Below are 56,416 nucleotides of genomic sequence, written 5' to 3'. Positions count from 1 at the left end.
GCTGCGGAGACTTTATCCCAGGTGTCCGCGCCATGCCCAGCCGATCGCGCGTAGGTGCACTCCGGCTCGACCGTGATGACACCGGAGCGTCGTACCGGCCCGGTCGCCAACCTGCACGCGACACTGGAGAGGCGTCGACGGAATCCTTGCCTAGGGGAACCGGCCGGCCGTCGGTGACGTCCAAATCTGTGAACGAGGCCTCGAGTGGGTTCGAGAATCAGCGCGAGAAGGAGTGTCGTGGCGGGCGTTTTGCAGGTGGACATCGACGCGTTGAGCAAGGCGGTGCAGTCGCTGCGCGCTTCCGAGCAAGTGCTCAACGATGCGATGGCGAAAATGGCCGCCGGGGGCCACAGCAGTATCGGGACGAAGGAACTCGACGACGCGGCCGACAGTTTCCAGCGGCGCTGGCATTACGGTATCCAGCGCATCGGTGAGGCGGCGCGGGGAACGGCGGACGGAATCGACCGATGCCGCGACACCTATCAACAGACCGACGACGCCCTTGCCCAGGTGCTGACCGAGGTTGGGAACGCGGTTACGGCCGAGGGGCAGAAGGCATGAAAGCGCAAAATCCTTATCCCAACTTGGGTTTCAACCCGGTCCCCGGCGCTCCGGACGACGTCTCGGGCCTGCGCGGGCAGATCGACACGGCCGCCATCGCCGTGACGGAAACCAACGATCTGTTGAATCGGCTGCGCAACAGCAACGATGACGTGTGGAAGGGACAGGGAGGCGACGCGTTTCGCGCGCATTTCGACTCCACCCTGGCCCAAGACCTCGGCTACGCACAGTCCTCACTCACACGTGCTGTGGGTCTGCTCGACGAGTGGCACAACGGCCTCGTCGGCTATCAGGAGACCGCGCGCGGGCTGGAGACCGAGGCCGCCGTGGCGCGGGGAGAACACGCCCGCGCGGTCACCGCGCTTCAACAGGCACAATCCAATCCCGACCTCGGTCTGGCGAATACACGCTTCTCCGACGCCGAGCAGTTGGCCGCCGCCCAATCCCGTTTGGACGCGGCGACCGCGCAGGTCCGCTCGGCGAGCACCGCGGTGGACAACTGTCAGGGACAGATCGATGCGATCATCCAGCGCGCTCGCGATCTCGAAACCGAGCATGACAAAATGGCTCGGCGAATCGCCTCCGAATTGGACACAGCGGCAAAGGATTTCGCTCCGAGCCCACCGGACGAAAGCATCTGGGACAAGATTTGCGACGCAGTAAAAGCGGTCGGAAAGTTTCTCGACGAACACCGAGAAGGATTGCATCAAATACTCTCCGCCGTCGCGGCTATCGGTGGCCTGATCGCGCTCATCACCCCGCCACCGATCGATGCCATCGGATTCGCGGTGGGGGCGATCGCGTCGGCAGGGCTGCTCGCTCTCGACCTGACCGATCCGAAAGTTCGAGCCGGCCTGATGAACGGTGAATTCGATGCATGGAAGACCGTCGGCTTGGACGCACTGGGACTCGCGCCGGCGGGTGGGTCGGTGGTGGCGGCGGGCAAGGTGGGGTGGGGTGCTCTCCGTGCCGGCGACGCCGCGGCCGAAGCGGTCACGGCGGTGTCCGCGGGGCGGCACGCCGCCGAGTCGGTCGGTATGGGTGAGCGGGTGGGCCGGGCCATGTACGAGGCAGCCACCCACGAGCCCGGTCTGTTGTCGAAGGGAATAGGCTCCGCCACCGATCTTCTGGGCAAAGTTCCCGGCGTTCCGAACAGCGTTACGTCGGCGCTGGGGATGAATCAGGTCGCGGCCACCGTTTTCAAAGCGACGGGGGTGGCCGACGGTACCCACGTTACGGTTTCCACCGCAGAAGCGATCGATCTGTTCGTCCGGTCCAAGAAGGTGGTCTCGTCGTTGGTCGCACCATTCGGTGGGGACGACTGACCGATGGCCGAAACACTGTTCGGTGAGACATCGCTCGACGTCGAAGTCCGGATCCCCCAGGGATTCATACCGCTGCCCCTGCGCGATATCGACGGGACCGTTGCCCGGGCCGAGGAATTGTTCACGGACGCCGGACCGGGACAAATCTCCTCCGCGGCCCCCAGGATGTTGCAGGCGCTTCGGGTCTTCCTGCGAGGACTCGGCGGGCTCGGGGCCGTCTACTGCGGTCTCGGAAAGCACCATGCGGCAGACGGCTCGGATGTCACGTCGACGCTGGTCCTCAGCGCCGTCCGATATGGCGAGCCCAAGAACCCGAGGCTGGCACTTGCCGACTATCTCGTCACTCGGGGACGAGCGGAGGAGTACATGCACAGCGAGGTCGTCGATTTCGCCGGCAAGAACGCTCTGTTGTCGGACCGAATCCTGCGATTACCGGCGCCGGAATGGCACGGACAGGAACAAGAAATCGAGGGCGATGCGAGCGTGTACCAGATCGAGGCAGTTGTGCCCTCCGGGGACGGTACCGCACTCGCCGTTGTGCAGTTGTCGACCTCGTTCACGCAGAAGGGGGAGGAATTCCTGCCCATGATGTTCTCGATCGCACAGTCGTTGGAGATCAGAGATTCGCGCCCAACTCCTCCCCTGTCATCGCTGGATTTGTGAGACTGCGATGACCTTTTCGACGACGACGAAGCCTCCGGCTGCGATCCACTGCCCCGAGACCCGCCGTGCGATGCGGCGGATGGGGTGGCCGCGCTGGCTCCTACTGCTCGTAGGTGTGGCCTGCGCGCCCCTTACTCTGATGCTGGTCGCCCTCGCTGACAGCGCACCCTCCCCACCGGTGCGCGCGGCTTTGAAGGTGGCGATGATGGCGTCGGTGGTGTTGTTCACGGTCGGGATCACCGTCGGTGGCGGGATGGTGTGGATTCACCGGCGCCGCAAGCGGTCGCTGAAGCGCCATGCCTGGACGGTATGGCCGATCAATTACATATCCACGGGGCGATACGAGTGGGTGGAATTGCTCGACCCGCAACGGCAGCCGGTATCCGCACTGCTCCTCAACACGTGGCGAAAAGACATCGGAAAAATGGTCGGGCACAAGACCGTCGAGGTCTGGTTCGCCGGCGACCCACGAAAGTACGGTGTCGTCTCCCGGCCCGGTGGCGGCGATCTCCGGTACGCATACTATTCACCGTCGCGACAGCCTCCGCGATTCACTTTCCGCGAGGCGCGGGCCGAAGCCGACCGACATACGAGCGGATTCGTGATGGTCGAGCGGAACGGCCGGGTGATGATGGAACAGCCCGAAAGTCGAGCGCCGGAATCGATTCGACACGGCTCCATCTCCGACCCGCGCTATCCCTCGCCTCGAACACTGCGGCGGGTATCGGCGTTCACGCTGGATGTGACCGTTCATCTCGCCTGTGGTCTGGCCTTGGGCGTACTCACGAGTCCGAACTTTTCACTTGCGGCGCTATACGCCGGCGATCGAGGACACCTCGGGCTGAATGTCGGGCTCGTCATCCTCGGCTGGTTGATCGCCTCGCTCGTCGACCGTGTGGTGGTGCAAGCGATAGTTCACACCACCGTCGGTAAGGCGCTGTTCGGGTTGGTCGCACTGCGTCCGGACACCGGCACATATCCCTCGTTCGGCCGACTGCTGGCCATCTGGCTGTTCGACGTGTATCTCCCCCTCGCGATCGCCGGAAACGCTATCGGCCCCGACCACCCCGAGCACTACTTCCTGACCGCGGTTCGCCGCCGGGATATGCGTCGATGAATCACCCCGGGAGCGGGTGGTGCACATCTCGGCGACGCGTGCTCTGCGGTGCGGCGAACGTGTGCAATCGGGCCAGCACACGCTCACGATCGAGCTCCACCTCCGTCCTGGCAGGCCATTGGGAACCGAGTTCTCGGCAGTAGCTTTCGACTGCCAAGCGTCGTTGGAGTGCGGCAACGGTCAACCCGCCCGCGCGCGGCGGCAACCAGCAGCCGAAGCCGATGAGGATGCCGCAGACGATGATCATCAGCGCTGTCGTCATCACGAACATGGTCAGTCCACCTCATCCCGCGCGGACAGGGCTGCTCCGGCGGCGAGGCGCGCCCGGCAGTCCGGAAGGCAATCGCGGTGGGTATTCCACAGGCGGCGAGCGCAGTCGCGTTCCAGCTGAGTGGGTTCCCAGGTGCAATCGTTCAAAGGAACCGCTTGCAGGACGACCGGTTCCAGTGCACCGGCTCGCCACAGCCGAGGCGGCGTCATGGTCAATAGATCGAAACCGGCGGTGCCGATATCGGTCCGGTGGTCGACATGAGTCGCGTCGACCACGACGATCGCGGCGGCCTCCATGCTGGCGGCAATGCCGAGGGTGTAGCCGACTGGATCACGGGTGCCGTGCGGCGGGCGAACAGTGAAGATCCACCGATAGCCGAGATAGTCGGCGTAGCACTGGATGTCGAGCGCATGAGCTGCGGTGTCGATGCCGGACAATTCCGTCCGCACCAACCCGACGGCCTTCGGCCGGAAGGCCGGCCGTACCGCACCGGACCGGCTCACTGGCATGTCAGCCGACGATCCGATCATGTCAACCATCCCGCCTCCATCGCTCTTGCCGTCGACGCGGTTCGCGGCGACGTATCACTGTTCGTAATGGCGTTCTGCCACAACGTGCTTGCCGCTCCGACGCTGGTACCGATACCGAGGCGGACCAACACCAGGCCGATCACGGAATCACCCACAATCGCTCACAGGGCAGGCGTCCGTAGCTCTCGTCCGGCGCAGTGAATTCGACTGCCGCACAACCGCCGTACCGTTGCCAGTGGTCCGCGAACCGCCGCGCCGCCGATTCGCATGCGACGAATGTCAGAGCATGCCGGCTCGATGAGGTGAGATAGACGGACACCGTGACATCGGGTTCGGTCGGAACGGGCGAGCCTGACAGGTTCGCGACACACTCCGGAAAGCTCATCGAGCACCGCCGTCGTTCCTGGTAGCGAAGGCTGAACGATCATCGACAACGCGCGTACCGGACCACGGGCAACGTTCACCCTCCCGAACGTGATGTTCGGCGATCTTTCCGTCGACCAGCGGAACAAGACCGGAGCACAGCCAGGATGGGCACGCCACGCCGACCAAACGCTGCGCATCCGGCGAGAAGCTGCCGATCCCACACTGGGACAGAAGAATCCATGGGGCGTCGAAGCTGGACACTTTGCTACCACCTCCTCATGCGTGGCCGTCGACAGCGTGCCGACCGCCGCCGTTGGCTGATGTCGGTCGATGGCAACCATGGGGATACGACAGGCATGATGAACCTCACCGATAGTGCCGCTGTGTGCGGAATAGGTTGGGACAGAACGGAATCAGAATCGAACGGACGGACTTCTTCAGCTGCGGGCAACCGCGGCGCTTCGCGGTTGCTCGATCGCCTACGCGGAGCCGCGACCCGACTGTTGAACTGCTACAGCACAGCACAACAAGCGGGGCTTTGAAATGCCGTGTTGAATGTTCAAACCAGTTGACTCAATTTCCCACGAACACATTCAGAACTGTGGCACGCTCTGCTCAGGTTCGCGAATGATCTCGCTCAATCGGGGAGGGGAAGTCGCATGTCAGGAAGCCAATCCGCCACGTTGCTCCGCCGCCAACTGGGGAGGTTCCTTCGCGAGCGTCGCCTCGAGGCCGGGCTGACCATCGCACAGGCCGCACACGAGGTTCAGCTCAGCACGGCGGCATTGCAGCGGATGGAGACCGGGCGACCTCAAAAGCTTCGCAAACAGGATGTCCGCGAACTGTGCGAGCTTTACGACGTGGACGTCGATGAGACCGGTAGGGCTATCGGCCTTGCCGCGAAGGCCGCGGACGACCCGGACATCACGGCGCTCGGTGGCATGTTCAGCAACGCCTTCAACATGTATGTCGGAATGGAAGCGGCAGCGCGGAGCCTGATCACATACCAAGCCGTGGTGCCGGGGCTGCTTCAAACCGCCGACTACGCGCGGGCCCTAATCGGCTCCTATCCCGGCTACACACAGGAAGAAGTCGACCGCCGGGTCGCGGTGCGCTTGAAGCGGCAGAAGATCCTGACCAGGAAGGCGAACCCTGTCCGACTGGAGGTCCTGCTGAGTGAATCCGCCCTGCGCCAGGTCGTCGGCACACATCGCGTGATGAGCGGACAGCTACGAGAACTGGCCGAGGCCGGCAAACGGCCGAATGTCACGATCCGTGTCCATCCGTACCACGGCGGATTGCCCTGGGGATCGTGCCGAGCCAGTTCGTCATCATCGAATTCGGAACGAACACCGATGGACAGGCCGTGGAGCCGCCCGTGGTCTACCTCGACGGGGGTATGAGCAGTGATATCTACCTTGAAAATGAGGACGACGTGCGGAAGTACCATGAACTGGTCGAGGTCATCCGGCAGACCGCGCTGGACGAGACGAGCACGCGAAACCTGCTACGGCAGGTAGCAAGGGAGCACGACGGTGAGTGTTGATTTATCCGGCCCGCAATGGCGCAAGAGCAGCTACAGCGAATCCAATTCTCAATGCGTAGAGGTCGCATGGCTCACCAACGGCGCTGTCGGCGTTCGTGATTCGAAGAATCCGACCGGTCCCGCTCTGGTCTTCGCACCTGACGAATGGGACGCGTTTAACGCAAGTTTGAAGGCAGGACGCTTCCACCGATCGTGACCAGCCACGCCTGATCAGAATTGGAACCCTTCGTACTCTTTCCGGTAAGCGTCGTCTGTTTCGGCGTATGCTTCGGCGGCCTTCCGGATAACATCTTGAGCTGACTTCAATTCGTCGATAGCTTCCTTGATGCGCTGTCGGATGCTTCCCTCCCCGCTGCCCTTTCGAGTGAACTTCTCGGCGAGGTCCAAACCCATCTGGAAGCCACCGAAACCTGTTACTTGCGCGACAGTTTCGACGTGAAGACTCAGATCATTAATCTGATCAATAAGGTCCTGCAGCCCTTTGATCGCAGCTTCGAGCTGGCTTCTGTGGACCTTCAGCCTCAGATTGCCCTGCTCGACTTGAGCCCCAAGCTGCTGCAACGTTGCCAGATCGGACACGGCCCCCTACTTTCCTGTCGGCAGGTCCTTGACGAGTATTCCTGCGATGCGGGTCAATTCGGCGCATGCGTCACCCGTCGAGTCCGCAGCGAGTGAGGGGTTGATTTCAAACTCGATCGGGTTATGGGGTACATCGAAAAGGATCACGCAACCATCGGGGATTGCGGTTCGATCGAGCATGACGGCATCGCGTCCACCGATGTTCACCGAACGTGGGTTGCTGAACAACGTGGTGTTGTTCTTTACCTCATCGAAAGTATGAACGCTGGTGGAAAACACCTGGAGCCGTATCCATCCGCCGCTATCCCACCCGCAAACATCCCAACCAGGGAACTTCTGCGCGTACTTGTCGGTGTCGGTGTGACGTTTGGCGGGATTCAGGCCCGCTGCTGCAATGTCGGCATCCGGAAGGGAACACGGATTCCAACTGGTATTCGACGCAACTGCGGGCGTCGTCGTGGCAACGCCTTCGGCATGCGTTGTCGTCGCAGTCTGCGGCTTTGCGTCGGAGTCGGACGAACATCCCGCCACCGTCACGCCCACCAGCGCCGCAGCGCTCAGCAGTGCGGCCGACATAGTACGGCTTGCCATAGCACTCCCCTCCACAGTCGATTGCCCTGAGGCTACAGCAGCCTTAGGGCGATAGAGGAGTGCTGAGCCAGGTCAACGGGCGGTTGGCCGCCGCTACCGGTGCCGCCGAGCGGCCGGGGGCTGTGCTTCCAATTGGGTCGCTGACACATGACCTTCCGGAATCTCGAAGAGCCCGTCACATCAGGTAGTCGCGCGCTATGCGGGCACCGAGTTCTTCGAGCAGGGGCGCGGCTTCGGCGATGGATCGCTCCGGATCGGGTTCGAGGTCGCTCAGGGGGTAGCAGCGGGCGAAGCCGGCGGCGCGCAGTCGCTCCGGGGTCAGGGTGCAGCGGCCGGCTACGGCGACCACCGGCACGCCCGCGGCGGCGGCCGCGACTCCGGCGGGCGCCTTGCCGCGCAATGTCTGTTCGTCCATCGCCCCTTCGCCGGTCACCACCAAGTCCGCGTCCCGGACCTGTCCGGCGAAATCGATCAACTCGAGAATCACCTCGATCCCGGACCGCGGCCGCGCCCCGAGCATCGACATCGCCGCGAATCCGGTCCCACCCGCCGCGCCCGCCCCGGGACGCTCGGCATACCCCAGCGGCGCGGTACGGGATGCGTCCGGATGGCCGGAGGCCGAGGTGTGTGTGGCGGCGCACCGCTCGACCACGCCGGCCCAACGGCTGAGGCCACGCTCGAGCTCTTCGCACTGCTGCGGCGAGGCGCCCTTCTGCGGCGCGAAAACCGCTGCGGCGCCGTGTGGTCCGAGCAGCGGGTTGTCGACGTCGCTCGCGAGGACGAACGTGGTGTCACGGATCGCGGGATGCAGACCGGAGCAGTCGACGGTATGCGCCTTCGCGAGTGAGACTGCGCCACAGGGTAATTCGTGTCCGTCGGAATCGAGGATGCGCAGTCCCAGCGCTTGCATCATGCCGGCGCCGCCGTCGGTCGAGGCGCTACCGCCCAGCCCCAGGACGATCTCGCGGAAACCGTGGTCCAGTGCGTGCCGAATCAGCCGGCCGAGTCCGTAGGTAGTCGCATCCATGGGCGCCGACCGGCCTCGAGGCAACCGCACGAGTCCGACCACCTCCGCCAGTTCGATCAACGCCGTCTTCGCCTGGATCGCATAGCACGCTGTGGTCGTCGTACCGATGGGCCCGACCGCATCGACCCACACCCGCTCCCAGCCCGCGGCCACGAACGCGTCCACGGTTCCGTCACCACCGTCGGCCACCGGAACCTGCCGGATTTCGGCGTCGGGCGCCTCGCGCGCGATTCCGGCCGCGATCGCCGCCGCCACCGCGGGCGCCGCCAGCGATCCTTTGAACTTGTCCGGTGCTACCACCACTCGCCAGGGCCTCCCACGCACCATCGCAACCCCAATCCGTCGGCAAGCAGGCGAACACGCTCACGGTACTGCGCATGCCCCGAAGATGCCGTGCACCAGATCCACCGCGGCCGCCCGGCGCCCCCGACATCCCGCCGCGACCGTCACGGTCCGGCCGGACTCACGGCATCGGCGCCTGATTTACCTGATCGATCCCGACCTCGCCGGTACGCAGATATCGCACCACGGCGTCGTCGAGCGGAGCATTACCGCGGCCGAAGGTCCCGTGGTCGCCACCGTCGACGGTGATCAGATGGCCGTGCAGCGCCGCCGCCATCGCGGGACCGCCCGGATAGGCGGTCACCGCGTCGTTGCGACTCTGCAGTACGAGCGGGGCCGTGGTCAGGCCGTGATCGGCGATCGGCACCGGTGTGGTCACGGGATCCCAATCGGCGCAGGCCAATCCGCTGCGCACCAGATCGGCGCGAGCGTCGAGGGCATTGCCGCCGGAGGCGACGATGGCGGCCGCCGAACCGATGGCGTCCATCCGGGCCGGCACCGCGTTCTCGTTGCAGGTGATCGCGGCGAACACCGCTCGACCGGTCGGGTCGGTGGTCGCCGCGCCCGCGATGGCGCGCATCCGGCGCAGGTCACCGGGCTGCGTATTCGCCTCGGCCATCGCCTGCGCCAGGCTCGGCCAGAAACCGCGGGTGTAGGCGGCCACCGTCGTCGCCGATACCAACGGCACCTGGGCCGACATACCGCCGGAGGCCAACGCGCGCACCAGATTCTGCGCCTTGCCCATCTCCTCGGCACCGGCGTTCACGCCCTCGCGCGCCAGTGCCGGCAGCGGTGCGGGCAGCTCGCGCGGCAGGTCGGCCGCCGATACCGGGGGCGGAGTCAGGTTGGCGTACCAGCCGCCGCCCTGTGCCGACACCAGCCGCACCCAGGTCTCGTACACCCGCAGCGCGGAATCGCCGAGGTGGTAGACGTTGTCGTGCTGGGCGATCCAGCCAAACAGATCGTCGAGCCGCTGTTTCCCCGCGAGCTGCTGTTGTGCGAACTGTTCGGTCCACACCCACTGCGGGTCGACGTTGGAGTCCAGCACCATCCGGTCGACACGCTCGGGGAACAGCGAGGCGTAGACCGCGCCCAGATAGGTCCCGTAGGAGATGGCGAGGAAGTCGATGCGGTCCACTCCCAGCGCCGCGCGCACCGCATCCATATCGCGGGCCGTGGCCTCAGTGGTGATGGTCCGCAGATAGCCGGGCTGGGCGGTGTCACATGCCTTCCGGAGCGGTTCGCGCTCATGGTCGGCGTCCTGTGCGATCTCGGCCCCGCAGGTCAGCGGCGTCGACCAGCGCAGGCCGCGCGGCTGCACGGCCACCAGGTCGTAGTGCTCGACCAGATCCTTCGGCAGCTGGGACAGCCGGGCGTCCCAGTAGCCGAGAGCGTCCGCACCGGGCCCGCCCGGATTGGCGAAGAGAGTCCCGTATCGCTGCCCGCTCGCGCGAATCCGGCTGACGGTGACATCGATTCGCGCGCCGTCCGGGGCGGCGTAGTCCATCGGCACCGAGATCGACGCGCAGCGGGCCGGGGTCCCCTCGCCGACGGAGCCGGCCGGGCACGTCCCGAAACCCGGTTCGGCGTGCGCGGTCACCGGCGCCAGCGCGGCGAGAACCACCGTCAGCACCGCAACGGTCACCGATCGCGCCGCCACCGGTAGTCCCCGTCGTCCCATCCGCGCCGTCTCCCCGTCCGGCCGGTCGACGGCCGTCGTCGCATCGAGCATCCGACCACTCGAGCCTCTGCATTGTCGCCACCCGTGCCGGGTGCGACAACTCGAACCACTCCCGACACGGGCAAGGATGTCGGCGGAGCCGCCCGCCCGCGGTGATCGGCACGTTCTAGGCTCAGCGGATGACGCAGGGTGCGCAGCAGAACACCGAGATTCGAGACAACCCACAGTTCGACCGATTCGAACTGTGGGTCGACGGACAGCATGCCGGGGTGGCCGCCTATCAGGACACCGCCTCCGAGCGCGCCTTCGTGCACACCGAGATCTACCCGCAGTACGAGGGCCAGGGCTACGGCCGCCTGCTGGTGCAGGGTGCGCTCGACCGGACGGTGGAACAGGGCTTCGGCATCCTGCCGCTGTGCCCGATGGTCCATCACTTCGTCGAATCCCGGCCGCGATATCTGGCGATGGTGCCGCAATGGGCGCGCGAACGATTCGGCCTGCCGCAGTAGCCGGCGGGCTCGTCGAGCCGGCCGCTCCGGAATCCAACCGCGAATCACGCGCCACTAAACACAGCGCGCGCCCCGCGACGGTGCGATGATGGCTACCGTGGCACGCGCAGAGGAACACGGCGACCGCCCGAGACGCGAATCCCGGTACGAGGAGCAGGCGGTGCGGCCCGGCACCTTGCTGGTCTCGGCAACGGAGCTGGTCGAGCCCACTTTCCGGCGCACCGTGATCTACATCGTCGAACACAACGATGCGGGCAGTCTCGGTGTCGTCCTGAACCGCCCGAGCGAAACCGCGGTGCAGGATGTGCTGCCACGCTGGGCCGATCTCGCGGCCGGACCCCGCACCCTGTATGTGGGCGGGCCGGTGAAGCGCGATTCGGCACTGTGTCTGACCACGGTCCGCGTCGGTGCCTCGATCGAGGGCATCCGCGGGCTGCGCCGCGTGGACGGTCGCGTGGCGCTGCTCGATCTGGACTCCGACCCCGACTCGATCGCACCGTTGGTCGAGGGCATCCGCATCTTCGCCGGCTACGCCGGGTGGACCTTCGGCCAGCTGGAGGGCGAACTGGAACGCGGGGACTGGATCGTGTTGTCGGCGTTGCCGTCGGATCCGCTGGCGCGACGCACCGATCTGTGGGCGCACGTGTTGCGCCGGCAGCCGCTGCCGCTGTCGCTGCTGGCGACACACCCCATCGAACTAGAACGCAATTGATTACGTATCCACGGAGTGTGGTCCCCCAACGCTCGCCTCGACCGAGGCGGCGGATACGCCCGGTCGGCGCCGATGTCTGACTCCGCGATCCCCCCCGTCGACGCGGCGCCCTCCCGGGCGCAGTTGTTGCGGGTGCTCTACGACGAGCATGCACCGACGCTGTGGCGATTCACCTACAGCCTGGTCGGCGATGCCGGGCGCGCCGAGGATATCGTGCAGGAGACGCTGCTGCGGGCATGGCAACGGCCGCAGGTCCTCGACCAGTCGACGGCCTCGGCGCGGGCGTGGCTGTTCACCGTGGCCCGGCATCTCGCGGTCGACGAATTCCGCAGTGCGCGGCATCGACGCGAGTACGGCACCGACACACCGCCCGAACAGACGGCTCCGGATGAGGCGGAACGCGCAGTGGACAGTTGGGTGATCACCGACGCGCTGGCTCGGCTGAGCTCCGATCACCGGGAGGTGATCGTGCGGGCCTATTATCGCGGATTGTCGACACAGCAGATAGCGAACGAACTGGCGATACCCGAGGGCACCGTCAAATCCCGGATGCACTACGGGATGCGAGCGTTGCGTTCGGCCCTACAGGAGATGGGGGTGACGAAATGACGGCCGACACCGCGTCACACGACGACTACGCGACCTGGGATGCGCCGTATCTGCTCGGCGCCCTCGACCGCGACCAGCGGCTCGAATACGAGGCGCATCTGGCCGACTGCGACGAATGCCGGCTCGCCGTCGCGGATCTGTCGGGCCTGCCGGGACTGCTCAGCCACGTACCCGATGACGTCGCCCTCTCGCTGCTCGACGACGAGTCCGCCCACCATGCCGGCAATTTCGGCGACGCCGGCTTCGACGCCCTGCTGAACCGGGTGCGCGCGAGCGAGGCGACCACCGACGGCGCCGGGATGCTGCCCTTCGAAGCGCATCCCGCTACCGGCCCGGCCGCCGAATCCGGCGCAGCCGAGCGGGACAGGGCCGCGGGCACGCCGACGGTCCGCGAGACGCCCTCGGAAACCGGCCGCACCGAGCCGGGGGAAGCCCCCGCCTCCCTGGCCGACGCGCGCGAGCGCAAGCGCAGCCGCAGCGGTCCATGGCTCGCCCTGGCCGGTGCGGTGGCTGCCGCCGCGGCCGCGGTCGCCATCACCATCCCGATAACCGTCGCCCATACCCAGCACAACAATCCGCCCACCGCCGAGCAGGTGGTGACGGAGCGGCAGATGGATCAGGTGATCCCGTCTCCGATCACCGCGAATTTCACTCTGACGCAACTGCGTTCCGGTACCCGGGTGAACATGTCGTGCAACTACGCGCCCTCGGATACGGATTACACCTGGGACGGCGCCCTGTGGGTGGTGCATACCGACGGCACGCAGTCGATGGTGGCCCAGTGGACGGCACATCCCGGCCAGACGGTGACCGCGGACGGCATCACATCGGCCCCACCGGATCAGATCCGATCGGTCGAAATCCGTTCGACCACAACGAATCAGGTGTTCCTGCGCGGAACGGTGTGAGCGACGGCCCTCAGCCGGTCCGCCGGGAATCGAGATCGCCCTCCACCGCGGTTTCGGCGGCGATATCGGATTTCCACCGCCGCGCGGCCCGCCGCAATGCCCGCGCGTCCGAATAGCCGAGCCGATACGCCAGTGCGGATTGGGTCGTCGTCTCGGCGACGGTGCCGGCGACGGACCGCCGCGCCAGATCGAGTTCCCGCCGCCACGTCGTACCGGATTCCGCCAGCCGGCGCTGCAGTGTTCGCGGACTCACGGCGAGCCGGCGTGCCACGGCCTCGAGTGTCGCGTCCCGTTCGCGCAACGCCTGGGTCAGTGTGCGCTGCACTCGATCCGGCCAGGTCGGGTCGCGCAGCAGCGGTGTCGCCATCATCGTGGCGTAGCGCTGGACGATCTGCGCCAGCGCGGGATCCGCGGTCGGCAGCGGTGAATTCAGATCGGCCGTGCGCAGGGTGAGGGTGTCGGCCGGCGCGTCGAAGTCGATGCGGTCGGTCCCGAAGGCTTCGGCGAAGGTGCGGTGCGATCGGGGCGGCTTCTGTCGCAGGGTGATTCGCGACGGTGACACCGATCGGCCGCTTCCGTGCCGGATGCGCGCCACGGTGCTGGCGAAAGAGGCCTGCACCGTGAGCTCGGCACCGCGGCCGTCGCCTTCCACCAGTTCCAGCGCGAGGGTTTGTTCGCCCCGCAGTTCGTCGGTGCGCACCGTGTAGCGGTGGTTGGTCGCCATCGCGGTGCCGGCTCGGCGGACGGTGGCCAGGCCCGCGCCGACGGTCGCGGCGGTGCTGAACAGATAATCGAAAATGCCGTGCTTACCGAGGTAGTAGGTCGTACTGATGCGCAATCCGCTGTCCGAGGCGGGCTGCCGGAACTCGGCGCGTTCCCACAGGCGCAAATAGGCGCCGCTGGTGACCATGCCGTATTCGCTCGTCAAAACGCTTTCGGGAACTCCGGATTCGCGCAACAGCGCGTGAATATCGAGGCCGTCCGCCGCGGTTTTCAGTACACAACGGACAATTACCGCATTATAGGCAGGTACGGACTCGTCCACCCGACCATGATAAGTGGCCGTCGGCGTGTCGCCGGCGCGAAGCTGACGTCTTCGGTCCGGTGACCGGCACGTTCGGACCTACCGTCACACGCCGTCTCCGATGAGGCTGAGGCGGTGTCACGAGGAGTGGACGAGCAGCCCACGCGGCTGGTCGTCGGGATCAGTGGAGCCACCGGAATCGCCTACGGCGTACGGGCGCTCGAATTCGCTCGCAAGGCCGGGGTGCAGACCCATCTGGTGGTCACCCCGGCCGGTCAGCAGACGCGGCAATACGAAACGGAATTGAGCGCCAGGGATCTCGCGGCGATGGCGGATGTCGTGTACCGGCCGTCCGATATCGGCGCCGCGATCGCTTCCGGATCGTTTCGAACCGCGGGAATGCTGGTGGCACCGTGTTCGATTCGCACCCTGTCGGCCATCGCCTACAGCAACGGCGACAATCTGCTGACCCGCGCCGCCGATGTCACCTTGAAGGAGCGCCGCCGGCTGGTCCTGCTGGTGCGCGAAACACCGCTGACGCTCGGCCATCTGCGGGCGATGACGGCGGTGACCGAAATGGGCGGGATCGTGATGCCACCGGCGCCCGCCTTCTATCTGCGTCCCAGCAGTATCGATGAACTCGTCGACCATACCGTCGCCCGAGCGCTGGATCTGCTGGGCATCGACGTACCGGATATGCCCCGCTGGGGCGAATGACAGTATGAGGAAACGATTGTGAATCAATCGAATACGCCGCTCAAACATCTCGAGAGCCTCCGCGAGTTCATCGCCGAACTGGAACGGATCGGGGAAATTCAGCGCATCGACACCGAGGTCGACTGGGATCTGGAAATCGGCGCGATCATCCGGCGCTCCTATGATCTCCGCGCTCCCGCACCACTTTTCACCGATATCACCGGCTACCGCGACACCGGCTTTCGCGTACTCGGCGCCCCGGGTGCGCTGTCGGGGCCGCGGCATCCGCTCGCCCGCATCGCGCTCGCGCTCGGTCTGCCGGCCGATGCCTCGGGTCAGCAGATCGTCGATGTGCTGGCGAGCGCGCGGAGCAAGCCGGGGATCGAACCGGTCGTGGTCGAGCGCGCCCAGGCCCCGTGCAAGGAGAATGTGATGCTGGGCGACGATATCGATCTGTTCGCCTTTCCCACACCGAAATTGCACGGTAACGACGGTGGCCGCTACATCCAGACCTACGGCATGAATATCGTGCGCACCCCGGACGGGGCCTGGACGAACTGGTCGATCAATCGCATGATGATCGCCGACCGCAACACCCTGGCCTGCCTGATTCCGGCACCGCAGCATCTGGGCATCATCCGGTCGAAATGGACCGAGATCGGCGCCCCGATGCCGATCGCGCTCGCCATCGGCGTCGAACCGGCGCTGCCGTGGGTCGGCGGCATGCCGCTGCCCGAGGGCGCCGACGAAAGTCATTATCTGGGAGCGCTGTTCGGCGAGGGGATCAAGGTCGTCCCCGCGGAAACGCTCGATCTGATGGTTCCCGCCACCGCGGAAATCGTGATCGAGGGCCATATTTCGCTGGACGAGACGGTGATGGAAGGTCCGTTCAACGAGTTTCCCGGGTACAACGCCACCGAGGCGACGCCGAAGCAGGTGTTCCACGTCTCCGCGATCACCTACCGGGACGACGCCATTCAGCCGACCGTGGCGGCAGGACCACCGGTCGAGGAGGATCACACGATAATCGGCGCCACGAGCGCGGCGGAAATCCTATATCTGTTGCGGGAGAACGGATTACCGGTCTCCTCGGCCTGGTACAACTTCGAGGCCGCCGTGCACTGGCTGACGCTGGCGATACGCCAGGACTGGCACGAGACCACCGGACTGGCATCACACGAATTGATCGATCGGATCGCGGCGGTGATCTTCACCGGAAAGACCTCGGTCAACGCACCGAAGATCCTGGTGGTCGAGGACGATGTCGACATCACTGCCCTCGACGAGGTGGTCTGGGCCTTCGCCACCCGCTCGCATCCCGATGTCGATCGCGGCGAATTCCATTATCCGCCCGCGGTATCCGATCAACTGGCGGTCTATCTGTCCGAGGAAGAGGCACACAGCTTCAAGGCCGGCAAGGTCGTCTACAACTGCCTGCTCGCCGATCTCTATCCCGGCGGCAGGCGCCCGGTCAAAGGCAGCTTCGAGAACGGCTGGCCCGCCGAGATCCAGCAGCGGGTGCTGTCGAACTGGCACAAGTACGGCTACCGCTGATTGCGCCGGGTCTCGGTGCGGCCCGTGCGGGCCGGCGTATGTTCCGGCCCGCTTCTCGGCCTCACAGCAGGGCGAGGGTGGTGCACAGGGCGGCGACGGCGAGGGCCTGCAGGCCGACCCGGTAGCCCAGGATGCTCTCCCACTTGTCCTGCAGCGCACGGGCGTCGGCGGGGATGACGCCGGTCATCGCCGCCTGGGTCTGCGCGGTGTTGATCGGCTTGGCGATCCGCGCGTAGAGGCCGAGCCAGGACAGCAACGCCAGCAACGCGATCCCGGCCGCCACCGCGGCGCCGGTGGCTCCCGCGACGGCCGCGACGATGACGGCGAGGACGGTGCTGATCACACCGCCGGCACCGGCGAACGGCATCCGCCGGTCGCCGTAGTAGTGCCCCCATCCGGCCGAGACGGTCATCGTCGCGTCGTCGAGTTTGGCGTAGACGGGCCGGAAGATGAGGGCGGCGGCGACATCGGTGCCGTAGACGATGGCGTTGGTCAGAACGGCCAGCACGGCGAGCACCTGGGCGGATGTGGTCAGCATGGGAAGACTCCTAGTCATCATCTAGCGTTGCTAGCTTATGCAGCAACAGTAGATGGAGATAACTAGCTTGTCTAGCGCTGCTAGAAAATTTACCGCCCCACCCCTACCGGGTAGTCGGCGCACCGATCCCCGGCGACCCGCGCGGACGGCGGATGGAGGCGTGGCACCGGCTCGGCGCGGTCGTCGAGGGCGTGCAGTACCGCGGCATCGGCACGCGGATCACCGACCGCGATCCGCGCACTGCCGTCGGGATATCCCTTGGCCGCGATCCCCGCGTCCGCCAGCGTCGCGTGCACCGCGGGCCCCGGCAGGTAGAGAAAGTTGCCGCGGCTGCACGGCACGGCGAAACCCCTGTGCCGCAGCGCAGTTCGCATCGACTCGCGTTCGGCGGTGATACCGGCGATGCGTGCGGCGAGCTCGGCCGACGCGGCATAGCAGGCGCGCACGGCCGCCACGGCGTAGTCGGGCATTCCGAACGGAAGTTGCAGCCGTCGCACCCGCGCGATCAGCTCCGGCGCACCGAAGGCATACCCGATGCGCAGTCCGGCGAGTCCGTACGCCTTCGAAAAGGTGCGCAACACCAGGAGATTGGGATAGTGGGCGATGAGTTCGTGGGGATCGACGGTCTCGGCATCGGCCAGAAATTCCACATAGGCCTCGTCCAGGATCACCGGAACATGTCGCGGCACGCCGAACAGGAAGGCCTTCAACTCCGCGGCGGGCACCACGGTTCCGGTCGGGTTGTGCGGGCGGCAGATCGCGACCAGTGCCGTGCGCTCGTTCACCGCCCGGGCCATCACCGACAGGCGTTGCCGTCCGTGCGAATCCAGCGGTATCCCAACGGTTTCCAAGCCCGCCATGGCGGCCATGATCGGATAACCGTCGAAGGTCGGGGTCGCGAACACCATGCGCCGCCCCGGCCCCGACACCGCCTGCATGATCTGCAGCACCACACCGGTCGCCCCCGCACCGACGACCACCTGATCGGGATCGACGCCGAGGTGCGCGGCGATCACGGCCGGAAGCCGCCGCGGCAGAAATTCCGGATACCGATTGGCGCCGCGCATCGCCTCGTTCACCACCGCGAGCACCGAAGGCAGTGGCGGAAAGGGGTTTTCGCTGAGCGCCAGATCGAACCGCGCCGGCGGCATCGGCTGCGTCACGACGGGTTCCCCGGCGGAGGAATTCATCACGCCGCACCCCAGCGCACCGCGGCCGCGGCCGCGAAATCCCCGGCATGGGCGAAGGCCGCCAGCAGCACCACCGAACCGTTGCGCAACCGGCCGGCCCGGTTCTCGATATCGAGGGTCACGGGAATGCCCGCGGCGAACAGATTTCCGCACCGATCGAAGGAATCGGGATGGCGTTCGGCGGGCAGTTCCAGCGCATCGTGCCAGTTCCGCAGGAACAGCCGATTCGGCTGGTTGGTGACGAAGGTGTCGATATCGCGGCCCTTGACCCCGATGCGGTCGCATACCGCGAGGGCGAGTTCGGGGACCAGCCGGTTGCCGCGCGCGAAGACCTTCGTCACCTTCGATTCGGTGAAACTCACGCAGCCCTGGCCCTCACCGGGTTCCCAGTATTTGCGTTCGGAGCCGGTGGAGAAATCCATATCCCCGGCGAATTCCGGAAAGGTGCGGCATTCCACGTCGAGGATCGGCGCACTATTGTCCTTGACCAGCAATCCCACTCCGCAGCCGTCGCCCGGCACCGGCGCCTGCGCGAGTTTGCGAATCTCGGTCTGCGTGAAGACCGGTCCGGCGGTGTTCTGCGTCGTCGCGATCAACGCGGTGCGGGCGTCGGTCGTCCGCAGAATCATCCGGGCCAGCATCATCATGTGGATGAATGCCGCACAACCGCCGTTGTGCACATCGAAGACCCATTTCGGGTTCATCCCCAGCCGCCGCGCCACCTCCGGACCGGCGCCCATGACGGGATTGTCGGGCAGCTGGGTGTGGGTGAGCAGCACGTCGATATCGGCGAGCGTGCCGGCGCCGTGCCGGTCGATCAACGGCGCGACCGCGCGTTCGACCATATCCACGGCGGTTTCGTCGCGGCCCTTGTGATGGCGGCCGTGCGGCGCGCGGAACATGACGTTCTTCGCCATTCGTTCCGAACGCGAGAATTGCGTGAAGTATTCGGTACCTACCGGTTCACCCGGCAGATAGGAGGCCACATCGACCAGACTGACCGGTGCCAGCCGCAGGGCGGGATCGGTGAAATCCATTTCGGCGTACCTATCCTTCTCACTTCATCCACTCGGGGGTGATCGGAAGCCCGTGCGCGGCACGGTATTCGGCGATCGCTTTCAGGTTGTCCAGCTCCAGCCGGTGTCCGGCGGAGAACATCTCCCAGAAATCGCCGACCCAGACCTTGCGGCCCTCCGGGGCCTTGTCGGGATAGGGATTCGTGTCGTAGAAGGGGTGGCGGCAATTGGTCCACAGCACCACCGAACCGGGCTTGTTCAACACCACCTGGGCGTCGACGACGCGCATCAGGTAGATCATCCACAGGTGGTCACCCTGGTCCCACGCACAGTGGTAGTCCACGGTCATAGCATCCGGGTTGGCCTCGGTGCGAGTGAAGATCCGGGTGTCCTTGCCCAGCCGGTCGTAGGATTCCCACAGTCCCGGGGTGGCGGTTTCGACGAAGCCACGCAGGCTGTAGGTCCATTCCTCCAAACTCTGCGTGTGCGAGAGGTATTCGTACAATTCACGCGGCGGCGCGGCGATGTAGTCCTGCACCGGGCAGAACTGCCCGAAGACCTGGTCGTGGGGATAGACCGAGCGCAGCATATCCATGATTATCGGAGTGGTCGTCTCGCGATCGGAATTCTCGATGCGCAACAATCCGGGCATGACCCGATGCGGATGGTCGGGGATATCGCTGAGCGCGGGTGCGGTGCTGATGGTCACGGATTCCTCCTCGATGCGGACAGGAAGGGGATGAACGGCGGTATCTCGTCCGGATCGCAGTCGATCGAAACGAACGAGGGCCCAGGCGTTTCCAGGCAGTACGACAGCACTGTCGCGAGTTCGGCCGGCGTCGCCGGCGAGAAGGCGGGCAGATCCGGGAACATGGCCGCCATACCGGCTCCCAGATGCGCTTTGCGGAATCTGTTGAAGCTGTATCGATCTCCGTAGAACAGTTGCTCACGGGTTACGCACATGCCATGCGCGGAGTTGTCGAGGACGACGAAGGTCACCGGCAGCCCATAGTGGATCGCGGTGTGAATTTCCATGCCGTGCATGTAGAAAGCGCCGTCCCCGGCCACGACCACGGTGCGGCGCTCGGTACCGTCGGCCCGGTGCCGGCGGGCGAAACAGGACCCGATGGCGGCGCCGAAGGCGTACCCCATGCCGCCCATGCCGAGGGCGACGACGAAGCGGCCGTCGCGCGGTGGGCGCAGGTGATGGACCACCGAAGCGCCGGTATTGCCCGCGTCGGCAAAGACGTCGGTATCGGAATGCATTGCGCCGTTGAGTGTTTCGACGATGTCGCGATACCGCAGCCCCGGCCCGTCCGCCGGCGGCACCGCCAGTGGATCGGGCGCCCGGCGCGGTCGCCGCGGTTCCGCCCGGGGCACCCGGCCCGCGCCGGTCGTCAACTCCGAGGTCAGTTCGCGGAGGGTGGCGGCCAGATCGGTACTGGTCGCGTGGACCGTGGGGAGGTAGGGCGGCTCGCCGCCGACCGACGCCGTCGACGCGCCGAGTACCGATTCGAGACCGGCTCGCGCGGTGACCGGCATCCGGGTGCCGACCAGCAGGCACAGCGCACTGCCGCGCAGGGCGTCGGCCAGTTCCGTATGGCCCATACTTCCGGCGACCCCGAGGAAGCCGTGTTCGGTGCAGTCGTACACATCCTTGGCGTCCGGTGCGACGCCGACTCCGGCGTCGAGAACCGCCGCCAGATCGCGCAGTTCGTCGCGGGCATCGTCGCGGGCGACCTGCGCGCCCGCGATGATCACGACCTTGCCGACCGCCCGGGCCGCGCGCAGCCCCTCCAGGAGCCGTTCGATACCGGCATCGTCTCGCCCGTGCATCGGTCGCGGCGCGACGAACGGATCGGCGTCGAGTTCGGCCTGCTGCACGTCTTTCGGCAGGAGCAGGACCGCCGGACCGCCCGCCCGTGCCGCCGCGACGGCGCGGGACAGATGCGCCGGTAACGAGGCGGGTGCTTCCACTCGCGCGCAATACAGGGAGATCGTGTCGAAAAGCTCTGCGGCGTCGAAGGTTCCGGCTCGTCCGCTGGAATCCTGAAACGCGCCTTTCCCTTCCAGATCGGTCGGCGCCTGGCCCACCAGCGCGAGCACCGGAATCCGCGAGGCGTGCGATTCCGCCAGTCCGGCAACCAGATTCATCGCGCCGCCTCCGGAGGTCGCGCAGACCACGCCGAAACCCGCGGTGGAGCGGGCATATCCGTCGGCCATGGTGGCGGCGGCGAATTCGTGTTTGGCCACCACCGCGGTGATCCGGTCCGCGGCGTCGTAGGCCGCGTCGTAGAGATCTTCGATATTGGCGCCGTCTACCCCGAAGATATGTCGCACGCCCATGTTCGATACGGCCTGCACCAGATAGTCGACCACTCGTGTCGGCATCGCCGCTCCTTCCCGTGGGGCGGTCCGAAGCCGGCCGCACTGCCGGACCGAACGCACTCAGCGGGGATACGAAGCACGCCCCCGGTCGGTTCACCGCCGCCGCATGCCATCTCGGAAAGACGGTCTTGTGTGTGCGTATACATCTACGTATAGTTGGGTCATGCCGAACAAGACCGTGTACGTCTCCGATGACGATCTCCCCCTGTTCCAGCGCGCACAGGAGCTGGTCGGCGGCAATCTGTCGGGTGCGATCGTGACGGCACTGCGCCGGTACATCGAACTGGAGGAGGGACGCCTGCAGGGATACGACGAAATCGTCCTGCGGGTCGGCCACAACGGCGCCCGGCAGGTGCGGTTCTCGGGCGCACTACTCACCGAGTCGAGTGATATGAGCGACGCGCGTTTCGAGCGGATCCGCGTATTCCGCACGCGCAAGGGCAAATACGTGCTACACCGGCAGCGCTCCGAATGGAGCGAGTACCCCACCGATACGAACTGGCTGAAAGATCTGACCAATTGGCGGCGGATGCTCGGCGTCACCGATCCGGACTGGGGTGAATTCACCCTGGACATCTACGAGTCGCCGGCCGACCTGAAAGGCAGGGTTCCCGACAAGCTGTACGACCGCATCAGCGATCTGACCGAGCATCCGCAGATCGAGGATCTCGACATCTGATCGACCGCTTCGGGCCGACATGAATTCGGCTGCAAGACAATTCGATATCGACCCCCCTTGTCCGCCGGAAACCCGCGGACACGGCTCGGTCGACGCATGCATTCATCGCTATCTTTATATGAAAGGACGACCATGAGTTCACCGGCCATCTCGGTCACCGGCCTGCGCAAATCGTTCGCCGACCACGTGGTGCTCGACGGTATCGACCTCACCGTGCCCGAGGGCAGGATCTTCGCGCTGCTCGGTCCCAACGGCGCGGGCAAGACCACCACCGTCCACATCCTCGCCACCCTGACCCGGCCCGACGACGGCAGTCTGCGCGTCGGTGGCCACGATCCGGTCGCCGAACCCGATGCCGTCCGCACCGCCATCGGCGTGACCGGCCAGTTCTCGGCGGTCGACGAACTGCTCACCGGACGCGAGAACCTGCTGCTGATGGCGGATCTGCACCATCTGCCCCGCGGCGAGGGCCGGCGCGTCGCCGAGGACCTGCTGACCCGCTTCGACCTGCGCGACGCCGCCGACAAGGTCGCCGGAAGCTACTCCGGCGGTATGACACGCCGGCTCGACCTGGCGATGACGCTGGTCGGCGAGCCGCGCATCATCTTCCTCGACGAACCCACGGTGGGCCTGGACCCACGCAGCCGGCGCGGAATGTGGGACATCATCCGCGAACTGGTCGCCGACGGCGTCACCATCTTCCTCACCACCCAGTACCTGGAGGAGGCCGACCAACTCGCGCACCGGATCGCGGTACTCGACCACGGCCGGATCGTCGCCGAGGGCACACCCGAACAACTGAAACGCCTGGTGCCGGGCGGACATATCCGCCTGACCTTCGGCGACGACGAACAACTGCGCAGCGCCGCCGGACTACTCGGCGGCACGACCACGGACTCGACGCTGGCGGTGCCCAGCGACGGCGGCGTCGCATCGCTGCGCGACGTGCTGGACCGGCTCGGCCGCGCCCATCTCGAGCCCGAGAGCCTCTCGGTACACACTCCCGATCTCGACGACGTCTTCCTCACCCTCACCGGCCACACCGCACCCGAGAAGGAAACCGCACGATGACCACGCACACCCTCGCCGACTCCCGCACCATGCTGCGCCGGAACCTGGTGCACGCCAAGCGATATCCCGGCATGACGATCAGCATGTTCGTCATGCCGCTGGTGATGCTGCTGATGTTCGATTACATCTTCGGCGGCGCGCTGGAGAAGGCCACCGGCGGCAGCTACATCGACTATCTGGTCCCCGGCATGATGCTCATCATCCCGGCCTATCTGGTGGTCGGCGTCGCGGTGGCGATCGCCTCGGATATGACCAAGGGCATCGTGAACCGGTTCCGGACCATGCCCATGGCACATTCCTCGATCCTCACCGGACAGGTCGCCGGAACCGTGATCCAGGGCGTGCTCGGCGTCGGGCTGATGGTCGCGGTCGCCGTGCTGATCGGCTTCCGGCCCGATGCCACGATCGTGGAGTGGCTGGCCGCCTTCGGCCTCATCATCCTGGTGATCTTCGGATTGGCCTGGCTCGGAGTGGGTTTCGGGCTGGCCGCCAAGACGCCGGAGGGCGCGAGCAACACCCCCACTCCGCTGATCTTCCTTCCCTTCCTCGGCAGCGGCCTGGCCCCCACCGACACGATGCCCGCCGGTGTCCGCCAGTTCGCGCAGTACCAGCCCTTCACACCCCTGACCGAAACCCTGCGCGGACTGCTCATGGGTACGGCCATCGGAGGTAACGGCGTCGCGGCGGTGGCCTGGTGCCTCGGTTTCGCGGCGGTCGGCTACCTGTGGTCGCGCTCGTTGTTCCGCCGTAAGACCAACTGAGCTACCACTCAGTGATTAACGGACATACCGGTCGAAACCGCATCGTCCGCGCGTGAGAACGTAAGACAGAGGCCGAACGGCCCGGGCCGGCACCATCCGGCCCGGGCCGGTGGCGCAGTCGACGACGACCGGAAGGAGTGCGTCCATGGCCGCCCTGGACGAGAAGCTGCAGGACATCTATGCCGAGGTACTGCAGCGCAACCCCGGCGAATCGGAGTTCCACCAGGCTGTTCGGGAAGTGCTGGACAGCCTCGGGCCGGTCGTCGCCAAACATCCCCAGTACGTCGACGCCGCGGTGATCCGGCGGTTGTGCGAACCGGAGCGGCAGATCATCTTCCGTGTCCCATGGGTCGACGACAGCGGGACGGTGCAGATCAATCGCGGTTTCCGGGTGGAGTTCAATTCGGCGCTCGGGCCCTACAAGGGCGGCCTGCGATTCCATCCGTCGGTCTATCTGGGCATCGTGAAATTCCTCGGCTTCGAGCAGATCTTCAAGAACTCGCTCACCGGAATGCCGATCGGCGGCGGCAAGGGCGGCTCGGATTTCGACCCCAAGGGGCGCTCGGATGCGGAGGTGATGCGCTTCTGCCAATCCTTCATGACCGAGCTGTACCGGCACATCGGCGAACACACCGATGTGCCGGCCGGTGACATCGGCGTCGGCGGGCGCGAGATCGGCTACCTGTTCGGCCAGTACAAACGCATCACCAACCGCTACGAATCCGGCGTGCTCACCGGTAAGGGGCTGAGCTGGGGCGGCTCGCAGGTCCGCCCCGAGGCGACCGGATACGGCACCGTCTTCTTCACCGAGCAGATTCTCGACCGGCGCGGCGACAGTTTCGAGGGCAAACGCGTGGTGATCTCCGGCTCCGGCAATGTCGCGATCTACGCCGTGGAGAAGGTGCACCAGCTGGGCGGCACCGTCGTCGCCTGTTCCGACTCCTCCGGTTACATCGTCGACGACAAGGGGATCGACCTCGAACTGCTCAAGGAGATCAAGCACGACCGCCGCGGCCGCATCCACGAATACCCCGATATCGCCCGCGGCTCGGCATATTTCGTGGACTCGGGCTCGATCTGGGCGGTGCCGTGCGATATCGCGCTGCCGTGTGCGACGCAGAACGAACTCAACGGCAGCGACGCCCGCCTGCTGATCGAGAACGGCTGCGCCATCGTCGCCGAGGGCGCCAACATGCCCTGCACCCCCGAGGCCTTCCGGCTGCTGATCGACGCGGGCGTGACCTTCGCACCGGGCAAGGCCGCCAATGCCGGTGGCGTGGCCACCAGCGCGCTCGAGATGCAGCAGAACGCTTCCCGCGATTCGTGGACATTCGAGCACACCGAGCAACGCCTCGAAACGATCATGCGCGGCATCCACGACCGCTGCCTCGAGACCGCCGAGGAGTACGGCACCCCGGGCGATTACGTGGCCGGCGCGAACATCGCCGGTTTCACCCAGGTCGCCGACGCGATGCTGGCGTTGGGCATCGTCTAGCCGCATCATCGGGATATGCCCCTTCCCGGACGCTTCCGGCCCAATCCGCCGCCGGCCGTGGGTACCCGCAGCCGGGTGCTGCTGCGATTCCGGTGCGCGGGGCGGGATTTCCTGCTCCGGCAGACGATCGTCGAACCGGGCGGTGACAGCGGCTGGCACTATCACGACGGCACCCTGTTCGTCCTGGTCACCGGCAGTGCCCTGGACCACCCCGGAACCGACTGCGTACCGGTCACCTATCGCCCGGGCCGGATGTTCCGCGAGCCCGCCGGCGCCACTCACGCTCACACGGCCCGCAACCGCACTCGAAAACCCTTGCGGCTCACCGTGTTCTACGTCCTCCCGGCCGGCAGTCCGCTGTCCCGTCCGGTCCCCGGGCCGGAGTGCGACACAGACCGGCGGTAGGCGCCCGGCCGGGTCAGCTCACGAGTTCGTGCAGCAGGCCGGGGAATTCGGTGAGGTCGCGCAGGACGACATCGGCGCCGGCGGCCCGCAGCTCGGCCGCGTCACACGGACCGCTGGTCACGCCGACCGCATAGGCCGCCGCAGTGCGGGCGCCGCGCATATCGCCGATATGGTCGCCCACGTACACGCTCGCCTCGTGGTCGCGCAGCGCCTGGGCCTTCTGCTCGGCCCACAGGTCGCCGATCACCGCGTCGGCCGGGATGTCGAGGTGGGTCAGATGCAGTTTCGCGTTCGGCTCGTATTTGCCGGTGACCACGATCACGCGGCCGCCCAGCGCCCGCACCGCCGCGGCCGCGGCGCGGGCGCCGGGCAGTTCCACCGTGCCGGTGATCGCGTACTCCGGATACATCTCCCGATACAGATCGGCGACGGCCGCGACGCGGTCGGCGGGGAACCAGTTGGCCAGCTCGTGTTCCAGCGGCGGGCCGAGGCGGGTGACGACCAGATCGCTGTCGATCGGCGTGCCGGTGCGCCGCGACAATTCCCGATAGCAGGCGCGGATACCGGGACGGGAATCGATCAGCGTCATATCGAGGTCGAAGCCGACCGTGAGCGGTGCCGTCATACCGGACGGCGGGCGGATCACTCGGCCGGCTGGCAGGCGTCGCGCAGTGAGCACGCGCCGCAGGAGCTACCGCAGCCGCCCGCCTCGGCCGGGGCGAGGCCCGCGATGGCCTCGTTCGCCGCGTTCACACCGGCGCCCAGGGTGAACAGCGCCACGACCAGCGCTACCGCGGCGGCGGCCGAGCCCACCCATACGGTCGCGACCAGCGCGATCGCACCGGCGGCGGCGAGCAGCAGACCCGCACCGACCGAGGTGGGCCCGGCGACGCGGTTGGCCACGCGATACGCCTCTTCGGTGCGCAGGGCCTCTTCGGTGTGAACACCGAAGAAACGATTGGGTGGCAGGGTGCCGGTCAGCCCGAGCACGCCCGTGACCAGGGCCACGGCCGCAAGCAGAAACAGGAGGAGCGCGACCACGAACACCCGGAATACGGTACTCCGGTATCAAAACGTGGTGCCCGCGGGGCTCGCCGCCGCCACGAACGCCCCGCTCACCCCTTTTTGGGTGCTGACGTGCGCAGGCTCTACCCTGAGTGACGACGTTGTCCACAGACGTTCACCAGGGGAACTCGGCGACAAGAAGGCAGGACCGTGCAGGACACTCGTGCAACCGATACAGCCGGCGCATCGACCGGCCGGGGTGACGGGCCCGAAAGCAGCCTGCCCACGCTTCCCGGAACCGATGTGCCCGCACACCGCTACAACGCCGAACTGGCCGGTGCCCTGGAGAGCAAGTGGCAGCGGGTGTGGGCGGAGCGCGGCACCTTCCACGCGCCGAACCCGGTCGGCCCGCTGGCCGGCGAGACTCCGGCCGACAAGCTGTTCATCCAGGACATGTTTCCGTATCCGTCGGGTGCGGGCCTGCACGTCGGCCATCCGCTGGGCTATATCGCCACCGACGTGTTCGCGCGGTACCACCGCATGCACGGTCGCAACGTGCTGCACGCCCTGGGGTACGACGCCTTCGGCCTGCCCGCCGAGCAGTACGCGGTGCAGACCGGCGCGCATCCCCGGGTGACCACCGAATCCAATATCGCCACCATGCAGCGCCAGCTGGACCGGCTGGGCCTGGGCCACGACCGGCGCCGCTCGTTCGCCACCACCGACCCCGAGTTCTACAAGTGGACGCAGTGGATCTTCCTGCGCATCTACAACGCCTGGTACGACACCTCGGCGAACAAGGCCCGCCCGATCGCGGATCTGGTGGCCGCCTTCGCCGCCGGCGAGCGGCCCACCCCCGACGGTCGCGCGTGGGCCGAGTTGTCCCCCGCCGAACAGGGCGAGATCCTGGACTCGTATCGCCTGGTCTACCAATCGGATTCGATGGTCAACTGGTGCCCGGGACTGGGCACCGTGCTGGCCAACGAAGAAGTCACCGCCGACGGTCGCAGTGAGCGCGGCAATTTCCCGGTGTTCCGGAAACGCCTGCGACAGTGGATGATGCGCATCACCGCCTACTCCGACCGCCTGGTCGACGATCTGGACCTGCTGGACTGGCCGGACAACGTGAAGGCCATGCAGCGCAACTGGATCGGGCGTTCCCGGGGTGCCGAGGTCTCGTTCGCCGTGGCGCGAGCGACGGGCGCGGAGGAGGCAGCCGGCGTAACCACGGAGCGCCCCGGGAGCGCCACCGTCGATACAGCGAACGGGGAGAACATCGAGGTCTTCACGACCCGGCCCGACACGCTGTTCGGGGCTAGCTACGTGGTGCTGGCTCCCGAGCACGAACTGGTGGACCGGCTGGCCGCCGCGCAGTGGCCCGCGGACGTCGACACCCGGTGGACCTTCGACGCGCCCTCCCCTGCCGAAGCCGTCGCGGCCTACCGTAAGTCGATCGCCGCCAAATCCGATCTGGAGCGGCAGGAGAACAAGGAGAAGACCGGCGTCTTCCTGGGCGCCTACGCCACCAACCCGGTCAACGGCGCGCAGTTGCCGATCTTCATCGCCGACTATGTGCTGTCGGGCTACGGCACCGGCGCGATCATGGCGGTGCCCGGCCACGACCAGCGCGACTGGGAGTTCGCGCGGGCGTTCGGCCTGCCGATCGTGGAAGTGATCGCCGGAGGTGACATCTCGGAGTCGGCGTACTCGGGCGACGGCCTGCTGGTGAACTCCGACTACCTGAACGGGCTGGACGTCGAGACCGCCAAGGCCACCGTCGTCGAACGCCTGGAACGCGACGGCCACGGCAAGGGCACCATCCAGTACAAGCTGCGCGACTGGCTGTTCGCCCGCCAGCGCTACTGGGGCGAGCCGTTCCCGATCGTCTACGACGAGCAGGGTGCGGCCCATCCGCTGCCGGAATCGATGCTGCCGGTGGAACTTCCGGAGGTGCGCGACTTCGCGCCGGTCACCTTCGATCCCGACGACGCCGATTCCGAACCGTCGCCGCCGCTGGCCAAGGCGACCGATTGGGTGACCGTCGAACTGGATCTAGGCGACGGTCCGAAGACCTACCGCCGCGACACCAACGTGATGCCGCAGTGGGCCGGTAGCTCCTGGTACCAGCTGCGCTACACCGACCCGACCAACTCGGAGGCGTTCTGCGCGCCGGAGAACGAGCGCTACTGGCTGGGCCCGCGCCCGGCCGAACACGGTGCGAACGACCCCGGCGGCGTCGATCTGTACGTCGGCGGCGTGGAACACGCGGTGCTGCATCTGCTGTACGCGCGGTTCTGGCAGAAGGTGCTGTTCGACCTGGGCGAGGTGTCGGGTCCGGAGCCGTACCGGCGCCTGTTCAACCAGGGCTACATCCAGGCCTTCGCGTACACCGACGAGCGCGGAACCTACATTCCGGCCGCCGAGGTGGTGGAGCGGGACGGCAAGTTCTTCTGGACGAACACCTCCGGTGTGGAGATCGAGGTCTTCCAGGAGTACGGCAAGATCGGCAAATCGCTGAAGAACGCCATCTCCCCCGACGAGATGTGCGATCTGTACGGCGCGGACACCTTCCGGCTGTACGAGATGTCGATGGGCCCGCTGGACACCTCACGTCCCTGGGCGACCAAGGACGTCGTCGGCGCGCACCGCTTCCTGCAGCGGGTGTGGCGCCTGGTGGTCGACGAGGAGTCCGGGGCCGCGCGTGTCACCGACGCCGAGCCGGCCGATGCCACACTTCGCCTGCTGCACAAGACGATCGACGGTGTCGACGCCGACTACGCCGCCCTGCGCGACAACACCGCCGGCGCGAAGCTGATCGAGCTGACCAACCATCTGACCAAGCAGTACCCGCAGGGCGCCCCGCGCACCGTGGTGGAACCGCTGGTGCTGATGCTGGCCCCGATGGCCCCGCATATCGCCGAGGAACTGTGGGAACGCCTGGGGCACAGCACGGCGCTGGCGCACGGCCCCTTCCCGATCGCGGATCCCGCACTGCTGGTGGAGGATTCGGTCGAATATCCGATCCAGGTCAACGGCAAGGTCCGCAGCCGGGTCAGTGTACCGGCGGATGCCGATGCGAAGACGGTGGAGACGGCGGCGCTCGCCGACGAGAAGCTGCTGGAATTCCTGGCCGGCAAGACCCCGCGCAAGGTCATCGTCGTGCCCGGCAAGCTGGTGAACGTCGTCGCGTGACACGTTCCCGCGCTGGGGATTTCAGCGCGGCGACAACAGCACGTCGTCGAGGGTGACCATCGAGAGCCGGCGCTCGCGGATGATGTCGACCAACCGGCCGTAACAATGCGTGACGGCCGGATGGTTGGCATGGCCGATGACGATCGCCTGCGGGGTGGAGTACTTCGCGGCCTCCAGCCGATTCAGCGGGCGATCGGGCGCAGCACGATCTCGGTCGGGTGCCCGTCGCGAGGCGTCTCGACGGCATTGCGGACGGCACGGGCGACGGTCGCCGCGGTGAGAAATTCGTCCGGGTTGTAATCCCGCTCCTCGGAGGCGACGATCGCGCGCTGCATTTCGGTGTCGATGCGCCCCGGGTGGACGGAGGTGACGCGCAGGCTCGGTTCCTCCAGCCGCAGCGCGTCACCGAAGGCGCGCAGCCCGAATTTGCTCGCGGCGTATACGCCCCAGCCCGGGTTGGCACGCAGGCCGGCGCCCGAATTGATCAGCACCACATGGCCGCTCGCGGCGCGCAGCGCGGGAAGTAGCAGCCGGGTCAGCTCGGCGACGGCAATCAGATTGGCTTCCAGGGTGTTTCGCCACTGCTCGACCGACGATTCGGCGAGCGATCCCAGTTCGGCGATACCCGCGTTGTGCACCAGTACGTCCAGGCGGTCGATCGACGCCGTGGCGGCGGGCAGTGCGGCGTAATCGGTCAGATCGACCGGCCACGGTTCGGCATCGGGAAGTTCCGTCCGGATCGGCGCCAGCGATTCCGCCGAGCGCGCGCCCAGCAGCAGCCGGTGCGTTCCCGCCAGCTCCCGCGCGATCGCGGCCCCCAGGCCCCGGCTGGCGCCGGTGATCAAGGCGGTCGGTACATCCTGTGCGGCAGTGGATTCCGAAGTTGCGGCCATGTGCCCACCGTAGACCCCCCACCGCCCCGGCTGGGGCGGCGCTTGCCACGCACGGCACCGTCGCGGCGCTACGCACGGCACCGTCGCGGCGCTACGCACCGGGGAGGGACGTCCCGGACAATTGCACCGCCGCGAGCGGACATCTGTCGTCCATCGGTGGCGAGCCCCGGCCGATGGGTGTAATCCGGATTCGAACAACCGGCTCACAGCGGCGGGCGGGGACGAACACCGCGCATGACGAAGAACGAGGCGATGAGGGTGGACACTGCCGAACAGGTGACCGGGCCGGACCATGCCCCAGCAGCGGCCGGTGTGCGGCACGCGACGCCGGGGCGGCGCGCATATCTGAAGGTGACGTCGCAGAATAGGGAAATGAACGGTCCCGGCTTCACCCCCACCCAACTGGCTGCCCGGGCCTCCTATCTGCTCCGCGGCAACGATCTGGGGACCATGACCAGCGCGGCCCCGAAGCTCTATCCCCATATGTGGAGCTGGGACGCCGCCTTCGTCGCGGTCGGCTTGGCGCCGCTGAGTGTGGAGCGCGCCGTGGTCGAACTCGACACCCTGCTGTCGGCGCAGTGGCGCAACGGGATGATCCCGCACATCGTGTTCGCCAACGGGGTGGACGGCTATTTCCCGGGACCGAGCCGGTGGGAGTGTCGCCGGCTGGCCACGAACGCCCCCGCCGGTCCCGATACATCGGGCATCACCCAGCCGCCGGTGCACGCGATCGCGGTTCAGCGCATCCTCGACCATTCCCGGCGCCACGGCCGCACCACCCGGGCGGTTGCCGCGGAATTCCTGGATCGGCGCTGGGTCGATCTGATGCGGTGGCATCGCTGGCTGGCCCATGCCCGCGACCCCAAACAGCACGGCCGGATCACCCTGTATCACGGCTGGGAATCCGGAATGGATAATTCGCCGCGGTGGGATCGCGCCTACGCCAACGTGGTGGTCGGCGACCTGCCGCCGTATCGGCGGGCCGATATCGACGTGGTCGACCCGGCGCAGCGTCCCTCCGATCGCGAATACGACCGCTACCTGTGGCTTGTGGAACAAATGCGTCGTTGTGGATACGACGATTTTCAACTCGCCTCGACGATGAGCTTCGCTGTGGAGGATGTCTTCGTCACCGCCGTCTTCGCGCTGGCCTGCGAGGTGCTGGCGGGAATCGGGGAGGACTACCGCATGCCGCACGCCGACGTCCGCGAGCTCTACGAGTGGGCCGACTATTTCCGCGCCGGCGTGATCGCTACCGCCGACCCGCGCTCCGGCGCCGCGCGCGACTTCGACCTGCGCGCCGACGAGTGGATCGGCACCGAGACGCTGGCCATGTTCGCACCGCTGCTGTGCGGGGGGCTGCCGCGCGCCACCGAACGCAGCCTGCTGCGACTGTTCGAAGGTCCGCGCTTCTGCGGACACCCCGATCTGCGCTACGCGCTGCCGCCCTCGACCTCGCCGGTGTCGAAGGATTTCCGCCCCCGCGAATACTGGCGCGGGCCGGTCTGGCCGGTGATGAGCTGGCTGTTCTCCTGGGTCTTCGCCCGCCGCGGCTGGGCCGAACGGTCCTTCATGCTGCGTGCGGAAGGTTTGCGGCAGGCGGGCGACGGCAGCTTCGCGGAGTACTACGACCCGTTCACCGGGGACCCGCTGGGGAGCATGCAGCAGTCCTGGACGGCGGCCGCGGTCCTCGACTGGCTCGGATGAGTCACACGTAAACACTGGTCACAAGCGCCTCGGCTGCCTACTCTCGTAGCCATGTATCGACGCACCGTGGCTCGTCCGAAAGTCCGTCGCTTCACCGCAGCCCTGCCGCTGCTCGCCGTTGCCGGCATATTTCCGGCAACCGGTATCGCCTCCGCCGGACCCACCGGGCCGGATGTGTCGTCCTGGCAGCACATCGACGGCCGTCTGATCGATTGGTTCGCGGTCCGCGCCTCCGGGCACAACTTCGCCATGGTGAAGGCCACCGAGGGGCTGAACTACGTCAATCCCTATTTCGTCCCCGACAGCCTGCTCATGCGCGCGGCCGGGGTCGCGCGCGGCACCTATCACTACGCCCATCCGGATCTGCCGCCGGAACCGCAGGCCGCCCTCTATGCCGCGGTCGTCCTCGGCCAGAACGGCCCGCTGGACCTGCCGCCGGTTCTCGATATGGAGAATTCCGGCGGATTGCCCCCGGCGGCGCTGATCGACTGGACCCATCGCTATCTGACCACGGTGCAGGCGTTGACCGGCCGCGTGCCGATCATCTACACCTACCCGCGGTTCTGGCAGACGGCGATGGCCGATTCCGACCAGTTCCACCAATATCCGCTGTGGATCGCCGATTACCGCGGTAACGCCCAGCCCGAGGTGCCCGGCGGCTGGCCGGCGTGGACCTTCTGGCAGACCACCGATTCCGGCAGTGTGCCCGGTATCGCGGGCAATACCGACCTCAACGTCTACAGCGGAGCGCAGGGCAATTTCGCGCAGTTCGCCAATATGCCGTTCAGCGGCAGCAGTTCGGGCAGTTAGAGGATCTGGGACAGAAACTGTTGCAGGCGTGGGGTTTCCGGATCGTCGAAGAGGCGTTCCGGAGACCCCGACTCCACCACCTTACCCTGGTCCATGAACACCACACTGTCGGAAACCGAACGGGCGAAACCCATTTCGTGGGTCACCACGATCATCGTCATACCGCCGGAAGCCAGATCCGCCATCAGTGAGAGCACACCCTTGACCAGCTCCGGGTCCAGGGCCGAGGTCGCCTCGTCGAACAGCATGAGTTCCGGTTTCATCGCCAGCGCGCGGGCGATGGCGACGCGCTGCTGCTGACCACCGGACAGATTCGCGGGCCGGGTATCGGCGCGCGCCGCCAATCCGACCGCCTCGAGTTGTTCCAACGCCAGCGCCCGCGCCGCTTCCTTGCTCAGGCCGCGCAGTTTCCGCGGTCCGAGGGCCACGTTCTCGGCCACCGTCTTGTGCGGGAACAAATTGAAATGCTGAAAGACCATCCCGATGCGCTGCCGCAGCCGATCCGGATTCTCGCCCAGCACCGACACCCCGTCGATGAGAACATCGCCGGAATCGGGTTCGTGCAGACGGTTCAACACCCGCAGCAGGGTGGATTTTCCCGAACCGGACGGGCCGATGACCGTGGTGGTGTGACCGGCCTCGACATGGATGTCGACGCCGCGCAGCACCTGGTTGTTGCCGAGGGTCAGATGCAGATCCACCCCGGTCAGCGAGGAACTCGTGCCCACGCCGGCGCCCTTCCGGTCGCTCACGCCGGCGCCCTTCCGGTCGCTCACGCCGTCGGCATTCTGGTCGCTCACGCCGTCGGCATTCCGGTCGCTCACGCCGTTGGCATTCTGGTCGCTCACGCTCCGCGTCCTTCCGTGATGACTGCCTGGTCGATTTCGTCGGCGGCGGCTTCGGCGCGGCCGGTGCGCAATCGGCGGTCGATGTAGTTCACCAGGTGGGTGAGCGGGATGGTGAGCAGCAGATAGACCAGGCCCGCCGCGACCAGCGGCGACAGATTTCCGGTCTGGGAATTCAGGTCGCGGCCGACGGCGAACAGTTCCCGCTGGGAGGCGAGCAGGCCGAGGAAGTAGATCAGCGAGGAATCCTTGATCAGCGCGATGAACTGGTTCATCAGCGCCGGCAGCACCCGCCGCACACCCTGCGGAATCACCACCAGCGTCATGGACTGCCGGTAGCCGAATCCGATCGCGCGCGCAGCCTCCAACTGCCCCGGCTCCACCGATTGGATACCCGAGCGGAAGATCTCGCCGATATAGGCCGAGGCCAGCAGCGCCAGCGCGACGGCCCCCAGCCAGTACGGATTGTTCCCGGTGATCCCCTTGACGATCGGGCCGATGCCCAGGCCGATCAACAGGATGATCACCACCGCGGGCAAACCGCGGAAGATGTCGGTGTAGACCCGCGCGGGCCACCGCAACCAGCGGGTGCGCGAAATACCGGCCACCGCCAGCAGAATGCCGATCAGCGTGCCCAGCACCCCCGAAACCAGCGCCAGAATCAGCGTATTCGGCAAACCGGTCTTGAACAGATCAGGAAATGCCTTGCGGTACAACGACCAGTCGAAGAACGTTTCCTTCAGTTGCGTCAGCGTCGATTTCGGCGCGTTCTGCTGATCGCTGTGCTGATGTTCGGCCGCGATCTTCTCGAAGTCCGGAAGTTGCGGCATCGGCGCGGATTTGGAGCCCGGTTTCCAGCCCGGCGGCAGCGGGCGCGGCACCCAATCGGAGTAGAGCTTGGCGTAGGTCCCATCGGCGATCACCGCGTCGAGGCCGGAATTGAGCGCGTCGATCAGCGGCTGATTGTTCTTGCGGACCGCCCAGGCGGTGAAATTGTCCAGGCTGAAGGTGTTCTGCACGATCGAGGTGGGATCACCCGGTTTGATCGCACCGGTGGCCTGCTGGGACGGCGCGACCCAGGCATCGATCTGCCCGGTCTTCAGATTCGCGTAGGCGGTGTTGTAGTCGGGGAATTTCACCGCGTCCAGATGCAAGGTGCCGCTGACGTATTCGTCCTGTACGGTGCCCTGCACCACGCCGATCCGCACGCCCGGTTTCAGATCCGAGAATCCCTGGATCGCACTGCCGTTGGGCACCACGAGCGAGAAGTAACCGAAGTCGTAGCCGTTGGTGAAACCGACCTGCTGCCGCCGCGCATCGGTGGTGGTGATGCTGGACGACCCCACGTCGAACCGGCCGGTGGCGACCAGCGAGAGCAGCGAGGCGAATTCGGTGCCGGAGAACTGCACCCGCAATCCGAGCTTCGCGGCGATCGCCTTCAGCAGTTCGTTGTCGAATCCGGTGAAGGTCCCCGACGGATTCACGCAGATACTCGGCGGCGCATCCGACAGCGTGCCCACGCTCAGCACACCGGGCTGGGACAAACCGAGCTTGGTGACATCGATCGAACTCAGCGGCGCGGTGGTCGCGGTGGTGTAGCGATCGGTGCCGGCCGTCGCACCGCTCGCCAGTTTCGTCGGCGCGGGGGAGGCGGCCGAGGGCCCGGGCGGTGCGCACAGGTTCGAGGCCTGCGACGAGCTGCCGCCGTCGGAACTGCAGGCGACGGCGAACAGCAGCATCATCGCCGCCATCAGCGCGATCAGCGCACGCGGGCGCGAGACGGGCAAACGGGCCATAGCCGAGAACCCTAGCGGGGCCGGCGGCGCGCCGAGGGCGGCGACGCGGGTCCACGGGCCGCCGCCCCTGCCACATCGCCCGGCGGAAATCGAATCCCGCTGATTCGATCAGGCGGTGTTCGATCAGGCGATACCGGCCACCGACTCCGGATTGAAGTTGTCCCGCCATGCGACGGCCTGCTCGACCACGCTCAGGTCGTAGTCGGGTCCGCCGGCGCCCACGGTGAACAGCGTCGCCCCGGCGCCCACCAGCCGCTCGGCCTGTTCGGCACCGGGCCAGGACACCGACCGCTCGATCCGGTTCGCGTCGGTGCCGACCTCGGCGCAGTGTTCGGCCAGGATCTTCGATTTGCGTTCCAGCGCTTCGATATCGGCGAAGCTGTGCCAGATGTCGGCGTATTCGGCCACCAGTCGCAACGTCTTTCGCTCACCACCGCCACCGATCAGAATCGGAATGTGGCGCGTCGGTTGCGGATTCAGCTTCGGCAGCCGGGCGTCGATGCGCGCGAGGTATTCCTTCAGCAACGCCAGACGTGTTCCGGGCGTGCCGAATTCGTAGCCGTATTGGTCGTAGTCCTTCTGGAACCAGCCGGCGCCGATGCCGAGGATCAGCCGGCCGCCGGAAATGTGGTCGACGGTGCGGGCCATATCGGCGAGCAGATCGGGATTGCGATATCCGCCGCCGGTCACCAGTGCGCCGAGTTCGACGCGTTCGGTCTGCTCGGCGATCGCACCGAGCATGGTCCAGCATTCGAAATGCGCGCCGTCGGGATCGCCGGTGAGCGGATAGAAGTGATCCCAGTTGAACACGATGTCGACGCCCGCATCCTCGGCCCGGCGCACCGCATCCCGGATCAACCCGTAATCGGGAGCATGTTGCGGCTGTAGCTGAACTCCGATGCGAACCGGTCGAGTCATCCGATGCTCCTTCGTCTCGTGAGCTGCTCTCGCGGCCGGTCAGCGGCCCTTGACGAGGCTACTCGCCCGCTGCACCCCGTGCGGGGCGCTGGGTTACTGTGGGGCGCGCACCGCCCCCTCTACTCGGATCGTCCGGCACGTTCCTGCCGGTGAAGGGATTGATTCACCATGGCCACGGTCACCTTCGACCACGCCACCCGGCTCTACCCGGGTGGCACCAAACCCGCCGTCGACAAGTTGAATCTCGAGATCGCCGACGGCGAATTCCTGGTACTGGTCGGACCGTCCGGATGCGGCAAATCCACCTCGCTGCGCATGCTGGCCGGACTCGAGGAGGTCGACGACGGCCGCATCCTGATCGGCGAGCGGGACGTCACCGACGCCGAACCCAAACAGCGCGATATCGCGATGGTGTTCCAGAACTACGCGCTCTACCCGCATATGACGGTCGCGGAGAACATGGGCTTCGCGCTGAAGATGGCCAAGGTCGGCAAGGCCGAGCGCAGCCAGCGCGTGCTGGAGGCGGCGAAACTGCTCGACCTGCAGGACTTCCTGGACCGCAAACCGAAGGCGCTGTCCGGCGGTCAGCGGCAGCGTGTCGCGATGGGCCGCGCGATCGTGCGCCAGCCGCAGGTGTTCCTGATGGACGAACCGCTGTCGAATCTGGACGCGAAACTGCGCGTGCAGACCCGCACGCAGATCGCCCAGTTGCAGCGCCGACTCGGCACCACCACCGTCTACGTCACCCACGACCAGGTCGAGGCGATGACCATGGGCGACCGGGTGGCGGTGCTCAAGGACGGCCTGTTGCAGCAGTGCGCCTCGCCGCGGGATCTGTATCGGGATCCGGCGAATCTGTTCGTCGCGGGCTTCATGGGTTCACCGGCGATGAACCTGTTCACGCTGCCGGTGTCGGACGGTTCGGTCACCCTCGGCGGACATTCGATCGCGCTGCCGCGCGCGGTGGCCGACGCCGCGGGCGAGACCGTGGTGGTCGGTATCCGCCCGGAGCACTTCGATCTGGCCGGTGGTTCCGAGGGGATCGCCATGGAGATCGACGTGGTCGAGGAGCTGGGCTCCGACGCCTACATCTACGGCCGCACCCTGGGCGAGGCCGGCGGAGATCAGACCATCGTCGCCCGCGCCGACTGGCGCAATCCGCCGCAGAAGGGCGACAAGCTGACACTCACCACCGATGCGGAGCACACCTACTTCTTCGACCCGGCCGACGGTCGGCGACTGACCTAGTCGTCGAAACCGACTGCCCCCGAATACTTTCGATATTCGGGGGCAGTTCGCGTTCAGCCGCGTGGCCGGCGCCAATCCTTGTTCACCCGGATCCGGATGTCCTCCAGTCCGATTTCGTCGCCTCCGGCGCCGCGCAGTTCCACCCGCACCGGTTCGCCGGTGGTGTCCTCGATCCGCTCGAGCGGCGGCACCCCGCCCTGCAGATATTTGTCACCCCACTGCCACAGCGCGAAGATCGCCGGGAGCAGATCCCGGCCCATCTCGGTGAGCACGTACTCGTTGCGGGTGCGCTTACCCTCTTCGCGATACGGCTGTTTGCGCAGCAGCCCGGCGTCGGTGAGTTTGCGCAGCGCGGCGGCCGCGGCGGCGTCGGTGATACCCACCCGCGCCGCGAAACCGTCGAAGCGGGTCGTCCCGTAGATGGATTCGCGCAGAATCAGCATCGCCGAGCGCGCGCCGACGATGTCGAGAGCCTTCACGATGGAACAGCCGTCCGGCTTCCACGAATTCAGGTCACGCAGGGGTCCTTCCAGTTTCACGGGCATGACGACGATCATACCAACTCTGACTTGTCATAACTAATGTCAGCTCCTAGGCTGACTTCAGGGCGACTAAGTCAGATTGTCGCAACGGCGCGATACCGGAGGAATCGCCATGAGAGACGCAGTGATCGTCGAGGCCGTACGCACCCCGATCGGGAAGGGCAAAGCCACCGGGGCGCTGCACGATCAGCATCCGGTCGACCTGTTCGCCCACAGCCTGCGCGAGGTCGTGCGGCGCAGCGGGATCGATCCGGTGCTGATCGACGATGTCATCGGCGGCGTGGTCACCCAGATCGGCGAGCAGTCGGTCAACGTCACCCGCCGCGCCGCGCTCGCGGCCGGCTACCCGGAGTCCGTTCCGGCCACCACGGTCGACCGGCAGTGCGGCAGCAGCCAGCAGGCCATCCACTTCGCCGCACAGGGCGTGCTGGCCGGGGCCTACGACATCGTCGTCGCCGGCGGTCTGGAGTCGATGAGCCGGGTGCCGATGGGGTCGAGCGTGGCCGGCGCGACCGATATCAACGGCGTGGCCTTCGCCGAACGGTATCCGGACGAGCTGGTACCGCAGGGAATCAGCGCGGAACTGATCGCGGCGCGCTGGAACATCTCGCGCACCGCCATGGACGAGTTCGCACTCGCCAGTCACGAGAAGGCCGCCGCCGCGACGAAGAACGGATCCTTCGAGGCACAACTCGCGCCGCTGGCCGGGTTGAGCACCGACGAGGGCATCCGGGTCGGCAGCACCCTGGAGACCCTGGCCGGGCTGCGGCCGGCCTACTACAGCGAGGCCTATGCCGCCCGGTTCCCCGAGATCGGCTGGAACGTGACCGCCGCCAACGCGAGTCAGATCAACGACGGCAGCGCCGCGGTATTGATCATGACCAGCGAGAAGGCCGCGCAACTGGGCCTGCGGCCGCTGGCCCGGCTGCACAGTTTCGCGGTCGCGGGCGACGATCCGCTGCTGATGCTCACCGCGGTGATCCCGGCGACCCGAAAGGTGTTGCAGCGCTCCGGCCTGTCGCTCGCCGATATCGATCTGTTCGAGGTCAACGAGGCCTTCGCCTCGGTGGTCCTGGCCTGGGCCGCCGATACCGGGGCCGATCTGTCCCGGGTGAACGTCAACGGCGGCGCGATCGCGCTGGGGCATCCGCTCGGCGCCTCCGGTGCGCGGCTGGCGACCACGCTGGTCCACGCGCTGCACGAACGCGGCGCCCGCTTCGGACTGCAAACCATGTGCGAGGCAGGCGGTTTGGCGAACGCGACCATCTACGAGCGGCTGTGATCGTCGGACCGGCACCACGATCAGCGCCACCGCGAAACCGAGAAGCCACACCTCGGCGAGCAGTGGCAGGGTGAGCAACGCGTAACACCAGGCCGGGCGGCGCTCCCGAAACGCCCGCAGGGTCCACCGCCCGGCCGTCAGCAGCGCGCCCACCAGGGCCAGGAAAACCGCGGCGTAGGCCGGCGTCGGATGACTGCGCCTCGGACGAGTGCGCTGCTGCGCCATATCGCGGACCCCGAGCCGCGGTGGTTAGGCTGGCTCGGGTGAGCGATCTGGATCCGGCGTCGGCGCTGGTGTACGCGATTCCGCTGCGAACTCGCTTCCGCGGCATCACCGTCCGCGAAGGATTGCTGCTCGAAGGCCCGCGCGGCTGGGGTGAGTTCTGCCCGTTCGTCGAGTACGACGATCGGGAGGCCGCGAACTGGCTGGCCACCACCGTCGAGCAGATCGAGGACGGGTGGCCGGAACCGGTCCGGGATCGTATTCCGGTCAACTGCACGGTCCCCGCGGTCGGGCCCGAGCGCGCGTATGCCATCGTCGCCGAATCCGGTTGCCGCACAGCGAAGGTCAAGATCGCCGATCATCCCGAATCGCTCGCCGAGGATATCGAGCGGGTGGCGGCCGTGCGCGATGCGCTGGGCCGCGACGGCGCCGTCCGGGTCGACGCCAACGCGGTCTGGGACGTGGACACGGCGGTTGCGAACCTGCGGCAGATCGACCGTGCCGCACAGGGTTTGGAGTACGCCGAGCAACCGTGCCGGACGATCGAGGAACTGGCGGCGGTCCGGCGGCGGATCGACATTCCCATCGCCGCGGACGAATCCATCCGGCGCGCCGAGGATCCGCTGCGGGTCGCGGTGGCGGGAGCGGCCGATATCGCCGTCCTCAAATGCACGCCGCTCGGCGGGGTGCGGCGGGCGCTGCGGGTGGCGCAGGCCGCGGGGCTGCCGTGCGTGATCTCCTCGGCCCTGGAGACGAGCGTCGGACTGTCGGCGCAGCTCGCGCTGGCCGGTGCGCTGCCGGAACTCGACCACGCCTGCGGGCTGGGCACCGTGAACCTGTTCACCGGCGATGTGGTCGCGGATTCGCTGCGCCCGGTCGACGGATATCTGAGCGTTCCGCGCACCCCGCCGGCCCCGGATCCCGCTCTGCTGGAACGCTTCCGCCACCCCGATCCGGAGCGCACGGCGTGGTGGCGGAGCCGGTTGGAGCGGGTACTGCGGCTGCTGGACTGATCACGGCGTCTCGAGCCTCGACAGGGCCGGGGAGAGGGTTTTCCCACCCGCCGGTCTGTGATTAGCTGATCGTGTGCCATCGGCAGTTCTCACGTGCTCGAACACACGATAGGAGTTCCGCAATGCCCACTCGTGATTCTGCGTGGCCGCAGGGTACGCCCTGCTGGGTCGACTGTTCGGTCGATGATCCGCGGGCCGCCCGCGACTTCTACTCCGGTTTGCTGGGCTGGGAGATCATGGACAGCCCGCCCGAGGCCGGGGGATATCTGATGGCGATGCTGGGCGGTAAACCGGCAGCCGGAATCGGCCCCAAGATGGGCGAGGCGCCGATGCCCTCGGTGTGGACCACCTACCTCGCCGCCGACGACGTCGACGCGGTCGCCGAGGCCATCGGCGCGGCCGGGGGAACCGTCTTCGTCCCACCCTTCGACGTCATGGACGTGGGCCGCATGTGCGTGGCCTCCGATCCCACCGGCGGGATTTTCGGCGTCTGGCAGGCCAAGGCCCACACCGGCGCCGGTATCTACAACGAACCCGGCTCCTACTGCTGGAACGAACTGCACACCGGCGACTACGCCACCGCCCAGGAGTTCTACCGCCGCGTCTTCGGCTGGACCTTCGACGAAATCGGCGACGGCGAGAACTTCGTCTATTCGACCTTCTCCCCGCCCGGGGCGGACGTCGCCGGCGGTGTGATGGACGCGGGCAACGCACCCGGCGACAACCCGCCCTACTGGCTCACCTGGTTCCAGGTCGCGGGCACGGACGAAAAACTCTCTCGCGCAACCGAACTCGGCGCCACGGTGCTGATGGGCCCCGACGACACCCCGTTCGGTCGCTCGGCCGTCGTCCAGGCTCCCCAGGGCGAGATCTTCGGCCTCATCGACCCGACGGTGCGGGCGGAGACGCCGGGACAGTAGGGCTCGGCATGCCCCGGGTCGTCCGCAACGGCCCGGGGCGCACCTGTTCCGGCCGGCAACCGCGGGTCACGCCGGAGCCGGCGAACCGTGCCTCGCGTTCGTCACGGGGGTTCAGCCCACGCGAGCGCCACAGTCGTGCAGGGTGGCGCGCAGGAGAAGGGCGGCTTCGGGGCCGATGACACCGTCGACCAGCTCGAGGTATCGGGTACAGAACTCGGGGCCGTGCGGGGCGAGGTCGGCCCCGGGCGGCTCCAGGTGGTGGGCGAGTTCGTGCAGGATGACCAATTCACGCAGGGCCCAAGCGGTTCCGCCGGTATGCAACGGGACGGCCAGCACGGCGCGGCCGGTCTCGTAGTGCGCCGCCGCGGTGCCCGCACGGGCCCGCACGGCCAGCGGCGTGCCCGCTCGCACCCACTGCGCGCGTACCCAATTCAGGGCCAGCACCCGGTCCACATAACTCTGGACCGACTCGACCGAAGCGAACTTCCGCTCGATCGGCAGCGTGAGCTGCGAACCGTGCAAGTCGACCGTGCGAGCCCCGAACTCGGCGGCTCGTTCGAACATCCGCCGCACCAGGCCCTCGGCGTCGTAGACCCGGCTACGCTGCGAATCCCGTTGCGTCACAGTGCTTTCCCGCAGACAACGAACGACGTGTACTTCACGAAGGCACCGCATCGCGCCATTCGCGCGCGGCTCATGCCCCGGGCGCTTCGAGTCGTCCTCGCCCGGAGGGCAGTTCGGCCGACAGGCCCAGGCGCGCGGTGCGACCGGCGCGGTCGCCCGCCCGGCGCGCGGCCGGTGAGTACCCGGTGGATTCCTGTGGCCCGCGCCAGGTACCGCGGGCTTCGGAGGTGCGGGCGTAGTAATCGGTCAGTTCGAGGTCCTTGTTGCGCAGCGCCAGGGCGGTACCCGCGGATTCGGCGGCGGTCGTATCCGCGCCCACCGCCTCGGCCTCCACATCCGCCTTCACCTGTGCGAGCCGGCGGCCGATCCGGTCGGCGAACGCCATCTGGAAATTCAGCCGAGCCGTCACGGCTGCGACCGGGGCCTGAATGCGACGCTGCACCGTGCGACCCCAGCGCGTCTCCACCACGATCTTCTCCACCGTCGCCGATCTGTAGGCGCCGGATTTGATGTAGTGGTCGGACGCGCGCACCATCTGCACCAGCAGGCTCGTGTACAGCGCCTCGCACGTCGCGATATCGGTATCGAAGCCGTAGGCGTAGACCTGCGTGGATGTGCGGGTCACATCGCAGCGCACGTCGTTGGCCGCGGCGATCGCCACGAACAACTGCACATACGTGCGCAGCCCCTTCTTGCCCGCCGCACCGATCGCGACGACCTTCTGCATCGGCGTCGGGCGGCGTTCGCGACCGGCGATATGGGCGCGCGCCACCGCCAGGTCGATCGACGAACGGGTCGCCAGGCGCTGGGCGGCCGCCATGAACGCCTCGGCCTCGTGCTCGTTGTCGGTCGACTCGGCCTGACGCAACAGCCCACCGATCCGGGTGAGCAACTTGTCCTGAGGCATCTGGGTCGACATCGAGCGCCAGGATACGAGAACCCACCGACATCGCCACACGATCGGGCGGGGCGGAGGCGGCAGCTTGCGTAACCACGGAGGGCGGGCGCGGACGCCGAGTCCCATCCGGCAGCCGAACAATGTATCTTGCCTTGTGCAACCGGCGCAGTGTGCGGGCGCTCACGCATGGCACCTGTGTTCGTTACGACCCTGGAGTATCGATGGCTTTGAACAAGGCGTCCTCGAACAAGGCGCGCAAGGTTCACGCGCGCGCCGCGTCACGACGCTCGTCCCTCGTGTCCCGCGCCGCACTGGCCACCGCCTCGGTGGCGCTGCTGACCGCCGGGTTGACGAGCGCCTGTTCGAGCGGCGACGGCAGCAACCCGACCGGCCAGAACCTGGGCGGCCGCGGCCCGATCACCTATGTCGAGGGTAAGGACACCACCGAGACGGGTGCGGTCAAGCAACTCATCGACCGGTGGAACGCCGCCCATCCGAACGAGCAGGTGACGTTCAAGGAGCAATCGAACGACGCCTCGCAGCAGTACGACGATCTGGCCCAGCACATGCGGGCCAAGCAGTCCGACTACGACGTGATGGCGCTGGACGTGCCGTGGACCGCGGAATTCGCGGCCAAGGGCTGGATCCAGCCGCTGAAGGACTCCTTCGCCCTCGACACCTCCACGCTGCTCTCGCCGACCGTCGCCAGCGCGACCTACCAGGGCACTCTCTACGCCGCGCCGCGCAACACCAACGGCGGCCTGCTGTACTACCGCAAGGATCTGGTCCCGAACCCGCCGAAGACCTGGCCGGAGCTGCTGGCCGACTGCAATATCGCGCATGATCACGGAATCGGTTGCTACGCAGGGCAGTTCGCGCCCTACGAAGGTCTGACCGTGAACGCGGCCGAGGTGATCAACGCCTACGGCGGCTCGTTCGTCGGCCCGGACGGCAAGACCGCGACCGTGAACTCCCCGCAGTCGCGCGCCGGCCTGCAGGTGCTCACCGACGCCTACAAGAACGGCGACATCCCCAAGGAGGCCATCTCCTACAAGGAGCCGGAGAGCCAGAACGCCTTCGCCTCGGGCAAGCTGCTGTTCCTGCGCACCTGGCCGAACTTCTACGGTGTGGCCCAGGCCGACTCCTCCGCCGTGAAGGGCAACTTCGGCGTCTCCCCGCTGCCCGGCAAGGACGGCATCGGCGCCTCAACGCTCGGTGGTTACAACGCCGCCATCAGCGCCTACTCCAAGCACAAGGCCACCGCGCTGGACTTCCTGCGCTTCCTGATCAGCGAGGACGCCCAGCGGATCGTCGCCGAGGGCGCGTTCCCGTCGGTCCGGTCGTCGATGTACGACGATCCGGCGCTGATCGCGAAGTTCCCGTACCTGCCCGCGCTGAAGGATTCGATCGCCAGCGCCGTGCCGCGCCCGGTCACCCCCTTCTACCCGGCGGTGTCGAAGGCCATCCAGGACAACGCATATGCTGCGTTGACCGGTAAGAAATCAGTCGATGACGCGATCGTCGGCATGCAGAAGGGCATCGAAGCCGCCGGCTCCTGACCCTGTCCGCAGTCTGCCCCGTAGGAGAGTTGAACGTGTCGAGTCCTTCGGGTGCGACCGATCTCGCGCCACCCGACGATCAGCCGGTGAGCCCGAAACCGAAGAGCGACAGTAACTCCCGGGGCTTACGGCTACCGCGGGGGTCGGGCCGCGCGTGGTTGTTCGTCGCACCGGTGCTGGTGGCGCTCGCGGTCGTCATCGGCTATCCGGTGGTGCGCGCGGTGTGGATGTCGTTCCAGAAGGACGCCGGACTCGACCCCGCCACCGGCATGTTCGTCGAGGGCGGCAGCGCCGGGTTCAGCAACTACACGCACTGGCTGCTGCAGCAGTGCACCCTGCCCGGCGGCGGAACCGAGCCCTGCCCCACCGGCAACCTGGGTTCCCAGTTCTGGGCGGCCATCGGCATCACGCTGCTGTTCACGGTGATCACGGTGACGCTGGAGGCGACCATCGGCCTCGGCATGGCGACCGTGATGGGCAAGACCTTCCGCGGGCGGGCGCTGCTGCGTGCCGCGGTGCTGATCCCGTGGGCGATCCCGACCGCGGTGACGGCCCGGTTGTGGGAGTTCATGTTCCAGTACAACGGCGTGGTCAACCGGGTCCTGCACACGCACATCCTGTGGCAGACCGATCCGTGGTGGTCGCGATTCGCGGTGATCATCGCCGACGTCTGGAAGACCACCCCGTTCATGGCCCTGCTGATCCTCGCCGGACTGCAGGTGATTCCGAACGACGTGTACGAGGCGGCCAAGGTCGACGGGGCCTCGGCCTGGCAGCGCTTCACCCACATCACGCTGCCGCTGCTGAAGCCGGCGCTGCTGGTCGCGGTGCTGTTCCGGACCATGGACGCGCTGCGCCTCTACGACCTGCCGGCCATCATGATGCAGGGCAACCCCGCGACCCGGACCATCTCGATCCTCGTGGTCGATCAGGTGCGGCAGGGATCCAACAGTGCGGCCGCGCTGTCGGTGCTCACCTTCCTGATGATCTTCGCGGTGGCGTTCGTGCTGGTGAAGATACTGGGCGCCAACGCGGTGGCGACGCAGGAAGAACAGCGGAAGGCACACTGATGACCACTGCTACCTCCGGCCGCAAACCGTGGCGGTCCGCACGGGTGTACGTCGGTGCGCTGATCGTGCTGATCTGGGGTCTGGCCCCGTTCTACTGGATGGCGGTGACCGCCTTCCGCGATCCGGACTACACGTTCGACAACACCCCGTGGCCGACCCACGTGACCTTCGAGAACTTCCGCAACGCGTTCGACACCAGCCGCGGCAACGACTTCGGGCGGGCACTGACCAACAGCGTCGTCATCGGCGCGGCCACCACCGTGATCGCACTACTGATCGGCATGATGGCCGCCTATGCGCTGGCGCGCATGGCTTTTCGCGGTAAGACGCTGGTCGCCGGATTGATCCTGAGCGCCTCGATGTTCCCGGTGGTCGTCCTGGTGACGCCGCTGTTCCAGCTGTTCACCAACATCGGCTGGATCGGGCACTACCAGGCGATGATCATCCCGAACATCTCCTTCGTGCTGCCGATGACGGTCTACGTCCTCGCCTCGTTCTTCGCCGAACTGCCGTGGGAGCTCGAGGAGGCGGCCCGCATCGACGGCGCCAGCCGGTTCCAGGCCTTCCGGCTGGTGATGCTGCCGCTGGCCGCGCCCGCGGTGTTCACCACGGCGATCCTGGCGTTCATCGCCGCGGTGAACGAGTACCTGCTGGCCAGTCTGCTTTCGGTCGACCGGACCGAGCCGGTGACCGTCGCGATCGCGCGGTTCTCCGGTAACGATCCGTTGGTGCAGCCCTATGCGGCGATCATGGCGGCGGGCATCATCGTCACCGTACCGCTGGTGATCATGGTGCTGCTGTTCCAGCGCCGCATCATCTCCGGCCTCACCGCGGGCGGCGTCAAGAGCTAGCTCCCGAAATCAGGCGTCCGGCGGGGAAGTCGAGGTGTTTTTCCAACTCGGCGGGCGAGCCCGTGTAGTGGAGGGTTCGCAGGCCGAGTTGTGCCGCCGCTTCGCAGTTGTCGGGGCGGTCGTCGATGAACATCACCCGGCTCGGATCGTGAATACCGGTGGCCGCCAGGGCATTTCGATAGGTGTCGGGATGCGGTTTGTTCATGCCGAGACGGGCCGAGTAGAGGGCATCGGTCATCAGCCCGCGCCACTCGGAGGCGTCGAGTGCGTCGCCGACCGGATGGGGCGCGTTGGACAGCAGCACCATCGGCAGACCCGCCCGGCGCGCCTGCTGCAGGAGGGTGACGACGCGGTGGTCGGTCCGCGTCCACAGGGCGGTGTCGACCTCGCGCAACCGGGTGAGCAATACCGGTTCCGGCCGGCGGCCGAGTACCGCGGCCCAGAAGTCCGTGTCGTCGAACTCGCCGGAATCGTAGGGTTCGCGGGCGCTCCAGAAGGTGGTCTGGAAGTGGGTGAGGTCGTCGGTGCGCCATCCGGCGAGCTCGGCGAGGCCGCTCCACATGGGTGCCGTCGGCTGCAGACCGATGACCCCGTTGTAGTCGAAGATGACCGCGTCGATGTCGGCTGGCGAATGGGATAGAGGACTTACCACTGGTTCTCCAATGCTCGATGAGACAGCGCGGCCACGCCCGCGGCGAGCAGGGCGGGCAGCACGAGGGCGACGGGCAGGGTCGTGACGGTGGCCACGGCACCGATGAGGGCCGGTCCCGCGAGGAGCCCGAGATATCCGGCGACGGCCACGGCGGCGACGGCGCGCGGACCTCCCGTCCCGGCCGTGCTGAACAGGGAAGGAATCGTGACGGCCAGGCCGAGACCGAAGACGGCCCAGCCGGCCAGCGCGAACGGCACATCGTTCACCGCCACGCCGGTGAGAAGTCCGGCCGAGGCCGCAATCGCGCCCGCCCGAACGACTTTCGGCGCCCCGAAGCGAGTGGTGAGCCGATCGCCGACGAGGCGTCCGCTCGCCATCGCGGCGCTGTAGGCGGCGTAGGCGGCGGCGCCGATCGCGGCCGAGGCGTGCAGCCCGGTCAGGTGCACCGCCGACCAATCGGCCGCCGCGCCCTCGCCGAGCAGACATGCGGCGGCCAATGCCCCCAGCAACCAGATTCGCGACCGGGACAGTCCGGGCGCACGCTCCCGCGCCACCACCCCCGCGTCCGCGACCGGCGATCCGACACAACCGGTAGCGGGCGCCACCGCGATCGTCGCGACGACGACCGCCGCCGCGGTGACACCGAAGACGTAGGTGTGCGAAACGTCCGCGGCCACAACGGCGATCACCGCCCCACCCAGCGCGCCGAGGCTGTAGGCCGCGTGCAGGCCCGACATGATCGGCCGGCCGTAGGCGTTCTGGCAGCGCACCGCGGCGGCGTTCGCCGCGACGTCCAGCACACCGTGCGCGGCGCCGAAGCACAGCGCCGCGGCGGCGAGCGCGAGCGGCATTCGGCAGCTGCCGACCAACGCGAGGCCGAGGGCCAGACCGAGTCCGCCGGTGGTCAGCAGCCGGGGCAATCGCGCGGGACGGGCGAGGCGACCACCCACCTGGAGGCCGGCGACCATACCGATCGCCGCGGCGAGCAGGACCCCGGCCAGCCCGGCCGTGCCGAGTCCGGCGGATTCCTGGACGGCGGGGATGCGAGTTCCCCAGACGGCCATCACCACGCCGAGGCCGGCGAAGTAGCCCGTCAGCAGGCCGCGACTCCGTACGACGTCGTGGGGTTTTTCGAGTGCGCGATTCGCGGGCATCGCGAGGGTGCGTGTCATGACGACTCCATCAGCGTCACCACCGATTTCGGGGTCGACGACGACCCGCGCGATCGGCGGTGGACGGATATGACGATTCCGCCTCGTACCGGACGGCCGAGGCACACGGACGACAGGAAGAAGACGTTCGGTGAGTGAGAGATCGAATGCGATGCGCGACGTTGCACGTAAGCAAAACGGAAGCTACCAGGCAGTTCGACGCGCTACCATCCGGAACGACCGCTGGTGCCCCACTTCACAAAATGCGGGCCGGACGTCTAATTCATCCGTTTCTGTACCGGCAACCGGGCCGTCGACGCGGCGTCGAGTACCTGTTGCGTCGCGCTCTTGCCGCGCGATGGCCGGACCGCCGCGAGTCGGGTTGCCGTAGCGGTTGTTCAATTCACGCCGAGGTGCCGTCGGCCGGTCGTGCCCGGTTTCCGAGTGAGACTGCGATTTACTGGGTATTAGCTGTTCTGGTCGACCATCGACCGGCCCCGTAGGCTGGTCGGGATCGTTGTTTCTCGCTGGTTCGCCGACGCTCCGGGAGGAGATGATCGTGAGCTCGACCCGCAAACCGCGGCGCGGCCGCCCGGAAACGGCGCCTTATGCCTCGATTGCCGGGTGGAAGCAGCTCGACGGTGCGTCCCGGCCGAACAGCGGCCGTCCCCGCCGTCGCGAGAGACCGGCCGGCGCCGGCGAACGCCCGCCGCGCACTCGCGGGCAGCGAATTCGGCGCCTGCTGCTGGCGCTGTTCCTGATCTTCGTCGCGATTCCGTCGTTACTGCTGGTATTGGCGTACTGGAGTGCCGAGATACCCGATCCGAGTGCGGTGCAGACCAATCAGATCGCCACCGTCACCGCCGCCGACGGAACGACGGTCCTCGCGAAAATCGTTCCCCCCGAAGGGAACCGCACGCCGGTGCCGCTGTCGGAGGTGCCGCAGACCATGCGCGACGCCATACTCTCGGCCGAGGATCGCGACTTCTACCGCAATCCCGGATTCTCGGCGCCCGCCTTCCTGCGGGCCGCGCGCGACAATCTGCTCGGCCGCGACGACGCGGGCGGTGGGTCCACCATCACCCAGCAGTACGTCAAGAACGCCTTCCTCAGCTCGGAGCGCACCCTGTCGCGCAAGATGCGGGAGCTGGTGATCTCGGCGAAGATGGCGCGGCAGTGGAGCAAGGACGACATCCTCGCCGCGTACCTCAACACCATCTACTACGGCCGAGACGCCTACGGGATCGCCGCGGCCGCGCGCGCCTACTTCGACAAACCGGTCTCGCAGCTGACCCTCGCGGAGGGCGCGGTGCTGGCGGCGCTGGTGCGCACGCCGTCGATCCTGGACCCCGAGACGCACCTCGACCAACTGAAGGCTCGCTGGAACTATGTGCTCGACGGCATGGTCGGGATGGGCGTGCTGCCGCTCGGCGAACGCGACAAGGTGCAATTCCCGACGATCGCGCCGCCGCCCAAACCCGACGACGATGCCGCCCGCGGCCCGGCCGGCCTGATCCGCACCCAGGTGCTGAAGGAGTTGCGCGCCGCGGGAATCGGCGATCAGGAGATCAATACCGGCGCGCTGCAGATCACCACGACCATCGACGCCAAGGCGCAGCAGGCCGCGCTGGACGCGGTGCACCGCACTCTCGACGGCCAGCCGCCGCAGCTGCGCAGTGCGGTCGTGTCGATCGATCCGCGGTCGGGCGCGATCCGGGCCTACTACGGCGGTGAGGACGGTGTCGGCTACGACTTCGCGCAGGCCCCCTTGCAGACCGGGTCCTCCTTCAAGACCTTCGCCGTGCTGGCGGCGCTGCAGCAGGGCTTCACGCTGACGTCCCAGCTGGACAGTTCGCCGGTCGTGGTGAACGGGGTGCGGGTGACCAACGTGGAGGGCGAATCCTGCGGGACCTGCAGTCTCGCCGAGGCCTACAAGCGTTCCCTGAACACCAGTTTCATCCGGCTCACCCAGGCCATCGGGCCGCGGTCGGTGGCCGATGCCGCCCATCAGGCCGGTATTCCGCTGCAGATCCCGGGCGTGCCGGGCACCTCGCTGTCGGAACCGGACGGGCAGCCGGCGCCCACGGTCGTCCTCGGCGTGTATTCGGTGCGGCCCGTCGACATGGCATCGGCCTATGCCACCATCGCGGCGTCGGGCAGCTATCACCAGCCGTATTTCGTGCAGCGGGTGGTGGCCGGGGACGGCCGGGTACTACTGGATCGCGGGGCGCCCGGGGCGGGGCAGCTGCCGCCGCCGCAGCAACGCTTCCCGCGCGGGATCACCGATACGACCACCAAGGCGATGCAGCCCATCCCCGGATATTCGAACGGCCACAATCTGGCCGGGCGGCCGTCGGCGGCGAAGACCGGAACCACGCAGCTCGGTGACTCCGGCGAGAACAAGGACGCCTGGATGATCGGGTTCACCCCCTCGCTGTCCACCGCGGTGTGGGTGGGCACCGATCAACCCCAGCCGATCCGGACGGCGGGCGGCGGCCTGATCTACGGTTCCGGGCTGCCGTCCGACATCTGGAAGCGCACCATGGACGGCGCGCTCGCCGGAACTCCGGTCGAGCAGTTCGCGAATCCCGATCCGAGCGCTGCGGCCGGGCCGTTCGCGGCGCCCCCGCCGCCGAATTCGGCCGGGCCGTTCGCGGAGCCGGAGCCGCAGGCCGCGCCGCCGCAGCCGACCGGGAACGCACCGTTCGACATCCTGCAACCGCCGTCGCAGCCGGAGCAGCAGCAGCCGCCGGTGATCGTCATTCCGCCCGCGCCGCCACCACCGCCACCACCCCCGCCGCCGCGGCAGGTGGAGATCTTTCCGGGGTTGACCGTCCCGGTTCCCGGATGACGGTCCGATCCGGCACGCTGTGATGAAACGAATTGGAGTAATCCGGCCATCACCCAGCACACGCCGATAGGGTGGAACGGGGTCGAACACGAGACATTAGGGGCGACACGGGTGGATTTCGAAGTGGTTGAGCGCCACGAAACACTGGTGGCGGGCACGGTGCTACGCAGCCCGGCGCTGGCGGTCGAGGGACCGCGCCGGCAGAAGGTGGAAGAGGCGTGGAAGCGAACTCTGGCGCGCCGGTTACCCGGTCCGCCGGCGACCGCCTATGTCGACCACGCGCCCGAGATCGGTTCCTATCTCACCCATATCGTCGGCTACCAGTGCGAAAGCCTCGACGATCTGCAGCCCGGCGATGTACTGGCCCGCATCCCCGCGGCGAAGTTCGCGCGCTTCCTGCGCACCGGTGACAATCTGGGCGACACCATCGTCTCGATCTGGCGCGCGGTCTGGGATCTGGAAGCGGCCGGCGCGCTGGTGCGGGCCTACACCGGCGACTTCGAGCACTATCCGGAGGCTCGCACGGTCGAGGTGTTCGTCGCCCTGCAGAGCGATCCGCTCACCGATGCGCTGAACAACGGTGTGGCACAGGCAGATTCCGCCGAGAACAGGTAGGGACTCGTGGACTTCGAAATCGTCACCCTGGAACCGAGCCTCGTCGGCGGGCTCACCGTTCCGCTGGCCGGGCGCGAGGTGACCGCCCGGGATCTGGATCTGGTGAACTTCACCTGGGACCGCTACCTGTCGCGGGAGAGGAACGTCCCGCGCGTGGCGGCCTACATCGGCCAGGACGACCACGCGGTCGCGGTCCTCGGCTACGAACTCGGCGGACTCGACGACCTGGAGACCGGCGACGTGATCACCCGCATCCCCGCGGGCCGCTACGCCAAGTTCGTCGTCTCCGACAAACCGTACGACCTGCTGCGCACCGCCTGGGCCAAGGTCGCCAAGGCCGAAAGCGCCGGCACCATAACCCGCTCTCACGCCGCGGAAATCGAACGCTACACCGGCCCCACCTCGGTAGAGGTATACGTGTCCCTCGACTGAGCCGCGTGTACACGAAAGCGCGTACACTTGCTGCGTGTCCGAGATCAGCATCCGTGAACTCCGCGCCAACCTCGCCACCCACATCCGTGAAGCCGAGCAGGGCGAGCGGGTGATCATCCTGCGTGACGGCACCCCGGCCGCCGCGCTGGTCCCGCTGTCGATGGTGGAAAAGTTCGATGCCGCCGAGGACGAGTTGCTCGCACGCGAAGCGGCGGCCCGGCTCACTTCCGATGAACGGACCTACAGCATGAGCGAGGTTCTCGCCGACCTCTTCGAGGACGAGGAGTGAAGTACCGCTTCCGCTTCCTGGAATCGGCCCGGCACGAACTGCGCGCGCTCGATCGGCAGGACGCGATGCGCATCCTGACCGCCCTGACCGCGCTCGGCGACGACCCGTATGCCCCGGGCCTGGACGTGAAGAAGCTGGTCGGACACGAGGGCTTGTATCGGCTGCGTGTCGGAAGATTCCGGGTCGCCTACCGAATCGACAACGGCGTCCTCGTGATCCTCGTGGTCAAAGTCGGATGGAGACGAGACGTCTATCGAGACCTGTAACCCGCCCCCGGAAACGCGATAAGGCTGGGCTACATGGAAAACCATGTAGCCCAGCCTTTTTCGAAGGCCGACGTTCCAGGCGACATAGCGCCTACCCCAACCCCGCACGAGGCCGACCTCGAGGAGGCCCCGTTCGCGGCCGGGGCCGCGAACCCGCCGAGCGGAGCGAGGCCAGACTATTCAGCGCCGATGATGAAGGCTTCCAGCTGGGTGCGGGCGACGTCGTCGGCGAGCTGCTTCGGCGGGGACTTCATCAGGTAGGCCGAGGCCGGGATGACGGGTCCGCCGATGCCGCGGTCCTTGGCGATCTTGGCGGCGCGCACGGCGTCGATGATGATGCCGGCCGAGTTCGGCGAGTCCCACACCTCGAGCTTGTACTCCAGGTTCAGCGGCACGTCACCGAAGGCGCGGCCCTCGAGGCGCACGTAGGCCCACTTGCGGTCATCGAGCCAGCCGACGTGGTCGGACGGGCCGATGTGCACGTCGTTGGCGCCCAGTTCCTTCTTCAGGTTGCTGGTGACGGCCTGGGTCTTGGAGATCTTCTTCGACTCCAGGCGCTCGCGCTCGAGCATGTTCTTGAAGTCCATGTTGCCGCCGACGTTGAGCTGCATGGTGCGGTCCAGCTGCACGCCGCGGTCCTCGAACAGCTTGGCCATCACGCGGTGGGTGATGGTCGCGCCGACCTGGGACTTGATGTCGTCACCGACGATCGGCACGCCGGCGTCGACGAACTTCTGCGCCCAGGCCGGGTCGGAGGCGATGAAGACGGGCAGCGCGTTCACGAATGCGACGTTGGCGTCGATGGCACACTGCGCGTAGAACTTGTCGGCATCTTCCGAACCGACGGGCAGGTACGAAACCAGCACGTCGACCTCGGCATCCTTCAGCGCCTGCACGACGTCGACCGGCTCGGCCTCGGAGAGCTCGATGGTCTGCGCGTAGTACTTGCCGATGCCGTCGAGGGTCGGGCCCCGCTGGACGGTGACGCCGGTCGGCGGCACGTCGGAGATCTTGATGGTGTTGTTCTCGCTGGCGAAGATCGCATCGGACAGGTCGAATCCGACCTTCTTCGCGTCGACGTCGAATGCGGCGACGAACTTCACATCGCGCACGTGGTACTGGCCGAACTTGACGTGCATGAGGCCGGGCACAGTCAAGTTCTCGTCTGCGTCCTTGTAGTACTGCACGCCCTGGACCAGCGAGGAGGCGCAGTTGCCCACGCCGACGATGGCCACGCGAATCTCATTGGCAGCCGGGTTGACATCACTCATGGCCGACATTTCCCTCTTTCTGTGGTGCCGCCTTCATTGATTGCTCCGCTGCAATCAACTCGTTGAGCCAGCGCACTTCGCGCTCGCTTGATTCGAGACCGAGTTGATGGAGCTGGCGGGTGTAGCGATCCAGTGTTCCGCTGGCGCGTTTGATCGCCTCCCGCAGTCCTTCTCGGCGCTCCTCGACCTGCCGTCGTCTGCCCTCGAGGATCCGCATCCGCGCCTCGGCGGGGGTGCGGCTGAAGAAGGCGAGATGAACGCCGAAGCCGTCATCGGTGTAGTTCTGCGGACCGGTGTCGGCGAGCAGTTCACCGAACCGCTCCCGACCCGATTCGGTCAGTTGGTAGACCCGGCGGGCCCGGCGGGTGACCGCGCCGGCCGGACTCTCCTCGGCGATGAGACCGTCGGTCTGCATGCGCCGCAGCGTCGGATACAGCGACCCGTAGGAGAAGGCCCGGAACGGTCCCAACAGGCCCGTCAACCGTTTGCGCAGCTCGTAGCCGTGCATGGGTGACTCCAGGAGCAGCCCGAGAATCGCGAGTTCGAGCACGGGCTTCACCTCCTGACTGTATTGAACAGACCTAACCGATGGATGCGATTACAAACTATATCGGACCGATATAGTGAGCGGAAAGGAACGTGTGGCTTCTCTCGGTGGCATGCCGTGCCCCCGCCGACGCAAGTACTCTGGGACCCGTGCGAATTCAGCGGCAGGTGGTCGACTACGCGCTCCGGCGCCGGTCGCTGCTGGCCGATGTCTATGCGGGCCGTGTGGACGTCGCCGAGGTATGTGATGCGAATCCGTACCTGCTGCGTGCGGCGAAATTCCACGGGCGGGGGAGCGATGTCACATGTCCGATCTGCCGGAAAGAGCAGCTCACGCTCGTATCGTGGGTCTACGGCGACGGACTGGGACCGATCGCGGGTTCGGCCCGAACCCCCGAGGAACTGGTGCGGCTGGCCGAAACTCGGGAAGAGTTCTCGGTGCACGTGGTCGAGGTGTGCCGGACCTGTAGTTGGAATCATCTGGTGCAGTCGTATGTGCTGGGACACACCCCGGCACCGCGGCGTCGTCGTGGTGGCGGCGCTCGTCGGACTGCCGCCGAATGACAGGCACACTCGACTGATATGTGGAGCGGCTCCCATACCGGCCGGCGACGGCCGCGCACGCCCGCACCGAGCTATCCGGACCGTATCGAGTTATGGAGATCCAGGCTGTGACTTCGCCTTACGACGATGGACCGAACGGCGGTCGGCCCCCGCGCGGCCCGCAATCCGGGCCCGGTGGTCAGCCACCGCGCCCGGCAGGCGGCAACCCGCCCGGCGCCCGGCCGCTACCG

Annotated in this window: 59 protein-coding genes and 1 pseudogene; 34 read left to right on the top strand and 26 right to left on the bottom strand. The window is 67.1% G+C overall.

Features of this window, described 5'->3' with window-relative positions; translation table 11 throughout:
- The first annotated feature begins 237 nt into the window (after positions 1–237).
- The 4 genes from AC5592_RS06910 (at position 238) to AC5592_RS06895 (ending at position 3,666) form a co-directional block, all read left to right on the top strand.
- Positions 238–561, top strand: a complete 324-nt coding sequence (locus tag AC5592_RS06910) for a DUF6317 family protein (RefSeq protein ID WP_063063731.1) — start codon at positions 238–240, stop codon at positions 559–561.
- Positions 468–1,886 carry a hypothetical protein gene (locus tag AC5592_RS06905; RefSeq protein ID WP_157121637.1) on the top strand — a complete coding sequence of 473 codons (1,419 nt, stop codon included), beginning with the start codon at positions 468–470 and terminating at the stop codon, positions 1,884–1,886. The genes AC5592_RS06910 and AC5592_RS06905 overlap by 94 nt, the downstream gene beginning before the upstream one ends.
- A 3-nt stretch (positions 1,887–1,889) precedes the next feature.
- Complete coding sequence (locus AC5592_RS06900) at positions 1,890–2,549, top strand: hypothetical protein (RefSeq protein WP_036506938.1); 660 nt, start codon at positions 1,890–1,892, stop codon at positions 2,547–2,549.
- 178 nt (positions 2,550–2,727) lie between these two features.
- Positions 2,728–3,666 carry an RDD family protein gene (locus AC5592_RS06895; protein WP_198163781.1) on the top strand — a complete coding sequence of 313 codons (939 nt, stop codon included), beginning with the start codon at positions 2,728–2,730 and terminating at the stop codon, positions 3,664–3,666.
- 1 nt (position 3,667) lies between these two features.
- On the opposite strand, the gene AC5592_RS06890 is transcribed toward AC5592_RS06895, so the two are convergent.
- Positions 3,668–3,937, bottom strand: coding sequence for a hypothetical protein (locus AC5592_RS06890; RefSeq protein ID WP_063063728.1), 270 nt, complete (start codon positions 3,935–3,937; stop codon positions 3,668–3,670).
- Between the two features lie 2 nt (positions 3,938–3,939).
- Complete coding sequence (locus AC5592_RS06885; RefSeq protein WP_157121633.1) at positions 3,940–4,446, bottom strand: hypothetical protein; 507 nt, start codon at positions 4,444–4,446, stop codon at positions 3,940–3,942.
- A 1,046-nt stretch (positions 4,447–5,492) separates the two neighbouring features.
- Between AC5592_RS06885 and AC5592_RS06880 the strand changes: the two genes are divergently transcribed.
- Genes AC5592_RS06880 through AC5592_RS06870 form a run of 3 tightly spaced genes read left to right on the top strand, consistent with a single transcriptional unit; the run spans position 5,493 to position 6,575 of the window.
- Positions 5,493–6,236: a helix-turn-helix domain-containing protein gene (locus tag AC5592_RS06880; RefSeq protein ID WP_063063725.1), complete on the top strand. Its 744-nt coding sequence runs from the start codon at positions 5,493–5,495 to the stop codon at positions 6,234–6,236.
- Entirely contained in the window at positions 6,146–6,379 is a 234-nt protein-coding gene (locus AC5592_RS06875; RefSeq protein WP_371507131.1) for a Scr1 family TA system antitoxin-like transcriptional regulator, read from the top strand. Before AC5592_RS06880 ends, AC5592_RS06875 begins: the two co-directional genes overlap by 91 nt.
- Positions 6,369–6,575 carry a DUF397 domain-containing protein gene (locus tag AC5592_RS06870; protein WP_083871344.1) on the top strand — a complete coding sequence of 69 codons (207 nt, stop codon included), beginning with the start codon at positions 6,369–6,371 and terminating at the stop codon, positions 6,573–6,575. Before AC5592_RS06875 ends, AC5592_RS06870 begins: the two co-directional genes overlap by 11 nt.
- Before the next feature lie 14 nt (positions 6,576–6,589).
- Here the strand turns inward: AC5592_RS06870 and AC5592_RS06865 are convergent, their stop codons facing one another.
- The 4 genes from AC5592_RS06865 to AC5592_RS06850 form a co-directional block, all read right to left on the bottom strand.
- On the bottom strand, positions 6,590–6,958 hold the full coding sequence (locus tag AC5592_RS06865) for a hypothetical protein (RefSeq protein WP_036506955.1): 369 nt from the start codon (positions 6,956–6,958) through the stop codon (positions 6,590–6,592).
- Between the two features lie 6 nt (positions 6,959–6,964).
- Positions 6,965–7,549 carry a DUF3558 domain-containing protein gene (locus AC5592_RS06860; RefSeq protein ID WP_084506429.1) on the bottom strand — a complete coding sequence of 195 codons (585 nt, stop codon included), beginning with the start codon at positions 7,547–7,549 and terminating at the stop codon, positions 6,965–6,967.
- A gap of 175 nt (positions 7,550–7,724) precedes the next feature.
- Positions 7,725–8,903: a glycerate kinase gene (locus AC5592_RS06855; protein ID WP_083871346.1), complete on the bottom strand. Its 1,179-nt coding sequence runs from the start codon at positions 8,901–8,903 to the stop codon at positions 7,725–7,727.
- 136 nt (positions 8,904–9,039) lie between these two features.
- Entirely contained in the window at positions 9,040–10,650 is a 1,611-nt protein-coding gene (locus AC5592_RS06850; protein WP_232329237.1) for an alpha/beta hydrolase, read from the bottom strand.
- Between the two features lie 128 nt (positions 10,651–10,778).
- On the opposite strand from AC5592_RS06850, the gene AC5592_RS06845 reads away from it, so the two are divergent.
- From AC5592_RS06845 to AC5592_RS06830, 4 genes are all read left to right on the top strand, one after another.
- Positions 10,779–11,108, top strand: a complete 330-nt coding sequence (locus tag AC5592_RS06845; RefSeq protein WP_063063723.1) for a GNAT family N-acetyltransferase — start codon at positions 10,779–10,781, stop codon at positions 11,106–11,108.
- Positions 11,109–11,196: 88 nt separating this feature from the next.
- Positions 11,197–11,820 (top strand): YqgE/AlgH family protein, encoded by a 624-nt coding sequence (locus tag AC5592_RS06840; protein WP_083871347.1) that lies wholly within the window; start codon positions 11,197–11,199, stop codon positions 11,818–11,820.
- 72 nt (positions 11,821–11,892) lie between these two features.
- On the top strand, positions 11,893–12,429 hold the full coding sequence (locus AC5592_RS06835; protein ID WP_051025276.1) for a sigma-70 family RNA polymerase sigma factor: 537 nt from the start codon (positions 11,893–11,895) through the stop codon (positions 12,427–12,429).
- Positions 12,426–13,337, top strand: a complete 912-nt coding sequence (locus AC5592_RS06830; RefSeq protein WP_051025277.1) for an anti-sigma factor family protein — start codon at positions 12,426–12,428, stop codon at positions 13,335–13,337. The genes AC5592_RS06835 and AC5592_RS06830 overlap by 4 nt, the downstream gene beginning before the upstream one ends.
- A gap of 10 nt (positions 13,338–13,347) precedes the next feature.
- Here the strand turns inward: AC5592_RS06830 and AC5592_RS06825 are convergent, their stop codons facing one another.
- On the bottom strand, positions 13,348–14,382 hold the full coding sequence (locus tag AC5592_RS06825; RefSeq protein ID WP_051025278.1) for an AraC family transcriptional regulator: 1,035 nt from the start codon (positions 14,380–14,382) through the stop codon (positions 13,348–13,350).
- A 114-nt stretch (positions 14,383–14,496) separates the two neighbouring features.
- Between AC5592_RS06825 and AC5592_RS06820 the strand changes: the two genes are divergently transcribed.
- Together AC5592_RS06820 and AC5592_RS06815 are read left to right on the top strand one after the other, a co-directional pair.
- Complete coding sequence (locus AC5592_RS06820) at positions 14,497–15,078, top strand: UbiX family flavin prenyltransferase (RefSeq protein ID WP_232329236.1); 582 nt, start codon at positions 14,497–14,499, stop codon at positions 15,076–15,078.
- A gap of 18 nt (positions 15,079–15,096) precedes the next feature.
- Positions 15,097–16,611: a UbiD family decarboxylase gene (locus tag AC5592_RS06815; protein ID WP_063063722.1), complete on the top strand. Its 1,515-nt coding sequence runs from the start codon at positions 15,097–15,099 to the stop codon at positions 16,609–16,611.
- 61 nt (positions 16,612–16,672) lie between these two features.
- Here AC5592_RS06815 and AC5592_RS06810 read toward each other — a convergent pair whose 3' ends face one another.
- The 5 genes from AC5592_RS06810 to AC5592_RS06790 all read right to left on the bottom strand — a co-directional run bounded on the left by AC5592_RS06810 (position 16,673) and on the right by AC5592_RS06790 (position 21,746).
- The gene (locus AC5592_RS06810; protein ID WP_036506977.1) at positions 16,673–17,149 is read right to left on the bottom strand and encodes a hypothetical protein; all 477 of its coding nucleotides are present in this window, start codon (positions 17,147–17,149) and stop codon (positions 16,673–16,675) included.
- Positions 17,150–17,238: 89 nt separating this feature from the next.
- Positions 17,239–18,339 (bottom strand): aminotransferase class I/II-fold pyridoxal phosphate-dependent enzyme, encoded by a 1,101-nt coding sequence (locus AC5592_RS06805; protein ID WP_157121631.1) that lies wholly within the window; start codon positions 18,337–18,339, stop codon positions 17,239–17,241.
- The gene (locus AC5592_RS06800) at positions 18,339–19,376 is read right to left on the bottom strand and encodes a 3-oxoacyl-ACP synthase III family protein (protein WP_063063721.1); all 1,038 of its coding nucleotides are present in this window, start codon (positions 19,374–19,376) and stop codon (positions 18,339–18,341) included. The genes AC5592_RS06805 and AC5592_RS06800 overlap by 1 nt, the downstream gene beginning before the upstream one ends.
- Before the next feature lie 19 nt (positions 19,377–19,395).
- Positions 19,396–20,064 (bottom strand): hypothetical protein, encoded by a 669-nt coding sequence (locus AC5592_RS06795; protein ID WP_063063720.1) that lies wholly within the window; start codon positions 20,062–20,064, stop codon positions 19,396–19,398.
- Positions 20,061–21,746 carry a thiamine pyrophosphate-binding protein gene (locus tag AC5592_RS06790; protein WP_036506983.1) on the bottom strand — a complete coding sequence of 562 codons (1,686 nt, stop codon included), beginning with the start codon at positions 21,744–21,746 and terminating at the stop codon, positions 20,061–20,063. Before AC5592_RS06790 ends, AC5592_RS06795 begins: the two co-directional genes overlap by 4 nt.
- 160 nt (positions 21,747–21,906) lie before the next feature.
- On the opposite strand from AC5592_RS06790, the gene AC5592_RS06785 reads away from it, so the two are divergent.
- The 5 genes from AC5592_RS06785 to AC5592_RS06765 all read left to right on the top strand — a co-directional run bounded on the left by AC5592_RS06785 (position 21,907) and on the right by AC5592_RS06765 (position 26,154).
- Complete coding sequence (locus AC5592_RS06785; protein WP_036506985.1) at positions 21,907–22,422, top strand: EXLDI protein; 516 nt, start codon at positions 21,907–21,909, stop codon at positions 22,420–22,422.
- A gap of 132 nt (positions 22,423–22,554) precedes the next feature.
- Positions 22,555–23,493 (top strand): daunorubicin resistance protein DrrA family ABC transporter ATP-binding protein, encoded by a 939-nt coding sequence (locus tag AC5592_RS06780; RefSeq protein ID WP_036506987.1) that lies wholly within the window; start codon positions 22,555–22,557, stop codon positions 23,491–23,493.
- Complete coding sequence (locus AC5592_RS06775) at positions 23,490–24,254, top strand: ABC transporter permease (protein ID WP_036506990.1); 765 nt, start codon at positions 23,490–23,492, stop codon at positions 24,252–24,254. The genes AC5592_RS06780 and AC5592_RS06775 overlap by 4 nt, the downstream gene beginning before the upstream one ends.
- 145 nt (positions 24,255–24,399) lie before the next feature.
- On the top strand, positions 24,400–25,749 hold the full coding sequence (gene gdhA / locus AC5592_RS06770; protein ID WP_036506994.1) for an NADP-specific glutamate dehydrogenase: 1,350 nt from the start codon (positions 24,400–24,402) through the stop codon (positions 25,747–25,749).
- A gap of 15 nt (positions 25,750–25,764) precedes the next feature.
- Positions 25,765–26,154, top strand: coding sequence for a cupin domain-containing protein (locus tag AC5592_RS06765; RefSeq protein WP_063063719.1), 390 nt, complete (start codon positions 25,765–25,767; stop codon positions 26,152–26,154).
- A 13-nt stretch (positions 26,155–26,167) separates the two neighbouring features.
- Here the strand turns inward: AC5592_RS06765 and AC5592_RS06760 are convergent, their stop codons facing one another.
- Together AC5592_RS06760 and AC5592_RS06755 are read right to left on the bottom strand one after the other, a co-directional pair.
- A complete protein-coding gene (locus tag AC5592_RS06760) occupies positions 26,168–26,779 on the bottom strand; it encodes an HAD family hydrolase (protein ID WP_036507000.1) in 612 nt (203 codons plus the stop codon).
- Between the two features lie 17 nt (positions 26,780–26,796).
- The gene (locus tag AC5592_RS06755; protein ID WP_063063718.1) at positions 26,797–27,201 is read right to left on the bottom strand and encodes an SdpI family protein; all 405 of its coding nucleotides are present in this window, start codon (positions 27,199–27,201) and stop codon (positions 26,797–26,799) included.
- 237 nt (positions 27,202–27,438) lie between these two features.
- Between AC5592_RS06755 and leuS the strand changes: the two genes are divergently transcribed.
- Positions 27,439–30,351 (top strand): leucine--tRNA ligase, encoded by a 2,913-nt coding sequence (gene leuS / locus AC5592_RS06750; RefSeq protein ID WP_063063784.1) that lies wholly within the window; start codon positions 27,439–27,441, stop codon positions 30,349–30,351.
- A 21-nt stretch (positions 30,352–30,372) separates the two neighbouring features.
- On the opposite strand, the pseudogene AC5592_RS06745 reads toward leuS, so the two are convergent.
- Both AC5592_RS06745 and AC5592_RS06740 read right to left on the bottom strand, forming a co-directional pair.
- Positions 30,373–30,522: pseudogene (locus tag AC5592_RS06745) on the bottom strand (polysaccharide deacetylase family protein); the annotation flags it as partial.
- Between the two features lie 11 nt (positions 30,523–30,533).
- Complete coding sequence (locus tag AC5592_RS06740) at positions 30,534–31,244, bottom strand: SDR family oxidoreductase (protein ID WP_063063717.1); 711 nt, start codon at positions 31,242–31,244, stop codon at positions 30,534–30,536.
- A gap of 372 nt (positions 31,245–31,616) precedes the next feature.
- Between AC5592_RS06740 and ggh the strand changes: the two genes are divergently transcribed.
- Positions 31,617–32,951 carry a glucosylglycerate hydrolase gene (ggh, locus tag AC5592_RS06735; RefSeq protein ID WP_036507112.1) on the top strand — a complete coding sequence of 445 codons (1,335 nt, stop codon included), beginning with the start codon at positions 31,617–31,619 and terminating at the stop codon, positions 32,949–32,951.
- A gap of 51 nt (positions 32,952–33,002) precedes the next feature.
- Complete coding sequence (locus AC5592_RS06730; protein ID WP_063063716.1) at positions 33,003–33,761, top strand: glycoside hydrolase family 25 protein; 759 nt, start codon at positions 33,003–33,005, stop codon at positions 33,759–33,761.
- Here the strand turns inward: AC5592_RS06730 and AC5592_RS06725 are convergent.
- From AC5592_RS06725 to AC5592_RS06715, 3 genes are all read right to left on the bottom strand, one after another.
- Positions 33,758–34,489, bottom strand: a complete 732-nt coding sequence (locus AC5592_RS06725; RefSeq protein ID WP_036507117.1) for an amino acid ABC transporter ATP-binding protein — start codon at positions 34,487–34,489, stop codon at positions 33,758–33,760. The genes AC5592_RS06730 and AC5592_RS06725 overlap by 4 nt on opposite strands.
- Positions 34,490–34,605: 116 nt before the next feature.
- On the bottom strand, positions 34,606–36,402 hold the full coding sequence (locus tag AC5592_RS06720; protein ID WP_036507007.1) for an ABC transporter substrate-binding protein/permease: 1,797 nt from the start codon (positions 36,400–36,402) through the stop codon (positions 34,606–34,608).
- A gap of 123 nt (positions 36,403–36,525) precedes the next feature.
- A complete protein-coding gene (locus tag AC5592_RS06715) occupies positions 36,526–37,320 on the bottom strand; it encodes an LLM class F420-dependent oxidoreductase (protein ID WP_036507009.1) in 795 nt (264 codons plus the stop codon).
- 168 nt (positions 37,321–37,488) lie between these two features.
- On the opposite strand from AC5592_RS06715, the gene AC5592_RS06710 reads away from it, so the two are divergent.
- On the top strand, positions 37,489–38,568 hold the full coding sequence (locus AC5592_RS06710) for an ABC transporter ATP-binding protein (protein WP_063063715.1): 1,080 nt from the start codon (positions 37,489–37,491) through the stop codon (positions 38,566–38,568).
- Positions 38,569–38,621: 53 nt separating this feature from the next.
- Here the strand turns inward: AC5592_RS06710 and AC5592_RS06705 are convergent, their stop codons facing one another.
- The gene (locus AC5592_RS06705) at positions 38,622–39,113 is read right to left on the bottom strand and encodes a winged helix-turn-helix transcriptional regulator (protein ID WP_063063783.1); all 492 of its coding nucleotides are present in this window, start codon (positions 39,111–39,113) and stop codon (positions 38,622–38,624) included.
- A 109-nt stretch (positions 39,114–39,222) separates the two neighbouring features.
- Here AC5592_RS06705 and AC5592_RS06700 point away from each other — a divergent pair, with 109 nt between their 5' ends.
- The 3 genes from AC5592_RS06700 (at position 39,223) to AC5592_RS06690 (ending at position 42,547) form a co-directional block, all read left to right on the top strand.
- Entirely contained in the window at positions 39,223–40,392 is a 1,170-nt protein-coding gene (locus AC5592_RS06700) for a thiolase family protein (protein WP_063063714.1), read from the top strand.
- A gap of 263 nt (positions 40,393–40,655) precedes the next feature.
- Complete coding sequence (locus AC5592_RS06695; protein WP_174372351.1) at positions 40,656–41,627, top strand: o-succinylbenzoate synthase; 972 nt, start codon at positions 40,656–40,658, stop codon at positions 41,625–41,627.
- Between the two features lie 122 nt (positions 41,628–41,749).
- Positions 41,750–42,547 carry a VOC family protein gene (locus AC5592_RS06690; protein ID WP_036507016.1) on the top strand — a complete coding sequence of 266 codons (798 nt, stop codon included), beginning with the start codon at positions 41,750–41,752 and terminating at the stop codon, positions 42,545–42,547.
- A 111-nt stretch (positions 42,548–42,658) separates the two neighbouring features.
- Here the strand turns inward: AC5592_RS06690 and AC5592_RS06685 are convergent, their stop codons facing one another.
- Together AC5592_RS06685 and AC5592_RS06680 are read right to left on the bottom strand one after the other, a co-directional pair.
- Positions 42,659–43,171, bottom strand: a complete 513-nt coding sequence (locus AC5592_RS06685) for a TIGR04338 family metallohydrolase (protein WP_036507018.1) — start codon at positions 43,169–43,171, stop codon at positions 42,659–42,661.
- 70 nt (positions 43,172–43,241) lie between these two features.
- Complete coding sequence (locus tag AC5592_RS06680; RefSeq protein ID WP_063063782.1) at positions 43,242–44,078, bottom strand: DUF2786 domain-containing protein; 837 nt, start codon at positions 44,076–44,078, stop codon at positions 43,242–43,244.
- Positions 44,079–44,365: 287 nt separating this feature from the next.
- Between AC5592_RS06680 and AC5592_RS06675 the strand changes: the two genes are divergently transcribed.
- The 3 genes from AC5592_RS06675 to AC5592_RS06665 all read left to right on the top strand — a co-directional run bounded on the left by AC5592_RS06675 (position 44,366) and on the right by AC5592_RS06665 (position 47,549).
- A complete protein-coding gene (locus AC5592_RS06675) occupies positions 44,366–45,628 on the top strand; it encodes an ABC transporter substrate-binding protein (RefSeq protein WP_036507123.1) in 1,263 nt (420 codons plus the stop codon).
- 86 nt (positions 45,629–45,714) lie between these two features.
- Positions 45,715–46,698, top strand: a complete 984-nt coding sequence (locus AC5592_RS06670; RefSeq protein WP_063063781.1) for a carbohydrate ABC transporter permease — start codon at positions 45,715–45,717, stop codon at positions 46,696–46,698.
- The gene (locus tag AC5592_RS06665; RefSeq protein WP_036507022.1) at positions 46,698–47,549 is read left to right on the top strand and encodes a carbohydrate ABC transporter permease; all 852 of its coding nucleotides are present in this window, start codon (positions 46,698–46,700) and stop codon (positions 47,547–47,549) included. The genes AC5592_RS06670 and AC5592_RS06665 overlap by 1 nt, the downstream gene beginning before the upstream one ends.
- Here the strand turns inward: AC5592_RS06665 and AC5592_RS06660 are convergent.
- Positions 47,539–48,201, bottom strand: a complete 663-nt coding sequence (locus tag AC5592_RS06660; protein WP_063063713.1) for an HAD family hydrolase — start codon at positions 48,199–48,201, stop codon at positions 47,539–47,541. The two genes, AC5592_RS06665 and AC5592_RS06660, sit on opposite strands and share 11 nt — an antisense overlap.
- Positions 48,195–49,373, bottom strand: coding sequence for an MFS transporter (locus AC5592_RS06655; RefSeq protein WP_198163780.1), 1,179 nt, complete (start codon positions 49,371–49,373; stop codon positions 48,195–48,197). Before AC5592_RS06655 ends, AC5592_RS06660 begins: the two co-directional genes overlap by 7 nt.
- 532 nt (positions 49,374–49,905) lie before the next feature.
- Between AC5592_RS06655 and AC5592_RS06650 the strand changes: the two genes are divergently transcribed.
- The 5 genes from AC5592_RS06650 (at position 49,906) to AC5592_RS06630 (ending at position 53,805) form a co-directional block, all read left to right on the top strand.
- Entirely contained in the window at positions 49,906–52,203 is a 2,298-nt protein-coding gene (locus AC5592_RS06650) for a transglycosylase domain-containing protein (protein WP_063063712.1), read from the top strand.
- A gap of 111 nt (positions 52,204–52,314) precedes the next feature.
- Positions 52,315–52,818: a GyrI-like domain-containing protein gene (locus tag AC5592_RS06645; RefSeq protein ID WP_051025284.1), complete on the top strand. Its 504-nt coding sequence runs from the start codon at positions 52,315–52,317 to the stop codon at positions 52,816–52,818.
- Between the two features lie 6 nt (positions 52,819–52,824).
- The gene (locus AC5592_RS06640) at positions 52,825–53,250 is read left to right on the top strand and encodes a GyrI-like domain-containing protein (protein ID WP_063063711.1); all 426 of its coding nucleotides are present in this window, start codon (positions 52,825–52,827) and stop codon (positions 53,248–53,250) included.
- Positions 53,251–53,284: 34 nt separating this feature from the next.
- Positions 53,285–53,539: a type II toxin-antitoxin system Phd/YefM family antitoxin gene (locus tag AC5592_RS06635; protein WP_036507034.1), complete on the top strand. Its 255-nt coding sequence runs from the start codon at positions 53,285–53,287 to the stop codon at positions 53,537–53,539.
- Positions 53,536–53,805 carry a type II toxin-antitoxin system RelE family toxin gene (locus tag AC5592_RS06630; RefSeq protein ID WP_036507037.1) on the top strand — a complete coding sequence of 90 codons (270 nt, stop codon included), beginning with the start codon at positions 53,536–53,538 and terminating at the stop codon, positions 53,803–53,805. Before AC5592_RS06635 ends, AC5592_RS06630 begins: the two co-directional genes overlap by 4 nt.
- Positions 53,806–53,981: 176 nt before the next feature.
- Here AC5592_RS06630 and AC5592_RS06625 read toward each other — a convergent pair whose 3' ends face one another.
- Positions 53,982–55,076 carry an inositol-3-phosphate synthase gene (locus AC5592_RS06625; protein ID WP_036507040.1) on the bottom strand — a complete coding sequence of 365 codons (1,095 nt, stop codon included), beginning with the start codon at positions 55,074–55,076 and terminating at the stop codon, positions 53,982–53,984.
- Positions 55,069–55,626, bottom strand: a complete 558-nt coding sequence (locus tag AC5592_RS06620) for a PadR family transcriptional regulator (protein WP_036507131.1) — start codon at positions 55,624–55,626, stop codon at positions 55,069–55,071. Before AC5592_RS06620 ends, AC5592_RS06625 begins: the two co-directional genes overlap by 8 nt.
- 146 nt (positions 55,627–55,772) lie before the next feature.
- Between AC5592_RS06620 and AC5592_RS06615 the strand changes: the two genes are divergently transcribed.
- Complete coding sequence (locus AC5592_RS06615) at positions 55,773–56,186, top strand: DUF5318 domain-containing protein (protein WP_158271251.1); 414 nt, start codon at positions 55,773–55,775, stop codon at positions 56,184–56,186.
- Positions 56,187–56,416: the final 230 nt, after the last annotated feature.

It is taken from the genome of Nocardia violaceofusca NBRC 14427 (genome assembly GCF_963869435.1).
Classification (GTDB): Bacteria; Actinomycetota; Actinomycetes; order Mycobacteriales; family Mycobacteriaceae; genus Nocardia; species Nocardia aobensis.
This window is presented reverse-complemented; position numbering and strand designations above follow the sequence as displayed.

Coding starts and splice junctions, on each gene's coding strand:
- AC5592_RS06710 (WP_063063715.1), top strand. CDS start 37,489: ATGGCCACGGTCACCTTCGACCACGCCACCCGGCTCTACCCGGGTGGC.
- AC5592_RS06905 (WP_157121637.1), top strand. CDS start 468: ATGCCGCGACACCTATCAACAGACCGACGACGCCCTTGCCCAGGTGCT.
- AC5592_RS06705 (WP_063063783.1), bottom strand. CDS start 39,113: ATGCCCGTGAAACTGGAAGGACCCCTGCGTGACCTGAATTCGTGGAAG.
- AC5592_RS06810 (WP_036506977.1), bottom strand. CDS start 17,149: ATGCTGACCACATCCGCCCAGGTGCTCGCCGTGCTGGCCGTTCTGACC.
- AC5592_RS06785 (WP_036506985.1), top strand. CDS start 21,907: ATGCCGAACAAGACCGTGTACGTCTCCGATGACGATCTCCCCCTGTTC.
- AC5592_RS06780 (WP_036506987.1), top strand. CDS start 22,555: ATGAGTTCACCGGCCATCTCGGTCACCGGCCTGCGCAAATCGTTCGCC.
- AC5592_RS06800 (WP_063063721.1), bottom strand. CDS start 19,376: ATGGATTTCACCGATCCCGCCCTGCGGCTGGCACCGGTCAGTCTGGTC.
- AC5592_RS06680 (WP_063063782.1), bottom strand. CDS start 44,078: ATGCCTCAGGACAAGTTGCTCACCCGGATCGGTGGGCTGTTGCGTCAG.
- AC5592_RS06860 (WP_084506429.1), bottom strand. CDS start 7,549: ATGGCAAGCCGTACTATGTCGGCCGCACTGCTGAGCGCTGCGGCGCTG.
- AC5592_RS06885 (WP_157121633.1), bottom strand. CDS start 4,446: ATGCCAGTGAGCCGGTCCGGTGCGGTACGGCCGGCCTTCCGGCCGAAG.
- AC5592_RS06650 (WP_063063712.1), top strand. CDS start 49,906: ATGATCGTGAGCTCGACCCGCAAACCGCGGCGCGGCCGCCCGGAAACG.
- AC5592_RS06880 (WP_063063725.1), top strand. CDS start 5,493: ATGTCAGGAAGCCAATCCGCCACGTTGCTCCGCCGCCAACTGGGGAGG.
- AC5592_RS06845 (WP_063063723.1), top strand. CDS start 10,779: ATGACGCAGGGTGCGCAGCAGAACACCGAGATTCGAGACAACCCACAG.
- AC5592_RS06850 (WP_232329237.1), bottom strand. CDS start 10,650: ATGCTCGATGCGACGACGGCCGTCGACCGGCCGGACGGGGAGACGGCG.
- AC5592_RS06830 (WP_051025277.1), top strand. CDS start 12,426: ATGACGGCCGACACCGCGTCACACGACGACTACGCGACCTGGGATGCG.
- AC5592_RS06775 (WP_036506990.1), top strand. CDS start 23,490: ATGACCACGCACACCCTCGCCGACTCCCGCACCATGCTGCGCCGGAAC.
- AC5592_RS06835 (WP_051025276.1), top strand. CDS start 11,893: ATGTCTGACTCCGCGATCCCCCCCGTCGACGCGGCGCCCTCCCGGGCG.
- AC5592_RS06720 (WP_036507007.1), bottom strand. CDS start 36,402: ATGGCCCGTTTGCCCGTCTCGCGCCCGCGTGCGCTGATCGCGCTGATG.
- AC5592_RS06790 (WP_036506983.1), bottom strand. CDS start 21,746: ATGCCGACACGAGTGGTCGACTATCTGGTGCAGGCCGTATCGAACATG.
- AC5592_RS06855 (WP_083871346.1), bottom strand. CDS start 8,903: ATGGTGCGTGGGAGGCCCTGGCGAGTGGTGGTAGCACCGGACAAGTTC.
- AC5592_RS06690 (WP_036507016.1), top strand. CDS start 41,750: ATGCCCACTCGTGATTCTGCGTGGCCGCAGGGTACGCCCTGCTGGGTC.
- AC5592_RS06700 (WP_063063714.1), top strand. CDS start 39,223: ATGAGAGACGCAGTGATCGTCGAGGCCGTACGCACCCCGATCGGGAAG.
- AC5592_RS06665 (WP_036507022.1), top strand. CDS start 46,698: ATGACCACTGCTACCTCCGGCCGCAAACCGTGGCGGTCCGCACGGGTG.
- AC5592_RS06730 (WP_063063716.1), top strand. CDS start 33,003: ATGTATCGACGCACCGTGGCTCGTCCGAAAGTCCGTCGCTTCACCGCA.
- gdhA (WP_036506994.1), top strand. CDS start 24,400: ATGGCCGCCCTGGACGAGAAGCTGCAGGACATCTATGCCGAGGTACTG.
- AC5592_RS06765 (WP_063063719.1), top strand. CDS start 25,765: ATGCCCCTTCCCGGACGCTTCCGGCCCAATCCGCCGCCGGCCGTGGGT.
- AC5592_RS06655 (WP_198163780.1), bottom strand. CDS start 49,373: ATGACACGCACCCTCGCGATGCCCGCGAATCGCGCACTCGAAAAACCC.
- AC5592_RS06760 (WP_036507000.1), bottom strand. CDS start 26,779: ATGACGGCACCGCTCACGGTCGGCTTCGACCTCGATATGACGCTGATC.
- AC5592_RS06900 (WP_036506938.1), top strand. CDS start 1,890: ATGGCCGAAACACTGTTCGGTGAGACATCGCTCGACGTCGAAGTCCGG.
- AC5592_RS06625 (WP_036507040.1), bottom strand. CDS start 55,076: ATGAGTGATGTCAACCCGGCTGCCAATGAGATTCGCGTGGCCATCGTC.
- AC5592_RS06890 (WP_063063728.1), bottom strand. CDS start 3,937: ATGTTCGTGATGACGACAGCGCTGATGATCATCGTCTGCGGCATCCTC.
- ggh (WP_036507112.1), top strand. CDS start 31,617: ATGAACGGTCCCGGCTTCACCCCCACCCAACTGGCTGCCCGGGCCTCC.
- AC5592_RS06840 (WP_083871347.1), top strand. CDS start 11,197: ATGGCTACCGTGGCACGCGCAGAGGAACACGGCGACCGCCCGAGACGC.
- AC5592_RS06740 (WP_063063717.1), bottom strand. CDS start 31,244: ATGGCCGCAACTTCGGAATCCACTGCCGCACAGGATGTACCGACCGCC.
- AC5592_RS06715 (WP_036507009.1), bottom strand. CDS start 37,320: ATGACTCGACCGGTTCGCATCGGAGTTCAGCTACAGCCGCAACATGCT.
- AC5592_RS06805 (WP_157121631.1), bottom strand. CDS start 18,339: ATGAATTCCTCCGCCGGGGAACCCGTCGTGACGCAGCCGATGCCGCCG.